This is a genomic window from Kribbella sp. NPDC050281 (genome assembly GCF_040655855.1).
Classification (GTDB): domain Bacteria; phylum Actinomycetota; class Actinomycetes; order Propionibacteriales; family Kribbellaceae; genus Kribbella.
In genome coordinates this window covers 87,184-130,022 of record NZ_JBFAKS010000028.1, presented here as the reverse complement: position 1 = coordinate 130,022, position 42,839 = coordinate 87,184, and the positions used below count along the sequence as shown (strand labels likewise).

The window sequence follows — 42,839 nt, the reverse complement described above, 5'->3', positions numbered from 1 at the left end:
GGAGCATCGTGGACGCTTCTCCAACGCCGCGAGGTGCGTGCCTGGGCGCCGCAAGCGCCAAGGGATCTCCGACGCAGGGCACTAGGCGTGGCGGAGCCAGACGTTGGGTTCTGTGTAGAGGCCGTGGTTGGTGGTGTGGTTGATGTCGAGGGTTGTCAGGCCGGCGGGGATTACGTAGGTGCCTGAGGAGGGGAAGGGCATGTTGGTCCACTTCTCCCAGTCCGCGACGGTGCCGGTCATGGTTTGGGAGGCGGTCGCGGGCGCCAGCAACTTCGCGCCCAGGCGGACGTGGGTGCGAAGCCAGGGGTCGAGTGGGAGACCGTCTTTGCGGGTCCAGGTCATGAAGGTTTCGATCGGGGTCAGTGGATAGCTCGACTTCAACGTCGGGCGGACCGGGGCGATCACCTGACGAAGGCCGCCGGCGACCGCGCGGTCGCGGACGGAGGTGATGACCCGGCCGGCGTGGCCGCGGCCCTGTTCGTCGGAGCGTACGGCGGCCGCCATCAGTACGAAGGTGTTCGGTACGACGCCCTCCTCGTACCCGAGAACCGAACGCACCAGGGAATCCGTGAACCCACCGGGAAGATCCTCGACCGTCCCGTCCCACGCGAGCGGCACACCCCAGCACCCCGCGATGAGCCGCTCGTCGTCGGACACGAGATAGAACTCCCACTCCGGGAAGTACTCCTGCCGCCGATCGATGTACTTCCGCACCTCGACGTCGTGGAAGATGAACTCCGGCCACTCCTCCGCGAAGCGCTGAGCGGCCTCCTCGTCGTACTGCGGTGCCTGCGCGACTGGGATCAGCTCATACATGTTCGGCACATTAGCCCGCAGGCAGGGCACCAGCCACCGCCTTAATGCCGGGCAGCGATCCACCTGGCGACCTGGGTGCCCAGGGTGTCGCCGTCGTTCATGGAGTGGCGGAAATGCAGACCGGAGAGGATGCGGGCCTCGCGGACGTCGGTGCGTACGGCGGACAGGTCCGGGTACACGCGAGTGGTGTTCGTGACCACGCTGCTCATCACCACGCGCAACTTGCCGGTGTGGAAGAACGCCTGCAGCGCACGGGTCACGCCAGCGGTGAAACACGCATGGCCGGACGGGTACTCCGGGTGGTTGACGTTCAGCAGGGACTGCCAGGTCGGGTCAGCCGGCGTACGCGGGTTGCCGTCCGTGTCCGCGCGCTGGATGGCGTGCACCGGACGCCAGGACAGGTAGTGGAACTTGGCGTCCCAGCACGCGATGACCGAGTCACCGGCGGACACGTGCACCAGCGCGAGCATCTGCGCCGCAGCGGACAGGGAGAGATGCCGATCGGCTGCCAGCTGCAGCAGGGCCCGGCTCCACTGCTGAGCGGTCTGCTCGGACCAGAACATCGCCGTCTCGGTCTGCTTGGCGGTGCGCGTCGTACTGTCCTTACGGCCGAGTGAGGCCACCTCGGCAACGTCACGCGCGTAGCGCTTGCTGGTCAGCGCGTCAGGACCATCGGGGCGGAACTGCGCTCGGTAGCGCAGAGCCAGCGGTCGGACCTGCGTGAGGACGATGTCCACGGGAGGCGTCGGAGCGGTCGGCTCCCACACTCCCGGCCCTGGCGGGGGCTGCTTGTAGGGCACTGTGTTGGCGAGCCCGTCTCCTGCGCGCCATGCGAGTACGGCGGCCGCCACCGACCGGCCCAGCGTGATCCCGCGAGTCTTCGCTCGGCCGTTCGGCACACCAGCCAGGTAGTCGGCGTACGTGCCGTCCAGCCCTGGCGCGGGTACCCGAGCCCGGAGTACGTCGTACGTCGCTGTGGCGACGGCAGCCGCGGCAGACGCCTTCCGATCGGGTCGTACGGCGAACCGGAACGGCCGGCCCTGACCCAGTCCGGCCACCGTGTCCGCGATCGCGATGTGCACGATCCCCAGCAACACCTCGGAACTCGCCGGTGGACGCCCGGCCACGATCGTCTGGGTGGCGATCCGGCTCCAGTCGAGCACCGGCGCGGCGCTCGTTGAAGCAGACGCCACCGATGGCATCGGCGACAACCCCGCGCCGGTGAGCGCCAGCACCCCGACGATCAGCAGCGTGGCCGGACGAGACAGCGACCTCATGACGTTCCCCCTCGAACAACGGAACGGCACGGCGCCGCCCCCACCACCGCCACCATCACCGCGCGGACCGCCCGCGGCCATACGACGTTCGACGTATTCGCAAACCGCAGGACCGGGCCTAGCCTGACGGGAGGGGAGGGGTACGTCATGGGGAACCAGCTGACCGTCACCGAACGAGACCTACGCCAACTGCTGGATGTCGTCGAACGAGGTCGGGAGGCCGACTCCGAGGAGTACTTCCCGCGCGGTCTGCTGCGCGCACTGGCCGATCTGATCCCCGCCGAGGACATCACGTTCCAGCGCAGCCGCCCGCTCGAACGCGAGATCGTCGGGCTCGAGGAGGTGACCGGCGACACCGTCGAGCTCGACGGCGACTGGGAGGATCTGTTCTGGCGGTCGTACTGGGAGGGCGAGGCGTGCAGCCGGCCGCAGCGCACCGGCGACTACGACACCGTCTGGAAGGTGTCCGACTATCTGCCTGGGCGCAAGCTGGCGAACTCGATCGTCGGCGAGTGGTTCCGCCTCTGCGGCATCCGCCATGAGATGACCGTCCCGTTGCCCGTCCGCGGTGCGGAAGACCGTCGCCTGCTGCTGTTCCGCGCCGCTGGACGCGACTTCACCGAACGCGAACGGCTGCTGCTCACGATGCTCCGGCCGCACATCGTCGAGATCGGCCGCGCCCACGAACGCCGCCGGGCCGGCGTACCGGACCTGACCAGCCGTCAGCTGCAGCTGCTCCGCCTGGTCGCCGACGGGCACAGCAACACCCAGATCGCGCACCGGCTATTTGTTGCCGAGGGCACTGTTCGCAAGCATCTGGAGAACATCTACGAACGGCTCGGAGTGACCAGCCGGACGGCAGCGGTCGCGACCGCCTTCCCGGTCACCCACTCCGCCTAGCCGGTCGGCCCGGCCGTCCGGACGGCGCGCGGGGAGCCGCCGAGTTCGCGGCGGCAGGTCTTGTTGAAGGCCTGCAGGTCGGGGATGCCGACCGAGGCGGCGACGGCCGGGATCGACAGGGTCGAGGAGACCAGGAGATGACGGGCGCGGCCCATGCGACGACCGCGGATGTAGGCGATGACGGTCTGCCCGGTCTCGGTCTGGAACAGGCGGGTCAGGTGGTTGTGCGAGACGCCGGCGAGGCGGGCCAGGGTGGGGACGGTGAGCGGCTGGGCGAGGTTGGCCTCGATGTAGGCGATGGCGTTGGCGACCGCCGGGTGGCGAGCGTCGCCCTCGGTGGTCGCGGCGGTCAGGTCGACGATGCGCCACAGTGCGGTCCACACCTCGGCCGTCGTACGCGATGATCCTGAGGGCGACGCTTCGACGGCCCAGCGCAGTAGGTCCGACAGCATGGGCGCGGCCGCGCCCGCGTCCTGTACGACGGGCAGGTACGACGGCTCGCCCGCCACGACCGGCCGGAAGTGGGCATACAGGTGCTCGGACCGTCCCCGGTAGTCGAACCGCACCTGCGACCCGGCCGGTGTCAGCGACACGTATCCGGGCGCCACGGAGTACGTCGTACCCGCGAGGGTGAGATCGGCGGAGTACGAGTACAGATGCAGCTGCCACAGGTCCGGCAGCCGGAACACATCCCGCAGGCTGCGCACCCCGTGGATGCCCACCCCGACGTTCACGACCTCCGGCGGCTCTGCCAGGTGCAGCTCGATCATGGTGAGAAATTACCACCAGTGGTGAACACAACCAACGCGTTGCAACGTGGAAGGAATCTAACCTGGTGGAGTAGTTACCACTACCCCCGAGAGGGAGTCTCATGCCCCACCCGCATCAGAAGAACCTGCTCACCTCGGTTCAGATGGCGCATTTCGTGGCCACCGGGTCGTTCCGGATGGACGCCGTGGTCCCCGACGAGATGAACCAGCAGGCGCTCGAGGTCCTGAAGGCCGGCATCCCCGGCGTCCCGTACGGCACCCCGCTGTCGGAGGCGTTCGCGGACAGCGAGTTCGTCCAGCGGCTGGTGCAGCTGCCGGAGGTCGCCGGTGCGATCCACAGCCTGGTCGGGCCGGAGCCGACCGTCGACCACCACGCCGTGCACATCCGCAAGGCGAACGAGGGCGAGGCGCAGAACCTGCACGGTGACGCGATCATCGACGTCCGCCCGGACGCGTTCGACGTACAGCTGATGTATTACCCGCAGGACGTGACGCTCGAGATGGGCGGCACGCTCAGCGTGCCCGGCAGCCACCTGCGCCGGACGAACGAGTCCGACACCGGCCGCTACCAGAACCTGCTCGGCCAGACCCGGCTGGTGTGCCCGGCCGGCACCGTGCAGTTCCTGCACCACGGCATCTGGCACGGCGGCCGCAAGAACGACAGCGCCATCGACCGGTACATGTTCAAGATCCGGTTCAACCCGACCGTCCGCCAGGTCCGGCTCTGGAACCTCGAGGACCTGTACGACCCAGAGGTCGCGCGCGAGCTGGACCAGTCGTTCCCCTGGTACGAGAACGCCACCGGCCGGCTGGAGAAGTACAACCGGATCAAGCTGTGGCAGGCGCTCACCGGCGACGACACCTTCGACCCGGAGTTCTGGGTCACCCGAGTGTCGAACCGCCCGCAACGGGTGGTCGCCCAGCGCAGCATGAACCCGCACGCCACGAAGAAGGAGATGGCATGACCGCCCCCGCCACCAGCACCGCCCCCGCCGAGACCGGCCAGACGGTCCGCCAGCAGGTCCTGGTCCTCTACCTGGCGTCCTCCGCGCTGGACGCCCGCGTGGTCGGCTGGTCGACGTACGACGGAACCGGAGCGACCCACCCGACCACGGGTGACAGCGACGTCCCGCCGTACGCGAGTGGTCTGGACGCCCTGAAGGACGGCTGGCGCCTCTTCCAGGCCGCCCAGCTCCTGCCGCCGTTCCCAGGACACGAGTACGACGTCTCGTTCCTCAAGCACGAGTTCTTCTTCGAAAAGCTCGTCACGGTGTGAACAGGCCGTGCTGCATCGCGAACAGGGCGGCACCGGCTCGGGAGGACACGCCGAGCTTGCCGTAGATGTGCTGGACGTGATGCTCAGCGGTACGGCGTGACACCACCAGCTCGCGCGCGATCTCCGCATTGGACGAGCCACGTGCGAGCAGACGCAGTACGTCGACCTCCCGCTCGGTGAGGCCGGCCGGACGGCTCATGCGGCCGGGCACCTGGTGCCCGGCCGCTCCGAGCACAGCCTTCACGCAGTCGGCATCCAGCCTGCCGGCCGCTGCCTCAGCCAGGACGATCTCCGCAGCCCTGTCCGGTGAGTGCGCGGCCCGGTGTGGCCGGTCCTGAGTCAATGCCTGATAGCAGTCGGCCGCAGCGAGGATCCGCGCCGCTGTCGACAACTCGCCGCCCTTGACCTGCCGTGGATAGCCGGTGCCGTCGATCCGCTCGTGGTGGAGAGCGGCCAGTGCGGCGACCGGCTCGAGTACTGCGGACCGCGCGAGGATCCGCTCGGACCGGTACGGGTGCAGGCGCACCTGCTCCCAGTCGGCGCGGCGCAACTCACCAGGCCGCTCCCAGACACTCGTCGGTACGGCGACCCGCCCGAGGTCGTGCAGGAGCGCGGCCCGTCGCAGGGTTGCCCGGTCGGCGTCGTCCAGATGCAGCAGCCGCGCAGCCTCGTCGGCCAACGTCGCCACTCCGGTCGAGTGACCGAACAGGTACGGCGACTTGAGGTCGACGAAGTAGGCGAAAGTCCGGGCCACGTCGTCGAGCTGGTCCGGCCGGATGAGTGACCAGGGGCGTGGCTCGCTGTCCAGAGTCTCTTGCCACACGTCGATCTCGGCGAGGTCGGCCAGCAGGGAGTCGTCGTACGCGGCAACCACCACTGGGTCGAGCCACGTGCCTTGGCGCCGCGTGAGCGTTGCCTGCACCGGCTCACCCAGACTGTGGAAGATGACGGCCTGGGTCGCCACCTCCGCGATCCGGGTGGCGATGTCGATCTCGGTAGCGGCCAGTCCCTTCGGCGTACCGGTGCCGTCCCAGCGCTCCAGGTTCTGGTAGAGCGCTTCGGCCACGGACGGGCCGAGGCCCAAGCGGTCGGCGAGCATGCTGCCGACCTCACAGATCGCCCGCAAGATGTCGTCCTCCCCGGCGGCGAGGGTGCGGGCGAGGTACTGGAGGCGGCGGATGCCCGTGCCTTGGCCGATCTTCCGGAGGACTGTGAGCGACTCGCGTCGGTTGGCGACGTCGGTGCGCTCGGCGAGCGGACGGAGTTCGCCGGCCCGCGGGCCCATCCGGTGCGCCTCCTCGTGCGTCGTGGCAGTGCAGCCGAGGTGGCGGAGCAGTGTCGCGTAGTAGACCGTGCGCTGGTCGGCGACGCCGAGCCTGCCCGCCAGCCGGGTGGCGACCAGGCAGCTACGGATCGACTTCTCCGGGACCTGCGCCATCGCGAGATCGAGGGTGACCGACAGCGCGCAGAGGAGTTCGGCGAGTCGCAGGTCGTCCTTCGCCATGGCGTACCTCCCCGGTCCCCTCGGAGCACACCTCCCCGTTCCGCCCGGAGATGGGCAGAACTACCGATGCTCCGCTGGAGCCCGCATGGCCATTGTGGGCCTGACCAGAGGAGATGCCATGAGTACAGCGACTTCCGCCGTCCCTCGACTCGTCACGCCGCAGTTCGTCGTACTCGGTGCGGCCGGGCTCGCCTACTTCCTCGCCGAAGGGATGCTCGTGCCGGCCGTGCCTCGGTACGTCGCCGGCCAACTTACCGGCGGTAACATCGCGGTCGGCCTGGTCGTCGCCGCATTCAGCCTGTCCGCCCTGGTACTGCGTCCGTGGGCCGGACGACTGGTGGATCGGCGCGGCCGGTCGATCGCGATGGTCGGCGGCGGCATCATCTTCGCCGGCTCGGTCGCCGCGTACGGCGTGACCGACTCCATCGGCGCACTCGCGGCGCTCCGGCTGCTCACCGGCGTCGGCGACGCGTTCTTCTTCGTCGGCGCCGTCACCGCGATGAGTGACCTGGCGCCGCCCGAACGCCGTGGCGAGGCGATCAGCCTGTTCTCCCTCTCCCTGTACGCCGGGCTCGCGGTCGGCCCGCCGATCGGCGAAGTGCTCATCAGCACGGCGGGCTTCACCACGGTCTGGGTGGTCGCGGCAGCCTCGGCCGGCGTCGGCGTACTGCTCGCCCTGCGCGTCGGCGACACTCGCGCGCCGACGTCCGACGAAGCAAGCGCCGAGGCTGTCCGGCTCATCCCGCGGGCAGCCGTCGTGCCTGCGCTCCTGCTGCTCGCGTTGGTGTGGGGCATGGCGGGTTTCCTCGCCTTCGTGCCGCTGTACGCGCTCGACCTCGGTCTGCCGAATGCCGGCTTCCTGCTCGGAGGGTTCGCCGGGATCGTCGTGCTGATCCGGAGCGTCGGGGCCCGCATCCCCGACCGGTTGGGCGCCGGCCGGAGCGTCCGGATCTCCTTGCTCTGCGCCACGATCGCACTGCTGGTCATGGGCGGTTGGCGAACGGTGCCCGGGTTGGTCAGTGGCACGGTGCTGCTGGGCGTCGGTGTTGCGCTCGGCACGCCCGCGATCATGATGCTCGCGCTGCAGCGAGCACCGGCGGCCGAACACGGTGCGGTGATGGGAACCGTCAGCATGAGCATCGACCTGGCCGCTGGGCTCGGTCCGGCCAGCTTCGGGCTGGTCGCCGCCGCTTCCGGGCGCGGCACCGGGTTCCTCGCCGCCGCGCTTCTCGCCGGCGCGGGCCTTGCGCTGGCCACCGTGTTTGCGCCCCGGAAGCCGTAGCATCGCGTGTCATGTCGCAGCAGACTCCCTACCCGGGGCCGCAGTACGGCGTACCACCGGAGCGGAGCCGGGGGCCGGTGGTGCTGGTTGTCGTTCTCGGTCTGGTGCTGGTCGCGGTACTGGCGACTGCGACGGTGCTGATCCTGCGTGGACGCGATGACAAGCCGACAGCGGCAGCCGGAAGCAAGCCGGCCGCGGCCGGTTCGGTGCAGTTCCGTCCGGTGCTGGCGGCCGAGCCGAATGCTTGCAACGGAAGTTCACCGGCTGCCGGCGAGCTGCGGTGCGGAACGGATGGCACCCGGTACAAGCTCGGCGCGGTCGAGCTCGACGGCAGCCACGTGTCCGAGGTGAAGGCGGCACAGTCGTCCAACGATCCGACCTGGGTGGTCAACCTGGGCCTGGATGAGACGGGCACGAAGTCGTTCAGTGAGCTCACGACGGAGCTGACCGCGAAGCAGCCGCCGCTCAACCAGGTCGCGATCGTCGTCGGCGATCGGGTGGTGAGCGCGCCCAGCGTGAACGCACCCATCATCGCGGGCCAGGTTCAGATCTACGGCAACTTCACCCAGGAGGACGCCGAGAAGCTCGCCGCCGACATCACCGGCTGAGCCGGCCAACGGCCACCCGGCCACCCGGCGAGCGGCCAGCCTGCCGGCGGCCGGCCGCGGTGCGTCAGACCGGGAGGATACAGACCGGCTTCGGCCAGCTGATTCCGGTCCCGTCGACGGTCAGCCTGCCGTCGCCGTCGATCGCGAACGTCGCGATCGTGTCCGAGCGCTCGTTCGCGGCGTACAACCGGCTCCCGTCGTTGCTGAAGGCAAGATGACGCGGCCAGTCCCCGCCGGAGCCGATCGTCTGCACCAGCTCGACCGACAGCCCGTCGCCGGCGATCGCGAACACCGCGATCGTGTTGTCGCCACGGTTCGAGCCGTACAGGAAGCGCCCGTCGGCGGAGATCAGCAGCTCGGCCGGGAAGTTCTCGCCCGGCGAGTCCGCCGGCCGCGTCGACGCAGTCTGCACAACCTGAAGCTTGCCGTCGGCGTAGCTGCAGACAGTCAGCGTGGAGTCGAGCTCGTTGATCACGTACCCCGCTCCGGCGCGCGGATGGAACACCAGATGCCGCGGCCCGGCGCCCGGGTGGATGCGGAGCCGGTCGACCTCCTCCAGCTGCCCATCCGCGGTCAGCGTGGACGTGTAGACGGTGTCCGAGCCGAGGTCGACGTCGAACGTGTACGTCCCGGACGGGTCGAACACCACCTGGTGGGCGTGCGGGCCCTCCTGGCGCTCCTGGTTCGGTCCGGTGCCCTCGCGCTGGATGACCTGGGTCGCCGTACCGAGTGAGCCATCGGCGCCGATCGGGTAGATCGCGACCGAGCCCGAGGTGTAGTTGGCGGTCAACAGGTAGCGACCGGACGGGTCGATCTCCAGGTGGCAAGGGTGCTTGCCCTCGGTCGGCCGGTCGTTCAGCAACTCGAGCCCACCGTCCGGCTGGATCGCGAACGCGACGACCCTGCCCTGCTCGCCTTCGCTGGTTGCGTAGAGGAACCGGCCGTCGGCGGACCTGACCAGGAAGGACGGATCCGCGGTCGTCACCGCGAGCGCGATCGCCTCCAGCGGCCCGAACCCGATGCCGTCCCCACCGCCCGGCTGATTGGTGTAGCTCCCGACATAGATCCGCTCAGAAGTCATGGCCCTACCCTGCCAGGTCCCGGTGCCTACGGCATCGCCCTGTCCAATCCGTAGAGCGCCGACCCCCAGCCCAGATCGGGGACGAGGACCCGCCACCCCATCCGCTGGTAGAGCCTCGGCGCCGGGCGGTCGTCGACGTACGTCGAGAGGAGCGCCTTCCGATGCGGGAGATCGGTCATCAGCGCCTCCATCAAGGCCGTCCCGAGCCCTTGGCGTTGCGCCTCGACCGCGACGGCGAGCTCCACGACCTCGAAGTGACCGCCGACCCACTCCTCGGCAAGCTCCGCCGGCACGGCGGCCGCGACCCGGTCCGGCCACCACTGCCCGCGCTGCCCGGTGAACCCGTACGCGAATCCGACGATCCTGCCGTCCGAGCGGGCGGCAACGAGTTTGAAATCGTCCCGTTCGGCGTGCACCGGAAGCTGTTCGGTGGCAAACCGCTCGGCGTCGGCCCGGTCCTCGTCGTACCCCGGGGCGCCGAAGGCGGACACGAAAACCTCGGCCAGCTCCGGGGCGGCTTGAACGGCTTCGGCCGGGGCGAGTACTTCGATCACGTGGCTAGCCTATGCGGATGGACACCCAGGCGTTCCTCCAGCGAATCGGACTCAGCGGGTACGACGGACCGCCGCGGCTGGACGGTCTGTCGCGGCTGCACGAGGCGTTCGTCGGCCAGGTGCCGTACGAGTCCGTGCAGTTCCAGCTGGCCCCGGGCGGACCGCTGGAGCCTGAGGAGTCGGCGAAGCGGATCATCGCGCGCGAGACCGGTGGGTACTGCTTCCAGCTGAACGGAACCATGGCACTTCTGCTCACCGAGCTCGGCTACCGCGTGCAGATGCACCGAGGCGGTGCGGAGACCCCGACCCGCGCTGGCGACGTCGACGCCAGCCACATGGTGCTCACGGTGAGCGGGCTGATCGAGGATCCCGACCAGGTCTGGATGGTCGATGCCGGCCTCGGCGAGGCTCTGGTGCATCCGCTGCCACTCGAGGAGTGCAGCGTGTACCAGGAGCCGTACAAACTGCGGTTGCGTCCGTCCGAGAAGGTCGACGGCTGGCGGCTGGACCACGACCCGCGGGCCAACATGATCGGCATGGACTTCGAGTCCGCCGCGGTCGGCCTGGATGCCTTCGCCGCCCAGCACGCGAACCTGTCGACCAACCCGAACTCCGCGTTCCGCCGGTTGGCCTCCGCATTCCGCCGGAAGCCGTCGTCAGTCGTCGTACTGCGCTCTGTCGGCCTGTCCGAGACGTTCGCCGACCGGATCGACACCACCATCATCGAGAACCCGACCGACTACTTCGCCGTACTGGCGGACGTGTTCCTCCTCCCGCTCCCCCACTACACCCAGGCCGATCGCGACCAACTCTGGCGCCGCGTCTGGTCGCAGTACGAGGACTTCCTCGCCAAGCAGGCGAGCGCAGGGCACTAGGTCAGATGGCTAGGGAGAAGAGGGTGCTCGGGAGGATGGAGAGGACTGCGGCGGTCGCGGCGCAGAGGGAGATCATGGCGACGGCCGGGGACTCGATGTCGACCGAGAAGGGGTCGTCGGCGGGCAGGCGGAAGAGTTCGGCGATCCAGCGGAGGTAGACGGCCAGGCCGATCATCACGTTGATCGCCATCACGATGGCGAGCCAGCCGAGGTGCGCGTCGATCACCGCCTGGAAGGCGGCGAACTTCGTGAACAGACCGGCGAGGCCCGGCGGCAGACCGGCCAGCACGACCAGGAAGAAGATCAACGCGCCGGCCAGGCCCGGCTCGGAGCGCACCATGCCGCGGTAGTCGGTCAGCAGCCCACCCGGCCGGTGCCGCTGGACGACCGCGACAGCTCCGAACGCCCCGACCGTGACGACCACGTACGCCGCCAGATACCCGACGACCGCCTGGGCGTCGCCGACCGCGAGCGGCGCGAGCAGGAAGCCGACCTGACCGATCGACGACCACGCGAGCAGCCGCACCGCCTCCTGCTGACGCAGCGCGGCCAGGTTGCCGACCGTCATTGTCAGCGCGGCCAGGATCGCGACCACGGTCCGCAACTCCGACCCGCTCGGCGCGACCCCGGACGTCACCAGCACGAGCAGACCGGCGACACCGGCCGACTTCGACACCACTGCGAGGAAGGCGGTCACCTCAATCGGCGCACCGACGTACGTGTCGGGCAACCAGCCGTGGAACGGCACCGCCGCGATCTTGAACCCGAACCCGACGATCACGAACAGCCCCGCCGCGAAGGCGACCCGGCGCAGCTCCGGATCGAGGCCGGACAACCGGTTGGCGATGGTGGACAGGTACAGCGATCCGGTCACGCCGTACAGATAGGAGATGCCGAACAGCATTACCGCGGTCGAGAGCACCGACACCAGGAACGCCTTCAGTGCACCCTCTGATCCGCGTCTGTCCCGGCGCAGGGCGACCATCGCGAAGCTCGGCAGCGACACGACCTCGAGCCCGATCACCACCGTGGCGAGGTCGCGCGCACCGGCGAGCACAGTCGCACCGACCAGCGCGCTCAGGAGCAGGAAGTGGTACTCACCGACCGGGATGTCCGCCGAGAGCAGCCGGTACGCCGACAGTCCGACGACGCCGAGTGCGCCGATCAGCAACACCGCCCACAACCCGGCGGTCAACGGCTCGAACACCAGGCTGCACTCGGCCGGCCCTTCCACCGCGGGACGGCAGAACGCGGGCTTGAAGTCGTCCCGCTGGGCCCAGACGAACACCAGTCCGAACAGGATCACGGCCACGGTCAGCAGCGTGACCACCGTGTGCCGCAGTTGCGCCGATGCGCTGCGCCAGAAGCCGTCGATCAGCAGTACGGCGACAGCGCCGACCGCGAGCACGAGCGGTACGGCGATGGCCTGCCAATCGGTCCAGGTCAGGGTCACAGGGTCCCCCACTGGTGCAGAAGGAGCCCGGGCCAGACGCCGAGCAGCACGGTCAGCGTGATCAGCGGCGCCCAGGTGATCAGCTCGATCCGGCTCAGGTCGACCGCGAACGCCGACGCCGGATTCTCGGCCGGGTCACCCTGGCACAGGTTGCGTACCAGCCGCAGGAAGTACGCCGCGGTCAGTACCGTGCCCAGGCCCGCGATCACCATGAAGACCAAGTAGGTTGTCCGAGGCAACGAATCGGCCGGGCGGTAGGCGCCGAGCAGGACCAGCATCTCGCCCCAGAACCCGGCCAGCCCGGGCAACCCGAGCGACGCCAGGCAGGCGAAGGTCAGCAACCCACCGATCCGCGGCAGCCGGGCGTACAGCGCGCGGCCGAGCGCGCGCAGGTCGCTGGTGTCGTGCCGGTCCTTGATCGCACCCGCCAGGAAGAACAGCAGACCGGTGATGATCCCGTGCGCGATGTTCGCGAACAGCGCGCCGTGCAGACCGGCCTGCGACAGCGTGGAGATGCCGAGCACGATGAACCCCATGTGCCCGACGCTCGAGTACGCGATCAGCCGCTTCACGTCGGTCTGCGCCAGGCACGCCAGCGACCCGGCGATGATCGCCACCGTCGCGAAGCCGGCCAGGTACGGCGCGATGGTCGCGGTGGCGTCCGGCAGCACCGGGACCAGAATCCGGATCAGGCCGTACGTCCCCAGCTTCAGCAGGACGCCCGCCAGCAGGACCGACCCGACCGTCGGCGCCTTCGCGTGCGCGTCCGGCAGCCAGATGTGCAGCGGCCACAGCGGCACCTTCACCGCCAGGCCGACCGCGATCAGGACCGCTGCGGCCAGCGGGACGCCGTGACCGCCGAGCACCGGGGAGTTGGTCAACCGGACGATGTCGAACGTCCCCGCCTGCCGGTACACCAGCAGGAACCCGAGCAGCATCAGCGCCGACCCGAGCACCGTCATCAGCACGAAGGTGTTCGCGGCCCGCTTCCGTCCGACCGGGTCATGGTCGTCGCCCCAGATGTCGATGACCAGCCACATCGGGATCAGCACGATCTCGAAGCAGACGAAGAACAGCACCAGGTCCATCGCCGAGAAGGTGCCGATCACGCCGGCCTCGATCACCAGCAGCAGTGCGATCAGCGACCGGGTCCGGCCGATCCGCGGCGTGATCTTCAACGAGTACAGGCAGCACAGGAAGGTCAGCAGCGCGGTCAGCACGATCAGCGGCATCGAGATCGAGTCCACCGCGACGTGGAACCGCACACCGAGCGCAGGGATCCAGGGCACGTCCGTCACGGCCTGCAGCGGTCGGCCGCCCTCAGACGGTACGTAGGCGAACCAGCCTTCGCTGCGCGGCCAGAGCAGCAGCGACCCGATCAGCACGAGCCCCGAGATCACCGAGCCGTACATCGCCGCGAGCCGGTCGCCGACCGCAGCCGGGAGCGTCCACAACGCGAGCGAGGCGAGGATGGGCAGCGCCAGAATCCCCAGCAGGATCGCGCTCATGAGCTGATCACCCCAGCGAGCACCGCCAGCGCGACCACACCGACCACAGCCGCGGTCAGATAGGTCTGCACGTTCCCGGTCTGCAGCCGCCGGAACCCTTGCGACGCAAGCGTCCCCGCGCGCCCGGCCGCCCGTACATAAGCCCCGATCACGTCCCGATCCCCCGCGACCGTCAGCTTCGCCAGCCACCGCACCGGCACGACGAACATCCCGTGGTACGCCGTATCGACGCCGAACTCACGCTCGAGCACGACCGGCCGCGGATCAGCGCCGCGCGACCACAGCGAGTACGCCGGCAACGCGCCGAGTAGCACGAGCACGGTCGACACCGCACCGATGCCCCAGTTGAGGTGGACGCCGTCGACGTACCCGAGCACGATCGAGGCCACCGCGAGCAGGACCAGCGGCGCGAGCATCACCCAGGGGGCGTCGCGCAGCTTCGAGGTGTCGGGCTCGTCCAGGTCGGCCGTCCCGTTCTCGTCCTCGAAGGCACCGAGCGCCCCGGCGAGGGCGGGTGTCCGGAAGAACACCCACAGCCACATCCGCGTGCAGTAGAACGCGGTGAACGCCGCAGTCAGACACACCGATACCAGCACGATCCATCCAACGACCGAACCGTCCCGCGCGTGATGCCAGGCGGCCTCGATCACCGCGTCCTTGGAGAAGAACCCCGCGAACCCCGGTACGCCGGCCAACGAGGCGAGACCGATCGTCATCGTCACGAAGGTGACCTGCAGCGCCTTCCGCAGCCGGCCGCGTCGGGTGTAGCGGCGGAGCACCACGAAGGCCGCACTGCCGACCTGATGCAGCAGCACACCGGCGCAGAGGAACAGCAGCCCCTTGAACGCCGCGTGCGTGACCAGATGGAACAACGCCGCGTGCCGGCCGTCCGCCGTACCCAGGGACAAGGCCGAGAACATGATCGCGAGCTGGCTCACGGTCGACCACGCGAGCACCCGCTTCACCTCGACCGCGGCCATCGCACACAGCGCGGCGAACAGCATGGTCACGCAGGCGACCACAGCCAGCACGGTCATGGTCGTCTCGGAGGCCGCGAACACGTCGTACAGGCGAGCGATCAGGAAGACGCCGGCGGCAACCATCGTGGCCGCGTGGATCAGCGCGCTGACCGGGCTCGGGCCGGGCATCGCGTCCGGAAGCCAGGTCTGCAACGGGACCTGGGCCGACTTGCCGACCACGCCGACCAGGAGCAGCAGGGTCCCGGTGGTCAGTACGCCGGGTGAGATCTCCGCCGGGTCGAGCTCGGAGATCCGGAACGTGCCGGCGCCGAGGCCGAGAACGAAGATGCCGAACAGGAAGCCGACGTCACCGAGCCGGGTCATCAGGAACGCCTTGACCGCGCCGGAGCGGGCGTCGCGACGCTCCCAGTAGTGACCGATCAGCAGGTACGAGCAGGCGCCCATCATCTCCCACCCGATCAGCAGGAGGAACAGGCTGTCCGAGATGACGACGGTCACCATCGCGGCGGTGAACAGCGTGACGAGCGCGTGGTACGACGCCGGGCGCTGATGCAGGTAGCCGAGTGAGTACACCTGGACGCAGGTCGCGATCACGCCGACGACCGCGAGCATCAGCACCGTCAGGTCGTCGGTGCGGACGGCGAAACCGATGGTCAGGTCGCCGACGGACGAGTTCAGGAACGCGACCTGGTCCGGCGAGACGCCGTACAGCAGGCCGGCGGCCAGGATGACGAGCAGGGAGAAGCCGACACCGGCCACCCGCCAGGCGGTTGCGATCACGTCGCCGCACCCTTCTCCTGCAGCTCCTCCTGCGTGTCCTGCTCGGCCAGGTCGCGGGCCGCGTCGGCATCCACGTGGCCGTGGCCCCGGAACAGCAGCAGGACGATCGCGAGCCCGAGACCGATCTCGGCCGCGGCCAGCGTGATCACGAAGACCGCCAGCGTCTGGCCGGTGGCCAGGCCGTCGATGCGCCAGGCATCGAACGCGATGAGGTTCAGGTTCACCGCGTTGAGCATCAGTTCGAACGACATCAGCAGGGTGATCGCGTTGCGGCGGGCGAGGACGCCGTACACCCCGATACAGAACAGGAGGACGGCGAGCAGCAGCGGGAGGATCAGCGGCACGTCAGTCCTCCTTCGCCTTCTTGCGCTGGGACAGGGCGATGGCACCGATCAGAGCCGCCAGCAACAGAACCGACAGCACCTCGAACGGCAGCACCCAGGTCCTGAAGATCGCCGTGCCCACGTCGGTGGCGGATCCGGCCGGCACCGGGTCGATCTTCTCGTTGCCGAAGGCAATCACGACACCGGTGCCGAGCAACAGCGCCAGGACACCCGCGACCACCGCGGCGAACGGGCTGCGGCCGGTGGTCAGGCTGGGCAGCGGATTCATCGGTGCCCGGGTCAGCATCAGCGCGAACAGCACGAGTACGACGATCGCGCCGACGTATACCAGGATCTGGACCAGCGCGACGAACTCGGCATGCAGCGCGCCGAAACAGCCGGCGACCGCACCGAGGGCGACGACCAGCCAGAGGGCGGCGTGAACGATCCGGCGCGAGGTGACGACGAAGACGGAGGCGATGAGTGCGACTGCTCCGGCGACGCTGAAGAGGGCAGTCGTCACGCGTCGTCCTCCGGCGCGGGAGTGACAGTGGGGCCCGGGTCGATCGGCTGCGGCGCGGGGACCGTCCACATCCAGTCGCGGAGCCGCTCCTTCTCGTGGGTCAGGTTGCGGATGTCGGTCTCGGCGTACTCGAACTCGGGCGACCAGAACAGCGCGTCGAACGGGCAGGCCTCGATGCAGATCCCGCAGTACATGCACAGGCTGAAGTCGATCGCGAACCGGTCCAGCACGTTCCGGCTGCGCTCCCGCGCCTGCTCACCGACCGACGGCGCGGTCTCGGTGTGCGAGTCGATGTAGATGCACCAGCTCGGGCACTCGCGGGCGCACAGCATGCAGGAGGTGCAGTTCTCCTCCAGCAGCGCGATCACCCCGCGACTGCGCGGCGGCAGTTCCGGCTGGACATCCGGGTACTGCTCGGTGACGGACCGGCGGGCCAGCGTCTTCGCGGTGACCTTCAGCCCCTCGATCAACCCCTTGCCAGGAACACCCACGCCTCCTCCTCCGTCCGTAGCTCCGTTCCTAGCAGGAGACTAGTCGGTTCCGGCCCGATCCGGCGCCGACCCGGCGGTCAGAGCTCGCGCTCGAGACGGGCCGCGACCTGGCGGTAGCGGCTGACGGGGATGAGGTGGACGCCGTCGAAAGCGCCGCTGTCGCGGATGCTCAGGATCAGCTCGCAGGCGTGGTCGACGCCCGCGTCCTGGTCCCGCTCGACAGCCTCGATCAGCGTTTCGGGGATGGTGAGTTGCGGAAGTGCGGCCAGGTTGTGGGCCATCTTCGCGCTGGCGAGCACCATGACTCCGGCGTACACGGGAATGTCGAGGCTGACGCTCTCCCGCCAGCGGAGGAGTTCGCCGAGGTCGTAGCTGACCTGGACGTACAGGAAGTCCGCCTCGGCCTTCCACCGCGGCACCGCCCGCAGCCGCGTCGCCGCCCCGACCTGGAACGGGTTGCAGCCCGGGTACGACGTCTCGCGCGCCTGCTCGATCATGGTGCGCACCGTGAGCTGGCTGGTCCGCGCTCCCTCGGCCGGGTCGTCCCCGTGCACGAACAGGAACTGCTCGACGCCGTACGCCGCCGCAGTCAGCAGATCCCGGCGGAAACCGAGCAGGTTCCGGTCCCGCGAGTTCAGGCAGGCGATCCCACGCGACCCCATCGCCTGCACCTCGTTCGCCACCGCCACACTCGACACGGTCGCCCGGCCGATGTGGTTGTCCGGGATCAGAAACGCATCCGCGATCGGACTCATCACCCCGATCTGATGCCGAACCCGCTTCAAATCCGGCCGCGTCGGCGGCTCCACCTCACACACCACGTCGAATCCCCGCACCCCTGGACCCTACTAACTCCACGCCCCACCCAACGCCCCATTCCACCCAAAGGACACCAGCACGCGTCCTGCCTGGAACAGGAACTGGTGGGTCCCGACAGATCATGACCTGTCTCAAGCCCCTGGTGGGTGTTCCGCCTCCCGGGATCCTGGGCTCAGGCACCAGCTCCAGCACCCGGTCAGCGGCGAACTGCGGCCGGCTGTGGTGGTCGGATCGGTGGTCCTGCTTTGCGGACCATTTGGGTCGCCTGGCGGCCATTTGTTTCCGGAGATCCACCTCGCGGAGCCAACCGGCGTTCCAGCTCGACCTCTTGTCTGTCGCGGCGCGCCAGTTGCGGTTTGCGGAAAGCGCCGGCGCACCTACGCTCAGGAAATGGGGCGCTCTCAGGTACTGGCCGGCGCGGTGATCGGCGCCCTGGCCATGGTCTTCGCCAATGTCGCGTTCTCGTGGTTTGCGACCGGGCCGAATCATGACGAGTGGACCGACTCTGCGATCTTCATGAGTCCTGTCGCGGCCGTCTTCGGCGCGATCGTCGGAGCGCTCGGCGCCCTCGCGATCCGCATCACCCGCCCAGCCAGCCGCCGCCGGGACACCCACAACCAGCGTGAGAAGCGCAAGTACCGCCTCCGCTAGGGTCAGTGCATTTCAGGGTCGAGTAGTGCGAGGAGTTCTGAGGTTGGGCGGACGTCGCCGAAGGTTCGGTAGACGGTGTAGAGGGTGGCGTTGAGGTCCAGGTCGCGGCGGGCGGCGTTGGCGTCGGCGACCATGACGACGCGGTAGTCGAGGGTGCTCGCGTCCCGGGCGGAGGACTCGCAGCAGACGTTGGCCACGGTGCCGGTGATCAGGACCGTGTCGATGCCGCGCCCGGAGAGCAGCCCGTGCAGGTCGCAGCGCCCAGGGAAGAACGCACTCGTCGCGGTCTTCTCCACCAGCAGGTCCGCCTCGTGGATCTCGAACTCGTGCCAGACCCGCTCGCGCACCGGACCACTCCCACCGGACTCGCTGAACAGCTTGGCCACCTCAGCTCCAAGGAACTCGACCGTCACGGCAGTGGGCTCGCTGAACCCGGGCACCACCCACGCGACGGTCCCACCGGCAGACCGCAGTACGTCGGCGAGCCGAGCGATGTTCGGCACGATGCCCTGCTGATAGCCGCCAAGGCCGACGAAGAACGGCACCATGTCGACGACGACCAGTGCAGTCCGCGCTGGATCCAAGCTCTCGTACGCATGCCGCCGGCCGCGACGACTCTCCTGTCGCGCGTACTCGCGGGGCTCGATGTGCCAGTCGTGCAGCGCAGGCGGCTCAGTCATGCACGGAACCCTGCCAGGTCCCACCGACATCAAAGCCGGGAACGCAGGAACGCCTGCTCAGCTTCGTTGGACGTGAGGTCGAGGGCGGCCTCGTACGCCGTACGAGCTTCGTCGGAGCGGTCGAGGCGGGTGAGGACGTCGGCGCGGATCGCGTGGAAGAGGTAGTACGAGCTCAGGTCGAGGTCGTCGATGAGGGCAAGGGCTGCTGCCGGGCCTTCGACCTCGGCGACTGCGACGGCGCGGTTGAGCGCGACGACGGGAGTTGGCGTGAGCGTGAGCAGGTGGTTGTAGAGCTGCAGGATCTGCGGCCAGTCAGTGTCGTCCGCGGTCGGCGCATCGGCGTGGACGGCGTTGATGGCGGCTTGCAGTTGATAAGGACCAGGCTGGTTCCGGCGCAGGCAGCGGCGTACGAGGTCCTGGCCTTCGGCGATCAGCTCGCGGTCCCAGCGGTCGCGGTCCTGGTCGGCCAGCAGAACCATGGCACCGTCCAGCCCCACCCGCGCCGAACGGCGGGATTGCTGAAGGAGCATCAGTGCGAGCAGACCGACGGCCTCGGGTTCGTCGGGCATCAGGTCGACCAGTACGCGGCCGAGCCGGATCGCCTCCGCGGACAGCTCGTCACGGACGAGCGTCTCGCCGGACGAGGCGGCGTACCCCTCGTTGAAGATCAGGTAGACAACGGCGAGCACGCCACGGAGGCGCTCGGGCAGGTCGGCCTCGTACGGGACGCGGTACGGGATGCCGGCCGCGCGGATCTTCGCCTTGGCGCGGACCAGGCGCTGCGCCATCGTCGACTCCGGCACCAGGAACGCACGGGCGATCTCGGCTGTGGTGAGCCCGCCGAGCATGCGCAGTGTCAACGCGACCCTTACGTTCAGCGCGAGCGCCGGGTGGCAGCAGGTGAAGATCAGCCGGAGGCGGTCGTCGTGCACAACGCCCTCCTCCACCGGTTCGTCCTGCGCATGCAGCAACGCCGCCTGCGCATGCTTGTCCTCGCGCACCGACTCCCGCCGCAGCCGGTCGATCGCCCGGTTCCGCGCCGTCGTGATGATCCACCCGGCCGGGCTAGGCGGTACGCCGCCGTCCGCCCACTTCTCCACGGCCGCCGCAAACGCATCCTGTACGGCGTCCTCCGCGATCCCCAGATCCCCGAACACCCGGGCCAGTACCGCAACCGCTCGCCCATGCTCGGCCCTGAACACACCCGCAATCCGCTCAGGCGTGGCGTCGGGTCGTCGGGGTCCGGTGTCAGCCGGCAAAGGGCCGCACCTCGATCGACAACGGACTCAGCACCCGAGCCAGCTGCCGCGCCCACCCCAACGCCGCATCCAGATCCTCGACCTGAATCACGGTGAACCCACCCAAGTGCTCTTTCCCCTCGGTGAACGGCCCATCCGTCACGAGTACGTCGTCACCGGACACCTTCAGCACAGTCGCAGTCTCCGGCGGATGCAGCCCAGCCGCAAACACCCAGACCCCCGCCGCCTGCATCTCCTCGTTCAAAGCCCCCAACTCCCGCATGATCGGCTCCAGAACCTCCGGCGCCGGCGGCGGTCCATCAGGCTGATAGATGCTGAGCAGGTACTGGTTCATCTCGGCCTCCTCGTAAGTCCTGTCACCCCTACACGAACAGCCTCAGCCCGGATCGACAGGCAGCGACACGACAAGTCAAGGCATTAGCAGGAGGGTGACGCGGATTTCCAGACCGCCGGTCGGGCGAGGAGTTGCCACGTCGTTACTCCTGTCCGCACTCGGCGGGGTCGGCGGAGCGTTACTCGGATCAGCGGTCACCACCGCCTACGCGTCGTACCAGAACTGGCTGACCGTCATCCCCGTCTGGGCCTTGGCCGGCGGTATCGCGGCGACCCTGGTCATCGGCGCCCTGGCCGGCCTGTACCCCGCGATCCGCGCCTCCCGCCTTTCCCCCACGGAGGCACTGGCAACGCCGTAGGCGCGCGGAGGCCTGCCTAGAGTGATCATTGATCACAGTGGCGGCGAGAGGGTGACGGTGGAGCAGACCAGGGCGTTGTCGGAGGCCGATTGGGAAGCGCATCGTCCCGCGGTCTTCGGCGCGGCGTACCGGATCCTCGGCACCGTGACGGAGGCCGAGGACGTGACGCAGGACGTGTGGTTGCGTGCGGCTGCCGCGGATTTGTCGGAGGTCCGGGATCTGCACGCATGGCTGGTGACCTTGGCCGCGCGTACGTCGTACAACGTGCTGAAGTCGGCGCGCGTCCGGCGCGAGTCCTACGTCGGGCCCTGGCTGCCCGAACCGCTGCTGACCGGCCCGGACGCCGCCGCCAAGGTGCTGATGGACGAGTCGGTGAGCACCGCGATGCTGGTGGTCATGGAGACGCTCACCCCCGCCGAACGCGTCGCCCTGGTACTGCATGACGTTTTCGACTTCCCGTTCGCCAGAATCGCCGAGGTGCTCGGTACGACGCCTGCCGCCAGCCGCAAGCTCGCCTCCCGCGCGCGGGCGCGAGTCGCCACCGTCGAGGAGACACCGCGGGCCTCCAAGACCGAGACCGAACGCGTGCTCAAGGCGTTCAAGGCGGCCGCCGACGCAGGAGACCTGGCCGGGCTCGTCGCACTGCTGGATCCCCAGGCGGTGTACGTCGCCGACGGCGGCGGCAAGGTGACCGCCGCCCGGAAGCCGGTCACGGGTCCCGAGCGGATCGCCAAGCTGACGGCCAGGCAGATCGAGCTCAGGCGTCCCGACGCGGTCCGGATCATCGAGGTGAACGGGCAGCCGGCGCTCGCGACGTACCGCGGCGGCACGCTCGTCTGGCTCGACACCGTGGAGGTCGCCGACGGGCGGATCACGGCGTTCCGGCGACAGGTCAATCCCGAGAAGCTGGCGCACCTCGGTCACATCTGAGTCCGCCGTGTTGTCTCCCTGCCGCACGCCCCGATCCGCGGGGTGCGGCTGAGAGAGGACGAGACAGTGGCACACGTTGTGATCATCGGGGGCGGCTTCGCCGGTGTCTGGAGCGCGGCAGGAGCGGCGCTCGCACGCGGCGACGCCGATCTGCGCATCACACTCATCGCACCGAACGAGCACCTGGTACTGCGGCCACGCCTGTACGAGCCGGAGCCGGATCTGGCCAAGGTGGAGCTCAGCCGGGTCCTCGGTCCGATCGGCGTCGAGCACGTGCGAGCCTCGGTGAGCACGATCGACACCGACCGCCGCGTGGTGGTGGCCGACGGCAACGAGATCGGCTACGACCGCTTGGTGCTGGCGGCGGGCAGCAAGCTGGTTCAGCCCGAAGGACTGCCAGGCGCTGAACGGCTCTTCGACATCGACACGCTGGACGGAGCCCGGCGGCTGACCGACCATCTGCGGGATCGGCGCGACTACGCCGCCGTAGTCGTCGGCGCCGGGTTCGTCGGTCTGGAGGCTGCGACCGAACTGGCCTCGCGGGGCCGGGTGCTGCTGGTCGATCGGTCAGATGTGGTCGGGGCACAGCTCGGGCCGGGGCCGCGCAGGGAGATCGAGGCTGCGCTGGACGAGTTGGGTATCGAACGCCGCCTCAGTACGACGGTGTCGGAGGTCGGCGACGGGTACGCCGTACTGTCCGACGGCAGCAAGGTCGACGCGGACGCCGTCGTCTGGTCCGTCGGGATGCGAGCCAGCGAGCTCACCCGTCAGATCTCCGACGAGCTCGACCACCTGGGACGGGTGCCGGTGGACGATCGGCTGCGTGCGCTTCCGGAGGTGTTCGTCGCGGGGGACACGGCTGCGGCGGCGTTCGACGCTGAGCACACGGTCATGCAGGCCTGCCAGCACGCGACACCGCTCGGCAAGGTCGCCGGGTACAACGCGGCGGCCGACCTGCTCGGCGTACCTCTGCGCGACTTCGCTCCCGGCCCTTACGTCACCTGCCTTGACCTCGGCGCCGCCGGCGGAGTCTTCACCCGGGGCTGGGACCGCCGAGTGATGGCGTCGGGCGCCGAGGGCGCAGCCGTCAAGAAGGGCATCAACCAAGCCATCCACCCACCGGTGGACGACCGCGCAAAGATCCTCGCCGCCGCCGATCGCGTCAGCGTCGAACTCCCGTTCTTCCCCCGCGAAGAATCCGCCGCCTGACCGGGGCCCTGTGCAACCCGACAGGAAGTGTCCGGCGGTTCGTAGTGCACCTGAGCGCACCCGCGTGCCGGTGTACGGTGTCTCGCCGGTGCACTACCTGTCGGCGTGCACGCGGTCCAGGAATACCAGTGCGAACGGAGCTGGTTGGAGAGACCATGCGCTACGCCACCTATGTGAAGTCGTTCGGCGAGTACGGCAGCCCGAAGGTCCTCCGCGATCTCGCGCGGGCGACCGAGGACCACGGCTGGGACGGGTTCTTCGTGTGGGACCTGCTCAGCTCCCCCACCTACGACCCGCCGGTTGCCGATCCCTGGGTGACTCTCGCCGCGATCGCCCAAGCCACCAGCAGAATCCTGATCGGCCCGATGGTCGTCCCCCTGCCCCGGCGCCGCCCGGCCAAGCTCGCCCTCGAGGCCGGCACGCTGCAGGACCTCTCGAACGGCCGCCTCATCCTCGGCCTCGGAACCGGCGCGGGCTGGGACTACACCCGGTTCGGTGAGTCCGCCAAGCGCAGAGAGCTCGCCGAGCGGCTCGACGAGGGCGCCGAGCTGCTGCACCAGTTCCTCGCCGGCGAACCCGTCGAGCACGAGGGCAGGTACTACCGGGCCACCGACGTCCGCTTCCCCGCCAGCGACATCCCGATCTGGACCAGCGGCTTCTGGCCACGGACCGGTCCCGTCCGAGGCGCCCGCAACGCGGACGGACTGTTCCCGCAGATCAGGGACGAGGCCGACGACTTCCGGCTCCCCACCATCGACGAACTCGCCACGATCCGCGCCGACTTCGAGAGGTCCGGTGGCCGCCAGAACGCCGACATCGCCATCTGGTCCCCAAGCCCGGCCGGCGCCCCGGATGCCGCCCTGGCCGCGCAGTACGAAGAGGCCGGCGTCACCTGGTGGTTCCAAGACGGCTCCGAGATCTCCCCCGAAGAACTCCACGCCCGCCTGGCCGCCGGCCCACCCCTCAGTTGAAGAGGGTGACGCCGACGCCCGTGATCGCGAGTTGAAGCAGGGCGATGGGGACCAAGGCTTGCCAGGCGAGTTTCTGGAGTTGGTCGGCTCGCATGCGGGGGAACGACACGCGCACCCAGATGACGACGACCGAGACCAGGGCGACCTTGAGGATGGTCCAGATCCAGCCGATCGAGTCCGGCCCGGGACCGCTCCAACCACCCAGGAACAGCACCGTCGTCAGCCCGGCCAGTACGACGATCCCGGCATACTCGGCGAGCAGGAACATCGCGAAGCGCAGACCGGTGTACTCCGTGTAGGGCCCGAAGATCACCTCGGAGTCCGCGACCGGCATGTCGAACGGCGGCCGCTGCAACTCGGCCAGCCCGGCGATGAAGAACACGACCAGGCCGGGCAGCTGCCACAGCAACCACCACGGGTTCCATGCGGTCGCGATCCCCGACAGGCTCAGCGACCCGGCCGCGACCGCGACGCTCGCCGCGGACAGCACGAACGGCAGCTCGTAGCTCATCAGCTGCGCCGCGACCCGGAGTCCGCCGAGCAGGCTGTACTTGTTGCCGCTCCCCCATCCCGCCATCAGCGACCCGAGTACGCCGATGCTCATCACCGCGAGCACGAAGAACAGCCCGGAGTCGAGGTCCGCACCGACGATGCCCGGCGCCAGTGGGATCGCGGCCAGCGCGGCCAGGTACGGCAGGATCGCGACGATCGGGGCCCACTCGAACACCTGCCGGTCCGCGGCCGCCGGGACCACGCTCTCCTTCTGCACGAACTTCACGCCGTCGGCGACCAGCTGCGCCCACCCGTGGAACGCACCGGCGTACATCGGACCGAGCCGTGACTGCATGTGCGCCATCACCTTGTGCTCGGCCTGGCCGACCAGCAGGGGCGCCACCAGGAAGGCGACGAGTACGCCGACCACCCGCACCACGAACTCCAGCATGACCGCACCCTATCGAGTCCGACTTGACCTCAACCACCGTTGAGGTCAAAGGGTGGGTCGTATGACCGATGAGAAGCAGACTCAGCTGAGCACCGTTCTGGTGACCGGAGCGACCGGGCGCGTCGGCCGGCATGTGGTGGATGGGCTGCGCGCGGCGGGTGTGACCGTCCGCGCCCTGGTCCGGAAACCTGACCGCGCCGCCTTGCCGCCGGACGTCGAGCTGATCCAGGGCGATCTCTATGATCCGGCAGCGGTACGACGGGCTGCGGCCGGCGCGGATGCGGCGCTCCTGCTGTGGCCGGCGTACAGCGCGGATGGCGCGGAGGCGATCGTTGCGGAACTGCCGCGGCGAGTCGTGTACCTGTCCTCGCTGAACGCGCCGTCCGGCGGAGTCTGGGGTGACGTCGAGGAGCTGCTCCGGCGGGTGGGTAAGGACTGGACCGCGGTACGGCCCGGAGGATTTGCCGTCAATGCACTGGGCTGGGCCGCGGACTTCCGGGGCGGTGACGTCGTACGGCTCCCGTATCCGAAGGCCGGCCGGTCACTGATCCACGAGCGGGACATCGCGGCGGTCGCCGTACTCACGCTGCTGGACGATCGGCACATCGGGCAGGCCTACGACCTGACCGGGCCGGAGGTGCTGACTCAGGCCGAGCAGGTGGAGACGATCGCGCGGGCCGTGGGCAAGGAGATGCGGATCGAGGAACTGTCCGCTGAGCAGGCTCGGCAGGCGATGCTCGACCAAGGCGCTGACCCTGCGCTCGCGGAGAGCGCGGTCACCTACTGGGCGAAGCTCGTCGACGATCCCGAGCCCGTGATGACCACGGTCGCGGAGCTCACCGGCCGCCCGGCGCTGACGTTCGCGGACTGGGCCCGGGAACACGCGGATGAGTTCCGGGTCCTGTCCACAGCCGAGGTCGCGAACCGCTACGTGAGCCTCTTGAGCACCGGCCGCGTCCACGAGGCCATGGCACTGGCCGCGCCGGACGTCGTCCGCGTCGCGCCACTCGAAACCGGCGGCGAGGAGATCGAACTCAAGGGAGCCGATGCCATCCTCGAGAACGCACAACGGCTCAGCGCCGGCATCGAGTACGTCGGCGTCCAGGTCCTCGGCCCCCTCCTCCTCGACGACCGCTTCGCGATCCGCTTCACCTTCGACCAGCGCGACCCCACCACCGGCCAAACCTCCCAAACCACCAAACTCTCCCTCTGCACCGTAACCACCGGCCAAATAACCCGCGAAGAGGTCTTCTACTACAAGGGCAACTGAAGCCAGCCGCCGATGTCTTTTCGGCCGGCGGTTTGGGCGGCGGTGCGGGCGCCTTGGTTGGCGGCGTGGATGGTGCCGATGAGGATGCGGGTTGGGTCCGGTAGGGCTTGGGCCAGGAGGGCGCTCAGGTGGCGGCCGTAGCCTCGGCCTCGGTACTTCGGGGCGAGGATCATCTCCCGTACGACGTACGCGGGGAGGCCCAGTGAGTCCTCGGGGTTGTCGACTCCGGCCGCGTATCCGGCCCACTCGCCGTCGACTGTGATGTCGAAGAGGAGGCCCTCCTCGGCTGACTCGGCCAGATCTTCACGGTCCTGGAGAGATGCCTCTTCGGTGTGATGTGGGTGGGCGGCGTCCACGGCGTCGTACGCACGCTGGGCCTCGTCGTAGTGGTCGACGCCGCGCGCCTGGACGAGCGCGAGCTCGGGCGGTACGTCGTGAGGTTGTAGCTGACTGATCGGGGCGGCGAAGAAACGGCGGTCGGGTTGGGTGCCAGGGATCCCAGCCTCGGCACTCCACAGGCGGACGTAGTGCGGGTTGTGGATGCCGTAGACCTCGCGTGCGACTGCGGCCAGGGCGGGGAGGTCCGCGGTGCTCGGTGCGCGGGTCATCGGGGTCGCGTCGACGAAGGGCTTGGTCGGGTCCAGGCCCTCGAAGCGCATGCTGACCATCGCGTGCAGGTCGGCGCCGACCGGCAGCCAGTAGTTGAGCATCGACTCGGCGGGCTGTCCCGGAGCGAACCGCTCGACACGCAGCGCGGCGATCTCCAGATCTGTTGCCAAGAGCAAGTCCGGATCCGCGTGCACCTCTGCCAACGACTTCAGCCGCGTCGCGTCGTCCACCCAGGTGCGCGTGAGAGGGTGCTGGCGGTCGAGCGTGTACCGCGCCAACTCGTCCGCAGTCGGAATCACGCCTCAGGCTCCGCCGAGGGAGCGTCCGGCGAAGGCGCGCGCGCCGAGGGCGGCGCTTCCGACGAGGGCGCATCCGCCGAGGGCGCTTCCGCGGAAGGCGCTTCCGCGGGGGGAGATTCCGGTGGCGGGGCCTCGGCTTGTTTGCGGGGGCGGCGTTCGGCGCCGGCGCGGCGGGGGCGGGCCGGGGTGGCCGCCGCCTGGGCGGGGGCTAGTGGATCTGGGTCAGGGGATCCGGCGGGGCGCGGGCCCCAGGTTTCCGGGTCGGGGACGCCAGGGGGAAGGGTGCGCCGGCGGCTGGGGGCGCCGTGGGCCGGGGCGTGGTCGGACTCGCCCGGCTCCTTGGCGCCCGGCCACGGCTTCGCGACCCGGGACGCGAGCACGAACTCCTTGCGCAACGGGTTCCCCTCGAAGCCGTCCGGCAGCAGCAACGGGATCAGGTTCGGATGGCCCTCGAAGTTGATCCCGAACATCTCGAACGTTTCCCGCTCATGCCAGTTCGCCCCGGCGTACAACTCGGACAGCGTCGGCAGCACCGGCTTGTCCCGCGGGATCAGCGTGCGCACCAGCAGATGCTCGACGTGCGCACCACCCCAGAAGTCCGCGAGATGCGAGACCACCCGGAACCCGTCCGTCAGCTCGTCCGCAGCGGACAGGAAGTCGAAGAACGTGTACCCGACGGCGTCCCGCAACACCTCGTGCGCCGCCACCCACGACTCCGCGGGTACGTCGATCGCCGTCGGCGAGAAGCTGTCGGACTGGGTCGCGGCGATGCCGGCCGCGGTCAGCGCCTCGAGCGCGTCGCTGCTCACTGAGGCGTCACCAGGCCGCGGGTCAGCGCCGCGGCGGACGGCTCGTCGTACCGGCTCGGCATGTTCTCGCCGGCGATCTTCTCCTGCAGCTTGAGGATGCCCTGCAGCAGCGCCTCCGGCCGCGGCGGACAGCCGGGCACGTACACGTCGACCGGGATGATCTGGTCGACGCCCTTGGTCACGCAGTACGAGTCCCAGTACGGGCCACCGGAGTTCGAGCAGGAGCCGAACGAGATCACGTACTTCGGCTCCGGCATCTGGTCGTAGAGCCGTTTGATCGCTGGCGCCATCTTGTCCGTCACGGTGCCGGAGACCACCATCAGGTCGGCCTGCCGCGGACCGGGCGCGAACGGGATCACGCCGAGCCGGATGAAGTCGTGCCGGCCCATCGACGCGGCGATGAACTCGATCGCGCAGCAGGCCAGGCCGAAGTTGAACACCCAGAGGGAGTACTTGCGGCCCCAGTTCAGCAGGTACCGGACCGGCTCGGGCGCGAGCTTGGCCAGCGCACCCACAGCCGGCCGCACGGTCGGCATCGGCAGCTCGGTCTGGGACATGTGGTCAGCCTAGTCCGACAATCTCTTCGGCGAGGATTTCCGGGTACTCCAGCGGCGCGTAGTGCCCGACACCGTCCACGGGCCGAAGCCGTACGTCGCTGAAGAAGTCGTCGAGCCGATCGGACCACGCGCGCGGGAACAGCGGATCGAGCTCCGGCCACAGCACCACCGTCGGTACGCCGATCCGGTCGTACGACGGCGGCGACGACTCGGCCGCGGAGGTGGCGACCGAGCCCGCACCCGCCCGGTACCAGTTGAGCGAGGCGGTGAACGCACCCGGCACGGAGTAGGTCTCGACGAGATGATCGAGGTCCGGCTCGAAGCCCGGACCGGACCAGTGCGTCCAGAAGTGCCGCAGATAGGACCGGACCGCGTCGGGCTTCCCGTCGATCAGCTCCTCGATCACCGGCAGCCGATGGAAGGCCTGGTACCAGAACTCCGCCTGCGCGCGCTCGGAGAACACCCGCTTCCCGATCCCCGGCAGCGGTGGCGCGACCACCATGCCCTCGATCAGGTCGGCCCGGTTGCGCGCGATCCCCTGCGCGATCCGGCTGCCGACGTCGTACCCGGCGAGCACCGGACGCTCCAGCCCGAGCTCCTCCACCAGCGCGATCACACTCCGCCCCTGCGCCTCGACGCCGTACTGCGCAGGATCCGCCGACTGCCGGTCCGATTCCCCGAAACCGCGCAGGTCGGGCACCACCACCTCGCAACCACGCTCGACCAGCATCGGTGCGAGCAGCCGGTAGTCGGTCCGGTCGCCCGGCCATCCGTGCAGCAGCACCACTGCTGGTCCCTCGCCGGCCCGGTCGTACGCCAGCCTGAATCCGTCCACCGCGTCGCTCAGCATGGCATTCATTGTTGACCACTCCGACCCTCCGTCCTACCGTGATTGAACAGGACTGAACAGGTCCATTCAGTGTGGGGAGTCACCATGGCCGACCAGCTCGAGGTGCAGCAGACCCGGGCACTCGCGGTGGAGAGCAACGGGCTGAACGTGATCGCGGACGCCGACCGGAAGGGCCGGCCGAGCCAGCTGTTCTGGCCGTGGTTCGGGGCGAACGTCTCTGTCCTCGGGCTGAGCTACGGCGCGTTCGCGCTGGGCTTCGGGATCTCGTTCTGGCAGGCGGTCATCGCCGGGGTGATCGGGGTGGTGTTCTCGTTCCTGCTCTGCGGGCTGATCGCGCTGGCCGGCAAGCGCGGCTCGGCGCCGACGATGGTGCTCGGCCGCGCGGCGTTCGGTGTCCGCGGCAACAAACTGCCGTCGGTGGTGTCGTGGCTGCTGACGGTCGGCTGGGAGACCGTGCTGACGATCCTCGCCACCCTGGCGACCGCGACCGTCTTCGAGCGCCTCGGCTGGGGCGGCGGCACCCTGACGAAGGTGATCGCGCTGGTCGTGGTCGGCGTACTGATCGTTGCCTGCGGTGTGCTCGGGTTCGACCTGATCATGCGGGCGCAGACCATCATCACCGTGGTCACCGGCGTACTCACCGTCGTCTACATGATCCTGGTCGCCGACCAGATCCACTGGAGCACGGTGTCCGCGCTGCCGAGCGGTTCGAGCCAGCAGGTGATCGGGGCGTTGGTGTTCCTGATGACCGGCTTCGGACTCGGCTGGGTCAACGCGGCGGCCGACTACTCCCGCTATCTGCCCCGTGAGTCGTCGAGCCGCGGTGTGGTCGGCTGGACGACGTTCGGCGGCTCGGTGGCACCCGTCGTACTGCTGGTGTTCGGACTGCTGCTGGCCGGATCGTCGCAGGATCTGAGCGCCGCGATCGCAGCGGACCCGATCGGGGCGCTCGCGGAGGCGTTGCCGACCTGGTTCCTGGTGCCGTTCGTGATCGTGGCCGTGCTCGGCCTGGTGGGTGGCGCGGTGCTGGACATCTACTCGTCCGGCTTGTCCCTGCTGGCGATCGGACTGCCGGCACCGCGGTACGTCGCCGCGTTGATCGACGGCGTCGTGATGATCGCCGGCACGATCTACGTGGTGTTCTACGGCGGCGAGTTCCTGGCCGAGTTCCAGGGCTTCCTGATCACGCTCGGCGTCCCGATCGCGGCCTGGTGCGGCATCATGCTCGCCGACCTCGCGACCCGCCGGCGCGACTACGCCGAGGCCGACCTGTACGACGCCCGCGGCCGGTACGGCGACGTGCGGTGGCTGCCGGTGATCACGATGGTCGTTGCCACCGGCATCGGCTGGGGACTGGTCACGAACACGCTGGCGTCGTGGCTGACCTGGCAGGGCTACCTGCTCGGGCCGCTCGGCCTCGGCGGCAAGGAAGGAGACTGGGCGTTCGCGAACCTGGGCATCCTGGTCGCGCTGGTGCTCGGCTTCGTCGTCCAGCGGTTCGCCGGTGCGGCCGCCGTACGCACCCAGGAGGCGATCGCCTGATGGTCCTCGCGCTGATCGACCTGCAGCGGATCTTCGCCGATCCCGGCTCCGGCTGGGCCGCGCCGGACTTCCGGCGGGTGGTCGAGCCCACCAGGCAACTGGTCGAACTGTTCGCGCCGGACGTCGTCTTCACGCGGTTCGTGGCACCGGAGAAACCAACCGGTTCCTGGGTCGCGTACTACCAGGAGTTCCCGTTCGCGCTGCAGCCGCCGGAGTCGGCCGACTACCAGCTCGTCGACGAGTTCAAGGGCGCTGCAACTCTGGACAAGACCACGCTCGGCAAGTGGGGTCCGGAGCTGGCGGAGGCGGCCGCGCCGGACGGGCGGCTGGTCCTCGGCGGCGTCACCACCGACTGTTGCGTGATCAGCACCGCGCTGGCCGCTGTGGACGCCGGGATCCAGGTCCAGGTGGTCGAGGAGGCGTGTGCCGGCTCGACCGCGGACAACCACCGCAAGGCGCTCGACATCATGCGGCTCTACGCACCGATGCTCGAAGTCGTCACGATCGACCAGCTCCGTAGTACCCAGTGAGCCGCCGATGCCCGAGATCGAACTGAAGCATGAACGCGTCGCGGCGGTCCTGACCCGGGAGATCCGTTCCGGCCTGGTACGCCGTGGCGCGCGACTGCCCGGTGAGGTCGAACTGGCCCGGCGGTTCTCGGTCAGCCGGAACACGGTCCGCGCCGCGCTCGCCGTACTGACCGACCACGGGCTGATCGCCACCCGGACCGGCAAGGGGTCGTTCGTGCTGTTCGACGGGCGGCCGCTGGACGGCCGGCTCGGCTGGACGCACGCGCTGTCCGAGCAGGGCGTCGAGACCCGGATGCGGACGGTGAAGATCGCCCTCGAGCAGGATCCCGGCCTGGCCGGGCGGCTCGGGCTGGACGACCCCGGCGTGATCGTGATCGAGCGGGTGAGGCAACTGCCGGACGGTGTCCCGATCTCCTTGGAGCGCAGCCGGATCCCGGCACTGGAGTCGTTGCGCGACCTGCCCGGCCGCGGCCTGGACAACGGCTCGATCAGTACGACGCTGAGCCGGGCGGGCCTGCATCTCGACCACTGTGAGCAACGGCTCCGCGGCCGCCCGTTGAACCATGCCGAGGCCGGGTTGCTGGGCCGGCCCGAGGGGACCTGGTTCCTGCACACCGAGCGGACCAGCTGGACCGCGGCGGACACCTTCGCCGAGCAGGCCGACTGCCTGCTGGACCCCGAACACTTCGAACTAAGCCTCAGTTACGGCTTCTAAGGGCGCCGGGCCGGCGGGCATAGGGAGTTGTGCCGATGTGGCACTCCCCCTCAGGCGAGCACTGTCTGTTCATCGACAAGCTCCCGGAGGAGATCAATGTTCTTCTACTCACCAGACTCGCTCCAGGCAGAGGTCCGTTACCGACAGAACCGCCTGCGGCGTGACTTCCAGCGCCCCGGCTGGTTCCACCGCAAGCCCAAGGTGCAGTCTCCCGAGCCCTGCGCGCCCGAGCTGCGGGCCCGTCCGGCGATGTGAACGCGAGAGACCCGCCGTCCCCCGTCCGTCCAAGCGGCCGGCTCCCTCCGGGGAGCCGGCCGCACCGTCGTTCCGGGCTCCCTAGGTAGCTCCTACGCCGTACCCGGAGCGCCTAAGGGCGCCTGAGGCGCAGGGATAGGGAGGAACTCCGATGTGCGGGGTCACCTCAGACGAGCAGATTGAGGGTGTCGGCAGGAAGCCGGCACCAGACCAGGAGGAATCCATGTACTTCAACGACTCGGTCAAGGCAGAGGTCGCCTACCGCAGGGAGCGCCTCAGCCGCGACTTCCGGCAGCACCGGAACCCCCGGACCCGCCGGAACCTCGCCCACCTGTTCGGCCGGAAAGCCTGAAGGGAGGCAGACCATGTTCATCACACCCCAGCTGATCCAGGCGGAGACCGCCTACAAGCAGGAGCGGACCAAGCGTGAGTTCCGGGCGGCGACGCGCCGGGAGCACGCGGAGCGGGCCCACCAGCCCGAGCCGCGGCACGCGCGCCGGACCCTCCGACCCACGACGGCGGCATGACCGCCGGGACCGCCGTCCCTGACCCGACAAGAACGGTCAGGGACGGCGTTTTCGTTCCCCGGGAGGGTCAGCGGACGGGATGCCGTCGATTTGTGTCGGCTCCAGGGGCGAAGATGGACGATGTGCCCTGGACCTCGACACCTCTCGTCGGCCGCTCGACCGAGATGGCCGCCCTCCTCAGTGCCGTCGACGACGCGCGAACGCGCCGTGCCGGCGCCGTTCTGCTGTCCGGTGATGCGGGGGTAGGGAAGACCCGCTTGCTGGACGAAGTGGCCACCGGGGCCCACGAGCGCGGTTTCGGCGTCCTGGTCGGGCACTGCACCGACTTCGGCGATGCCGGCCTGCCCTACCTGCCGTTCACCGAGATCTTCGGCCGGCTGGCCGGCGAGCGGCCCGATCTGGTCGAGAGCGTCCTGACGAACTTCCCGGCGATCGGCCGGCTCCTGCCCACCCATCGCCTGATCGGCGCCCAGCCCGTGCCCCAGGAGGGCCAGCTCGATCGGGCCGCCCTGTTCGACGCGGTCCTGGGCGCGTTCACCGCGCTGTCCACCAGTGAGCCACTGCTGGTGATCATCGAGGACGCGCACTGGGCCGACGACTCCACCCGCGACCTGATCGGCTTCCTCATCACCCGGCTGACCTCACAGCGCCTGGCTCTGGTGGTGTCGTACCGGAGCGACGACCTGCACCGCCGCCACCCGCTGCGCCGCCCGATCGCCGAGTGGTCCCGCAACCCGCGCGTACGCCGAGTCAACGTGGCGCCCCTGGACGCCGACGAGTCCCGCACACTGCTGGACTCGCTGGTCTCCAAGCCACTCTCGGAGACTGAGGTACGACGGATCCTCGAGCGAGCCGGCGGGAATGCGTTCTTCACCGAGGAACTGGTGGCCGCGGCGTCGATGGGCGACGGCGATGCCGTACCGCCCGATCTGGCCGACCTGCTGCTGGTCCGGCTCGATCCGCTGTCCGACGACGCCCGGCAGGTGGCCCGCGTCATCGCAGTCGCCGGCCGCCGGGTGCCGCACACGCTGCTCACCACTGTCGCCGGACTGCCCGACCGCGAGCTCGACCAGGCTCTGCGCGAGCTGATCGACGCCCACATCATCGACGTACCGGGCAACGCGAGCTACTACTTCCGGCACGCCCTGCTGGCCGAGGCTGTGTACGACGACCTCCTGCCGGGCGAGCGGGTCCGCCAGCACGCGGCGTATGTGCAGGCGCTGAAGGACCAGACCGTCGCGGGTACGGCGGCCGAGCTCGCCGGGCACGCCACCCGGTCGCACGACCTGGCCACCGCGTTCGAGGCGCGGGTCCGGGCCGGGCAGGAGGCCATCACGGTCGCCGCGCCGCAGGAGGCGCTGAAGCACTACGAGATGGCGCTCGAGCTGTTCCCGAACGCATCGCCCGACAACACGATCGACAAGACCTGGCTGATCGTCGACACCGCGCTGGCGGCCACGTTGTCCTCGCAGCACTTGCGCGCGCTCAAGCTGCTCCGCAAGGCGCTCGTGGATCTGCCGCCGGACGCGCCGAAGCTGCAGCGGGCTCAGTTGCTGCTGCCACTCGCGGACATCGCGCTGATCGTCGACCATGACCAGGAGGCCAACGAAGCCGTCACGCAGGCGCTCAAGCTGGTGTCCGACGAGCCGTCGACCGTCTTCAAGGCCCAGGTCGCCTCGCTGTACGCACGGGTGTCCGACGCGCTCGGCCGCCCGATGGAGGCGGAGCGCTGGGCGCACAAGGCGCTCGAGATCGCTCGCGAGGCCGGCCAGGAGTCGGCCGCCGGCGACGCCGGGATCACCCTGGCCCAGCTCCGGCGCCGGGCCGGTGACCCGGTCGCGGCCGCCAGGCAGTTGGAGGAGGCCGCCGTACGGGCCCAGCTGACCGGTGACGCGGCGGCAGAGGTCCGGAGCCGGTTCCTGCTCGGTTCGACGTACTACGAGGAGGGCGACCTGCAGGGCGCGAAGACTGCGCTCGTCCATGCCTCGCAGCGCGCCGGTGAGCTCGGCCGGCAGTGGGCGGCGTACGGGTTCGACGCACGGCGGATGCTGGCGCTGACGCAGTTCGTCCTGGGCGACTGGGACGACGCGACGGCAACCGCCCGGACTGACTCCAAGACTCCGGCCGCGTCGGCGGCGGCGCTCCGCGCGGTGGACTTCGCGGTCCGGAGCGGACGCGGGGACACCTCCGTCGCGGAAGAGCTGGAGCGGATGCGGAAGTGGTGGGATCTGGACGTCATGCTGCCGATCATCGGGCTGCAGCCGGCCGTGGACGCCTACCGCCAACTCGACCAGGTCGCCGACGCGGAGAAGCTGATCGCGGATGTGTCCGCGCTGTTGGCGGACGTGTTCCAGACCGAGTGGTTCATGGCCCAGATCCGCTTCACGACGCTCGGAATGCAACTGCTGTGCCACCGGGCGGTGAGCGAGCCGTCGGCGGCCGAGGAGTTGGTTGCCCGAGGCTCCGAGCTGCTCGCGACCGGACAGGCGACGGTGGAGAAGGGGCTACCGCCCGGCCGGGTGATCGGTGTCGAAGGGCTGGCCTGGCTGTCGCGGCTGGAGGCGGAGTGGGAGCGGCTCCGGTGGCTGACCGGGATCGATCCGCCGTCACCGGAGGAGCATGTGGCCGCGTGGCAGCGGACCATGGACGCCTTCGGGTACGGGTACGTCTTCGAGCAGGCCTGGTCGCGCGTGCGGTTGTCGGCCGCACTGCGTGCCGCGGGCCGGGTGGCCGAGGCGAACGAGCAGGCGGCGCTGGCGGCGGAGGTCGGCCGGGAGTTGGGGTCGAAGCCGCTGCTGGACGAGCTCGGCGGAGTCGAAGGACCCGGGTTGGGCTCAGGTGCGCTGACCGCGCGAGAGACCGAGGTGCTGAAGCTGGTCGCCGACGGGCGGACGAACCGGCAGTTGGCCCGGGAGCTGTACATCAGCGAGAAGACCGTGAGCGTGCACGTGTCGAACATCCTCGGCAAGCTCGGCGTCCGGTCACGGACCGAGGCGGCCGCGGTGGCCCGGCGGGACGGACTGTTGGACTGAGATCCCACAGTCTCCGACGCAGTCCCACAGCCGCTCACGTTCGGCGCTGTGCGGGCCACCGAACGTGAGCGGCTTGGGCGGAACCCGGGTGGGGACCGGGCGTCTTCTCGGGTCGCGTTATCCGTGTTTGCGGCGCGGCGGCGACTGCGGTGGGATCCGGCGGGCCCTCGCCTCGGCGAGCTCGTCACCGGATGAATCGGACTGGCTACTCTCGGCGGAACGGTCGATGCGGGTGATGTCGTCGAACACGTGCTGGGCGTGCCGCATTCGCCACACGACCAGGATCACGACCCCGGTCGCTGCGAGTGCGATCGCCACCCACAGTTGCCACGACATAGCCTCACCACCCCGTACTCACCCCATTCCCCCGAGTAATCACCATAACTCCAGGTTGACTACTTGGCGACAGGCTGTACGCAATCCGTTATCCAGGGTACGGCGGACCCTCACAATAGTTGCCGTCCGCAATCACAAAGGGTGACCCGGCAACGATCCGGTGAGGGCGAGGCAGGTGACTCTCGGTGAAGCGCGACGTGCTACGGCCCCAGCCACGCCGCACGTCACTGACACTCCTTCCCAGTGCGGCGGGACTTCATGCACCGGTCGGTCCGCTTTAAACGAGTGTTCTCACCTGCTGCGCGGTGTGAGCCGTCCGCCCTGGAACAGGTACGCCGCCCGGCCGTCGACCGGATCCCGGAACGCCAGCACCGTGTGATCACCGTGCTCGGGCTCGGCGGCGATCAACCGGGAGTCGTCGAGCGGGACCAGCCGGGTCCGCCGCGGCTCGGGCAGGATCACCTTCGCCTCCTCGCCGACTGCCTCCTCCAGCACCCAGAACTCACCGTCCTCGACGCTGACGGTCGAGGCGGTCAGCACACCTTCGTACCGGCCGGTGACCAGGTCGGCCGAGATCTCGACCGGCTCGGCCGGCGGCACCGGCCGGGCCGGAAGCTCGATCCCCGCGGTCTCCCGCAGTACGTGGCCGACCAGCTCGTCGTACAGCGACGAGGTGTTGCCGCCGTTGGTCAGGAGCGCGACCGCGACGCCCTTGTCCGGGACCAGCCGGAAGAACGCGGACTGTCCGACGGTCCCGCCGTCGTGACCGTAGACCGTCCCGCCATCGAGCGTGAAGATCATCCAGCCGAGGCCCCAGTGAGCCGGGAAGCCACCGGTCGGCGGTACGTCGACCTGCGGTTGCCACAGGCGGTCGATGGTGGCCCGGTCCAGCAGCGACGCGTCCAGGTACGCCCGGCCGAAGGTGATCAGGTCGCTCGCACTCATCGCCAGCAACGAGCCTGCCGGTGCCATCGCATGCACGAGACTCCACACCGGCGCGGCCTGCAAAGGCTCATCCGGCTTCGGCGAGATGTGCCCGACCGCGGCCCGGTACAGCAGCGCCTCGTCCGGGATCGTGGCCAGGTGCTTCAACTCCAGCGGTACGCCGATCTGTTCGCGGATCAGCTCGTGGTACGGCTTGCCCCGCAGGACCTCGGCGATCCGGCCGAGGACGACGAAGCCCGAGTTGTTGTAGGAGAACCCCGCGCCGGGCGGAACCTCCTGGGCCAGGCCGGGCAGCACATCGCGGATGAACAGCTCGACACCGTCGTCGCCACGCGACGTCGGGGTGAAGGCGTCACCCGAGAAGCCGGCGGTGTGCGTGAGCAGGTGCCGCGGCCTGATCGACGCGGCCGCGGCCTCGTCGCCGAGCTTGAACTCGGGCAGATAGTCGCGGACCGGCCGGTCGAGGTCGACCTTGCCCTCGACAACCAGCTGGGCGATCAGCGTGGTGGTCCACAGCTTGGTGATCGAGCCGACCTGGAAGACGGAGTCGGTGGTGGCCTCGACGCCGGTGTTCAGGCTGAGGATGCCGGCCGCCGCCGTACTCAGCTCGCCGTCGGCCCAGACCGCGACGGACGCGGCCGGCACATCGTGCTTCTCGATCAGCCGACCGAGGTTGTTGTCCAACCAGCTTTGCATCTCACGCCTCCGATGAGAGAACACGAACCAGGTTCTGGCCGAGTACCTTGCGAATAGTTGCCTCTGACAACCCACGGCGCTGGAGCGCGTCGGTGACCAGCGGCATCCCGGCCGGGCCTTCGAGACCGGGCACGAACACCTCGACGTCGAGGCCTTGGATGACCAGCGGACGGTCGCAGGCCGGGACCTTCTCCCCGAACACCTCGGCCACGAAATCGCTGCCCAGCCCGACATGGTCGGTGCCGGCGACGTTCACGACGTACTCGAGGTGATCGGCCAGGTGATCGACAGTTGGCTTCTCCGCGGTGGTGAGGAATCCGGCGAAGAAGTTCACGCAGATGACGCCGCCGGTGGCCGCGATTCCCCGCAACTGCTCGTCGGTCAGGTTGCGGTGGTGGTCGCGCAGGGCGAACGCGCTGGAGTGCGACGCGACCAGCGGTTTGGTCGCCAGCTCGAGGATGTGCTCGACGCCGCCGCGGCCGACGTGCGAGACGTCGATCAGTACGCCGAGCTCCTCGAGCAGACCGACCGCCTCGACGCCGGCGTGGGTGAGCCGGCTGCCGGTCGCGTCCTCGCCCGATCCGTCGCCGAGCGCGCTGCGGCCGAAGTGGGTGAACGACACCATCCGGACGCCGAGCCGCTGCAGCGTCTGCAGGAGTTCGAGGTCGTTGTCGATCTGCGGACAGCCTTCGAGCGCCAGTACCAGCGCGATCTTGCCGGCGCGGGTCGCGGCCGGGATGTCGCCAGGCGCCGTACAGAGCGCGACCTCATCGGCGTTGCCTTCGGCGATCCGATGCGCGGCCTCGATCATCCGCAGCGTCTCGCGCAAGGCACCTTCGGGCCGGAACTCGTCGTCGATGAACACCGGCAGCACCTGGACGTCGATCCCGCCCTCGCGCAACTGCGGGATCCACCGCTCCCGGAAGTACTGCGCCCACGTCGCCTTCGGCCGTCGCGCCACCAGCATCAACAGGTCGTTGTGCGCATCCGCCACCAGCGCTTCCGCATGCAGGTCGTTCATTCGATCCCCTCATGTCGATCGGACCAGAATATGCTCGGGTCGGTGAAGGTGCTTTCGGCTCAGGATGTCCGGCGTGCGGTTCCGATGAGTACGGCGATCGACGCGGTGCGGGACGCGTTCCGGGAACTGGCGGCGGGGAACTTCGTCCTGCCGCCGCGGCAGATCTTCGGCAACGGGTCGGTGCTGGTGATGTCGGCGTACCACACGCCGACCGGGAGCGCGGTGGTGAAGAAGATCGGTATCGCGCTCGATCAGGTGCCGGCCATCCGCGCGACGGTGATCTGGACCGGCGCCGGCGATCAACTCGTCGCGGACGGCAGCTCGATCACCACACTGCGGACCGGTGCGGTCGTCGGGGTCGCCACCGATCTGGTCGCCCAGGCCGACGCGACCCGGCTCACGCTGATCGGGACCGGCGCTCAGGCACCCGACCAGGTCCGCGGAGTTCTCGCCGTACGACCGATCGCCGACGTCATCGTCACCGGTCGCTCAGCTGACCGCGCTACGGGACTGAGCAAGGCGTTGGCCGACGAGTTTCCCGAGGTGAAGTTCACTCCAGGCACGGATATCGACGACGCGATCGCCGACGCGGACATCGTCTGTTGCGCCACGTCGTCCACCACGCCGCTCTTCACCGCCGACGCGCTCCCCGACCGCGTCCACGTCAATGCCATCGGCGCCTTCCGCCCGACGATGCGCGAGCTACCGCGCGACCTCTTCGCCACCGCGTCGACGGTCCTGGTCGATCAGCGGGAAGCGGCGCTGGAAGAGTCCGGCGAGATCATCGACGCCATCACCTCCGGCGTACTGCAACGCGCAGACCTGATCGAGCTCGGGCCCGCGCTCTCAGCTCCTCCAGCCTCCACCGGCCGCACCGTCTTCAAGTCCGTCGGCATCGGCCCACAGGACTGGGCTATCGCCGCAGCCCTGGCTCGGGCGTAGCAGCGGACGCCCAGGCCATCACAACGCACACCGCTCGGGCGACCTGAGCGTGGCGGCGGCTCGTCGGCGCGATTGTGATGGCTTGGCGGTCCGCATCAGGTCCAGCGGAGGACGCCCTTGCGGTAGGCGTAGAGCAGGCCGACCGCGACGAAGGCGAGGAAGACGAACATCTCGATCAAGGTGGAGAAGCCGAGGGTGGCGAAGATCGTCGCCCACGGGAAGAGGTAGATCGCGTCGACGGCGAAGATCACGTAGAGGTAGGCGAACAGGTAGTACCGGATGTGCACCTGCGCCCAGCCCTCGCCGACCGGGTCGACGCCGGACTCGTACGTCTTGAGCTTGTTCTCGGTCGGATAGGTGACGGTGAGCGCCTTGTTCAGCGCGAAGGCGCCGATCAGCCCGACCAGGCCGAGCGCGACCACCGCGAGGACGACCCCATAACTCTCCGACACGGCAGCAGCTTAGTTGGTGCAGAGCATGATCGAGTCGACTGAGACGTAGGGGCCGTACCCGGATTTGAGGTCGGTGACCTGGAGGCGAAGTCGGATCGCAAGGGAACGACTGCACAGGGTGATATTGGCGAATTCGTCCCTAGCGGATGAATCCACCCACTAACACCGTGTCCCAGGCTGTGGACCACCGGGGCTTCCGCATGGTTCTGTACTAAGGGCGAACTAATATTGGGGTTATCGCCCTGAACTGGGGGGATCGACCTGTCGCCCACGACGCGGCGGGCCGGCCCAAGCTTCGACTTGGAGATGAACAGAACAGTGACCATCGAGGTCAAGCAGCTCGATCGCGTGGTGATCCGCTTCGCCGGCGACTCCGGCGACGGGATGCAGCTCACGGGGGACAGGTTCACAGCGGAAACGGCATCGTTCGGCAATGATCTGTCGACCCTGCCCAACTTCCCCGCCGAGATCCGGGCACCAGCCGGAACTCTGCCGGGAGTGTCGTCCTTCCAGCTCCACTTCGCCGACCACGACATCCTCACGCCGGGTGATGCGCCCGATGTGCTGATCGCGATGAACCCGGCGGCGCTGAAGGCGAACCTGCGCGACGTGCCGCGCGGCGCCACCCTGATCGTCGACACCGCCGACTTCACTCCACGGAACCTGAAGCGGATCGGGTACGACGAGAACCCGCTGGAGACCGGTGAGCTCGACGGCTACCACGTGGTGCCGCTGAACCTGACCGGCATGACGGTGGAGTCGGTCAAGGAGTTCGGCCTGACCCGCAAGGACGCGTCCCGGGCCAAGAACATGTACGCGCTGGGGCTGGTGTCGTGGCTGTTCCAGCGCCCGGTCGAGTCGACGATCACGTTCCTCGAGACCAAGTTCGCGAGTAAGCCGGACATCCGCGACGCGAACATCGCGGCCTTCCGGGCGGGCTACAACTTCGGCGAGACCGCCGAGGAGTTCTCGGTCCGGTACGAGGTGAAGCCGGCCAAGATGGCCACCGGCACCTACCGGAACATCTCCGGCAACCTGGCGCTGGCGTACGGCCTGGTGGCGGGCGCTCAGCGGGCCGGGCTGCCCCTGGTCCTGGGCGCGTACCCGATCACCCCGGCCTCCGACGTACTGCACGAGCTGTCCAAGCTCAAGCGGTTCAACGTGACCACGATCCAGGCCGAGGACGAGATCGCCGGTGTCGGCGCCGCCCTCGGCGCGTCCTTCGGCGGAGCGCTCGGCGTGACCACGTCGTCCGGTCCGGGCATCAGCCTGAAGTCCGAGACGATCGGCCTCGGCGTGATGCTCGAGCTGCCGCTGGTCGTGTGTGACATCCAGCGCGCCGGCCCGTCGACCGGCATGCCGACCAAGACCGAGCAGGCCGACCTGCTGCAGGTGATGTTCGGCCGCAACGGCGAGGCGCCGCTGCCGGTGATCGCGGCCCAGTCCCCCGCGGACTGCTTCGCGATCGCGGTCGAGGCGGCTCGGATCGCCGTCACCTACCGGACGCCGGTGATCGTGCTGTCCGACGGCTACCTGGCCAACGGTTCGGAGCCGTGGCAGATCCCGGTGGTCGACGACCTGCCGACGATCGACCCGGACTTCACCCTCGAGCCGAACGCCACCGACGACAAGGGCGCACCGATCTATCTCCCCTACCTGCGCGACCCGGAGACCCTGGCCCGCGCCTGGGCGATCCCGGGTACGGCGGGCCTGGACCACCGCATCGGCGGTCTGGAGAAGGAGGACAAGACCGGCAACATCTCCTACGACCCGGCCAACCACGACCTGATGATCCGCACCCGGCAGGCGAAGGTCGACGGCATCGCCCGTTCCATCGACCCGATCGTGGTCGACGACCCGGACGGTACGGCGAAGGTCCTGGTGCTGGGCTGGGGATCGACGTACGGCCCGATCGGCGCCGGCGTCCGCCGGGTCCGCAAGGTCGGCGGCAAGGTCGCGCAGGCCCACCTGCGGCACCTGAACCCGTTCCCGCCGAACCTGGGTGACCTGCTGCGCAGCTACGACAAGGTCCTGGTCCCGGAGATGAACCTGGGCCAGTTGGCGATGCTGCTGCGGGCGAAGTTCCTGGTCGACGTCGTCTCCTACGCGCAGGTCCGGGGTATGCCGCTCGGCGCGGCCGAGCTGGCCGAAGTGATCGGCAACCTGGTCGAGGAGACCGAGGGCATCGACGACGACGCGCGCCACCTGGGCGAAGCCGCCGCCAACCTGACGCACGGCGAGGCACTGAACGGCAACGAGCACGATCTGCACCAGTCCCGATTGGGAGGAGCACGATG

General features: G+C 69.2%; 45 protein-coding genes and 1 pseudogene (2 of these 46 only partly in view). 21 read left to right on the top strand and 25 right to left on the bottom strand.

Features of this window, described 5'->3' with window-relative positions:
* Window positions 1–81 precede the first annotated feature (81 nt).
* The gene (locus AB0I34_RS27935) at window positions 82–816 is read right to left on the bottom strand and encodes a hypothetical protein (RefSeq protein WP_360450541.1); all 735 of its coding nucleotides are present in this window, start codon (window positions 814–816) and stop codon (window positions 82–84) included.
* Window positions 817–857: 41 nt separating this feature from the next.
* Entirely contained in the window at window positions 858–2,093 is a 1,236-nt protein-coding gene (locus tag AB0I34_RS27930) for a vanadium-dependent haloperoxidase (protein WP_360450538.1), read from the bottom strand.
* 147 nt (window positions 2,094–2,240) lie between these two features.
* Here AB0I34_RS27930 and AB0I34_RS27925 point away from each other — a divergent pair, with 147 nt between their 5' ends.
* Window positions 2,241–2,993 carry a LuxR C-terminal-related transcriptional regulator gene (locus tag AB0I34_RS27925; RefSeq protein WP_360450535.1) on the top strand — a complete coding sequence of 251 codons (753 nt, stop codon included), beginning with the start codon at window positions 2,241–2,243 and terminating at the stop codon, window positions 2,991–2,993.
* Here AB0I34_RS27925 and AB0I34_RS27920 read toward each other — a convergent pair.
* Window positions 2,990–3,763 carry an AraC family transcriptional regulator gene (locus tag AB0I34_RS27920; RefSeq protein ID WP_360450533.1) on the bottom strand — a complete coding sequence of 258 codons (774 nt, stop codon included), beginning with the start codon at window positions 3,761–3,763 and terminating at the stop codon, window positions 2,990–2,992. The genes AB0I34_RS27925 and AB0I34_RS27920 overlap by 4 nt on opposite strands.
* Before the next feature lie 101 nt (window positions 3,764–3,864).
* Here AB0I34_RS27920 and AB0I34_RS27915 point away from each other — a divergent pair, with 101 nt between their 5' ends.
* Together AB0I34_RS27915 and AB0I34_RS27910 are read left to right on the top strand one after the other, a co-directional pair.
* Window positions 3,865–4,728, top strand: coding sequence for a phytanoyl-CoA dioxygenase family protein (locus AB0I34_RS27915; protein ID WP_360450529.1), 864 nt, complete (start codon window positions 3,865–3,867; stop codon window positions 4,726–4,728).
* Window positions 4,725–5,039: a hypothetical protein gene (locus AB0I34_RS27910; RefSeq protein ID WP_360450527.1), complete on the top strand. Its 315-nt coding sequence runs from the start codon at window positions 4,725–4,727 to the stop codon at window positions 5,037–5,039. Before AB0I34_RS27915 ends, AB0I34_RS27910 begins: the two co-directional genes overlap by 4 nt.
* Here AB0I34_RS27910 and AB0I34_RS27905 read toward each other — a convergent pair.
* Complete coding sequence (locus AB0I34_RS27905; RefSeq protein WP_360450525.1) at window positions 5,029–6,543, bottom strand: HD domain-containing phosphohydrolase; 1,515 nt, start codon at window positions 6,541–6,543, stop codon at window positions 5,029–5,031. The two genes, AB0I34_RS27910 and AB0I34_RS27905, sit on opposite strands and share 11 nt — an antisense overlap.
* A 118-nt stretch (window positions 6,544–6,661) precedes the next feature.
* Here AB0I34_RS27905 and AB0I34_RS27900 point away from each other — a divergent pair, with 118 nt between their 5' ends.
* Window positions 6,662–7,825 carry an MFS transporter gene (locus tag AB0I34_RS27900; RefSeq protein WP_360450522.1) on the top strand — a complete coding sequence of 388 codons (1,164 nt, stop codon included), beginning with the start codon at window positions 6,662–6,664 and terminating at the stop codon, window positions 7,823–7,825.
* An 11-nt stretch (window positions 7,826–7,836) separates the two neighbouring features.
* Window positions 7,837–8,433 (top strand): hypothetical protein, encoded by a 597-nt coding sequence (locus AB0I34_RS27895; protein ID WP_360450520.1) that lies wholly within the window; start codon window positions 7,837–7,839, stop codon window positions 8,431–8,433.
* Between the two features lie 64 nt (window positions 8,434–8,497).
* Here the strand turns inward: AB0I34_RS27895 and AB0I34_RS27890 are convergent, their stop codons facing one another.
* Both AB0I34_RS27890 and AB0I34_RS27885 read right to left on the bottom strand, forming a co-directional pair.
* Window positions 8,498–9,514 (bottom strand): lactonase family protein, encoded by a 1,017-nt coding sequence (locus tag AB0I34_RS27890; RefSeq protein WP_360450517.1) that lies wholly within the window; start codon window positions 9,512–9,514, stop codon window positions 8,498–8,500.
* A 26-nt stretch (window positions 9,515–9,540) separates the two neighbouring features.
* Window positions 9,541–10,068 (bottom strand): GNAT family N-acetyltransferase, encoded by a 528-nt coding sequence (locus AB0I34_RS27885; RefSeq protein WP_360450515.1) that lies wholly within the window; start codon window positions 10,066–10,068, stop codon window positions 9,541–9,543.
* Between the two features lie 17 nt (window positions 10,069–10,085).
* Between AB0I34_RS27885 and AB0I34_RS27880 the strand changes: the two genes are divergently transcribed.
* A complete protein-coding gene (locus AB0I34_RS27880; protein WP_360450512.1) occupies window positions 10,086–10,943 on the top strand; it encodes an arylamine N-acetyltransferase in 858 nt (285 codons plus the stop codon).
* A 1-nt stretch (window position 10,944) separates the two neighbouring features.
* On the opposite strand, the gene AB0I34_RS27875 is transcribed toward AB0I34_RS27880, so the two are convergent.
* The 7 genes and pseudogenes from AB0I34_RS27875 to AB0I34_RS27845 all read right to left on the bottom strand — a co-directional run bounded on the left by AB0I34_RS27875 (window position 10,945) and on the right by AB0I34_RS27845 (window position 17,837).
* Complete coding sequence (locus AB0I34_RS27875; protein WP_360450510.1) at window positions 10,945–12,396, bottom strand: NADH-quinone oxidoreductase subunit N; 1,452 nt, start codon at window positions 12,394–12,396, stop codon at window positions 10,945–10,947.
* Window positions 12,393–13,904, bottom strand: coding sequence for an NADH-quinone oxidoreductase subunit M (locus AB0I34_RS27870; RefSeq protein WP_360450507.1), 1,512 nt, complete (start codon window positions 13,902–13,904; stop codon window positions 12,393–12,395). Before AB0I34_RS27870 ends, AB0I34_RS27875 begins: the two co-directional genes overlap by 4 nt.
* Window positions 13,901–15,664, bottom strand: a complete 1,764-nt coding sequence (locus AB0I34_RS27865; protein WP_360450504.1) for an NADH-quinone oxidoreductase subunit L — start codon at window positions 15,662–15,664, stop codon at window positions 13,901–13,903. Before AB0I34_RS27865 ends, AB0I34_RS27870 begins: the two co-directional genes overlap by 4 nt.
* Window positions 15,661–16,008 carry an NADH-quinone oxidoreductase subunit NuoK gene (gene nuoK / locus AB0I34_RS27860; RefSeq protein WP_360450501.1) on the bottom strand — a complete coding sequence of 116 codons (348 nt, stop codon included), beginning with the start codon at window positions 16,006–16,008 and terminating at the stop codon, window positions 15,661–15,663. Before nuoK ends, AB0I34_RS27865 begins: the two co-directional genes overlap by 4 nt.
* Window position 16,009: 1 nt before the next feature.
* A complete protein-coding gene (locus AB0I34_RS27855; protein ID WP_360450498.1) occupies window positions 16,010–16,510 on the bottom strand; it encodes an NADH-quinone oxidoreductase subunit J in 501 nt (166 codons plus the stop codon).
* Window positions 16,511–16,644: 134 nt separating this feature from the next.
* Window positions 16,645–16,878 (bottom strand): annotated as a pseudogene (locus AB0I34_RS27850) (4Fe-4S binding protein); the annotation flags it as partial.
* Between the two features lie 200 nt (window positions 16,879–17,078).
* Complete coding sequence (locus AB0I34_RS27845) at window positions 17,079–17,837, bottom strand: methylenetetrahydrofolate reductase (protein ID WP_360450495.1); 759 nt, start codon at window positions 17,835–17,837, stop codon at window positions 17,079–17,081.
* Between the two features lie 373 nt (window positions 17,838–18,210).
* On the opposite strand from AB0I34_RS27845, the gene AB0I34_RS27840 reads away from it, so the two are divergent.
* Window positions 18,211–18,471 (top strand): hypothetical protein, encoded by a 261-nt coding sequence (locus tag AB0I34_RS27840; RefSeq protein ID WP_360450492.1) that lies wholly within the window; start codon window positions 18,211–18,213, stop codon window positions 18,469–18,471.
* Between the two features lie 2 nt (window positions 18,472–18,473).
* On the opposite strand, the gene AB0I34_RS27835 is transcribed toward AB0I34_RS27840, so the two are convergent.
* The 3 genes from AB0I34_RS27835 to AB0I34_RS27825 are packed head-to-tail and all read right to left on the bottom strand — an operon-like array spanning window position 18,474 to window position 20,744.
* Window positions 18,474–19,151, bottom strand: coding sequence for an isochorismatase family cysteine hydrolase (locus AB0I34_RS27835; RefSeq protein ID WP_360450489.1), 678 nt, complete (start codon window positions 19,149–19,151; stop codon window positions 18,474–18,476).
* A gap of 29 nt (window positions 19,152–19,180) precedes the next feature.
* Window positions 19,181–20,353: an RNA polymerase sigma factor gene (locus AB0I34_RS27830; protein ID WP_360450487.1), complete on the bottom strand. Its 1,173-nt coding sequence runs from the start codon at window positions 20,351–20,353 to the stop codon at window positions 19,181–19,183.
* A gap of 46 nt (window positions 20,354–20,399) precedes the next feature.
* Window positions 20,400–20,744 (bottom strand): YciI family protein, encoded by a 345-nt coding sequence (locus AB0I34_RS27825; RefSeq protein ID WP_360450484.1) that lies wholly within the window; start codon window positions 20,742–20,744, stop codon window positions 20,400–20,402.
* Window positions 20,745–20,838: 94 nt separating this feature from the next.
* On the opposite strand from AB0I34_RS27825, the gene AB0I34_RS27820 reads away from it, so the two are divergent.
* The 4 genes from AB0I34_RS27820 to AB0I34_RS27805 all read left to right on the top strand — a co-directional run bounded on the left by AB0I34_RS27820 (window position 20,839) and on the right by AB0I34_RS27805 (window position 24,212).
* The gene (locus tag AB0I34_RS27820) at window positions 20,839–21,102 is read left to right on the top strand and encodes a hypothetical protein (protein WP_360450482.1); all 264 of its coding nucleotides are present in this window, start codon (window positions 20,839–20,841) and stop codon (window positions 21,100–21,102) included.
* Between the two features lie 57 nt (window positions 21,103–21,159).
* Window positions 21,160–22,032 carry an RNA polymerase sigma factor SigJ gene (gene sigJ, locus AB0I34_RS27815; protein WP_360450480.1) on the top strand — a complete coding sequence of 291 codons (873 nt, stop codon included), beginning with the start codon at window positions 21,160–21,162 and terminating at the stop codon, window positions 22,030–22,032.
* A 66-nt stretch (window positions 22,033–22,098) separates the two neighbouring features.
* Window positions 22,099–23,241, top strand: a complete 1,143-nt coding sequence (locus tag AB0I34_RS27810; protein ID WP_360450477.1) for an FAD-dependent oxidoreductase — start codon at window positions 22,099–22,101, stop codon at window positions 23,239–23,241.
* A 155-nt stretch (window positions 23,242–23,396) separates the two neighbouring features.
* Complete coding sequence (locus tag AB0I34_RS27805) at window positions 23,397–24,212, top strand: LLM class flavin-dependent oxidoreductase (protein WP_360450474.1); 816 nt, start codon at window positions 23,397–23,399, stop codon at window positions 24,210–24,212.
* On the opposite strand, the gene AB0I34_RS27800 is transcribed toward AB0I34_RS27805, so the two are convergent.
* Complete coding sequence (locus tag AB0I34_RS27800) at window positions 24,205–25,155, bottom strand: complex I subunit 1 family protein (RefSeq protein WP_360450471.1); 951 nt, start codon at window positions 25,153–25,155, stop codon at window positions 24,205–24,207. The genes AB0I34_RS27805 and AB0I34_RS27800 overlap by 8 nt on opposite strands.
* A gap of 61 nt (window positions 25,156–25,216) precedes the next feature.
* Here AB0I34_RS27800 and AB0I34_RS27795 point away from each other — a divergent pair, with 61 nt between their 5' ends.
* Complete coding sequence (locus AB0I34_RS27795; RefSeq protein WP_360450469.1) at window positions 25,217–26,425, top strand: NAD(P)H-binding protein; 1,209 nt, start codon at window positions 25,217–25,219, stop codon at window positions 26,423–26,425.
* On the opposite strand, the gene AB0I34_RS27790 is transcribed toward AB0I34_RS27795, so the two are convergent.
* The 4 genes from AB0I34_RS27790 to AB0I34_RS27775 are packed head-to-tail and all read right to left on the bottom strand — an operon-like array spanning window position 26,410 to window position 29,549.
* Window positions 26,410–27,333, bottom strand: coding sequence for a GNAT family N-acetyltransferase (locus AB0I34_RS27790; protein ID WP_360450466.1), 924 nt, complete (start codon window positions 27,331–27,333; stop codon window positions 26,410–26,412). The genes AB0I34_RS27795 and AB0I34_RS27790 overlap by 16 nt on opposite strands.
* Window positions 27,330–28,142: an NADH-quinone oxidoreductase subunit C gene (locus AB0I34_RS27785; protein WP_360450464.1), complete on the bottom strand. Its 813-nt coding sequence runs from the start codon at window positions 28,140–28,142 to the stop codon at window positions 27,330–27,332. The genes AB0I34_RS27790 and AB0I34_RS27785 overlap by 4 nt, the downstream gene beginning before the upstream one ends.
* Window positions 28,139–28,699, bottom strand: a complete 561-nt coding sequence (locus AB0I34_RS27780; RefSeq protein WP_360450461.1) for an NADH-quinone oxidoreductase subunit B family protein — start codon at window positions 28,697–28,699, stop codon at window positions 28,139–28,141. Before AB0I34_RS27780 ends, AB0I34_RS27785 begins: the two co-directional genes overlap by 4 nt.
* A gap of 4 nt (window positions 28,700–28,703) precedes the next feature.
* Window positions 28,704–29,549, bottom strand: coding sequence for an alpha/beta hydrolase (locus AB0I34_RS27775; RefSeq protein ID WP_360450458.1), 846 nt, complete (start codon window positions 29,547–29,549; stop codon window positions 28,704–28,706).
* An 84-nt stretch (window positions 29,550–29,633) separates the two neighbouring features.
* Here AB0I34_RS27775 and AB0I34_RS27770 point away from each other — a divergent pair, with 84 nt between their 5' ends.
* From AB0I34_RS27770 to AB0I34_RS27745, 6 genes are all read left to right on the top strand, one after another.
* Window positions 29,634–31,091 carry a cytosine permease gene (locus AB0I34_RS27770; protein ID WP_360450456.1) on the top strand — a complete coding sequence of 486 codons (1,458 nt, stop codon included), beginning with the start codon at window positions 29,634–29,636 and terminating at the stop codon, window positions 31,089–31,091.
* Complete coding sequence (locus AB0I34_RS27765; protein WP_360450453.1) at window positions 31,091–31,621, top strand: cysteine hydrolase; 531 nt, start codon at window positions 31,091–31,093, stop codon at window positions 31,619–31,621. The genes AB0I34_RS27770 and AB0I34_RS27765 overlap by 1 nt, the downstream gene beginning before the upstream one ends.
* Window positions 31,622–31,628: 7 nt before the next feature.
* Window positions 31,629–32,336, top strand: a complete 708-nt coding sequence (locus AB0I34_RS27760; protein WP_360450451.1) for a GntR family transcriptional regulator — start codon at window positions 31,629–31,631, stop codon at window positions 32,334–32,336.
* A 478-nt stretch (window positions 32,337–32,814) separates the two neighbouring features.
* Window positions 32,815–32,943 carry a hypothetical protein gene (locus AB0I34_RS27755; RefSeq protein ID WP_360450448.1) on the top strand — a complete coding sequence of 43 codons (129 nt, stop codon included), beginning with the start codon at window positions 32,815–32,817 and terminating at the stop codon, window positions 32,941–32,943.
* 13 nt (window positions 32,944–32,956) lie between these two features.
* Window positions 32,957–33,118 carry a hypothetical protein gene (locus AB0I34_RS27750; RefSeq protein WP_360450445.1) on the top strand — a complete coding sequence of 54 codons (162 nt, stop codon included), beginning with the start codon at window positions 32,957–32,959 and terminating at the stop codon, window positions 33,116–33,118.
* Window positions 33,119–33,231: 113 nt separating this feature from the next.
* Window positions 33,232–36,150 (top strand): AAA family ATPase, encoded by a 2,919-nt coding sequence (locus AB0I34_RS27745; protein WP_360450442.1) that lies wholly within the window; start codon window positions 33,232–33,234, stop codon window positions 36,148–36,150.
* A gap of 117 nt (window positions 36,151–36,267) precedes the next feature.
* Here AB0I34_RS27745 and AB0I34_RS27740 read toward each other — a convergent pair whose 3' ends face one another.
* The 3 genes from AB0I34_RS27740 to AB0I34_RS27730 all read right to left on the bottom strand — a co-directional run bounded on the left by AB0I34_RS27740 (window position 36,268) and on the right by AB0I34_RS27730 (window position 39,148).
* Window positions 36,268–36,486: a hypothetical protein gene (locus tag AB0I34_RS27740; protein WP_360450440.1), complete on the bottom strand. Its 219-nt coding sequence runs from the start codon at window positions 36,484–36,486 to the stop codon at window positions 36,268–36,270.
* A gap of 291 nt (window positions 36,487–36,777) precedes the next feature.
* Window positions 36,778–38,127, bottom strand: a complete 1,350-nt coding sequence (locus AB0I34_RS27735) for a serine hydrolase domain-containing protein (RefSeq protein WP_360450437.1) — start codon at window positions 38,125–38,127, stop codon at window positions 36,778–36,780.
* 1 nt (window position 38,128) lies between these two features.
* Window positions 38,129–39,148 carry a dipeptidase gene (locus tag AB0I34_RS27730; RefSeq protein WP_360450434.1) on the bottom strand — a complete coding sequence of 340 codons (1,020 nt, stop codon included), beginning with the start codon at window positions 39,146–39,148 and terminating at the stop codon, window positions 38,129–38,131.
* Between the two features lie 42 nt (window positions 39,149–39,190).
* Here AB0I34_RS27730 and AB0I34_RS27725 point away from each other — a divergent pair, with 42 nt between their 5' ends.
* Window positions 39,191–40,090: an ornithine cyclodeaminase family protein gene (locus tag AB0I34_RS27725; RefSeq protein ID WP_360450432.1), complete on the top strand. Its 900-nt coding sequence runs from the start codon at window positions 39,191–39,193 to the stop codon at window positions 40,088–40,090.
* Window positions 40,091–40,185: 95 nt separating this feature from the next.
* On the opposite strand, the gene AB0I34_RS27720 is transcribed toward AB0I34_RS27725, so the two are convergent.
* Window positions 40,186–40,542: an NADH-quinone oxidoreductase subunit A gene (locus tag AB0I34_RS27720; protein WP_360450429.1), complete on the bottom strand. Its 357-nt coding sequence runs from the start codon at window positions 40,540–40,542 to the stop codon at window positions 40,186–40,188.
* 306 nt (window positions 40,543–40,848) lie between these two features.
* Here AB0I34_RS27720 and AB0I34_RS27715 point away from each other — a divergent pair, with 306 nt between their 5' ends.
* A protein-coding gene (locus tag AB0I34_RS27715; RefSeq protein ID WP_360450427.1) for a 2-oxoacid:acceptor oxidoreductase subunit alpha crosses the window boundary here: on the top strand, window positions 40,849–42,839 show its 5' portion. The gene runs 1 nt beyond the window's last position; 1,991 of the gene's 1,992 nt are visible here — the first part of the coding sequence; the start codon lies at window positions 40,849–40,851; only part of the stop codon is in view: it crosses the right edge, with 2 bases visible at window positions 42,838–42,839.
* Window positions 42,837–42,839 carry the start of a 2-oxoacid:ferredoxin oxidoreductase subunit beta gene (locus tag AB0I34_RS27710; RefSeq protein ID WP_360450424.1) on the top strand. 1,077 nt of this gene lie beyond the right edge of the window, so the window shows 3 of its 1,080 coding nt (coding positions 1–3); the start codon lies at window positions 42,837–42,839; the stop codon falls past the right edge of the window. The genes AB0I34_RS27715 and AB0I34_RS27710 overlap by 4 nt, the downstream gene beginning before the upstream one ends.

What these genes read in the sequence shown, in the direction of transcription:
- AB0I34_RS27935 (WP_360450541.1), bottom strand. Translation starts at nt 816, where the DNA reads ATGTATGAGCTGATCCCAGTCGCGCAGGCACCGCAGTACGACGAGGAG.
- AB0I34_RS27930 (WP_360450538.1), bottom strand. Translation starts at nt 2,093, where the DNA reads ATGAGGTCGCTGTCTCGTCCGGCCACGCTGCTGATCGTCGGGGTGCTG.
- AB0I34_RS27925 (WP_360450535.1), top strand. Translation starts at nt 2,241, where the DNA reads ATGGGGAACCAGCTGACCGTCACCGAACGAGACCTACGCCAACTGCTG.
- AB0I34_RS27920 (WP_360450533.1), bottom strand. Translation starts at nt 3,763, where the DNA reads ATGATCGAGCTGCACCTGGCAGAGCCGCCGGAGGTCGTGAACGTCGGG.
- AB0I34_RS27915 (WP_360450529.1), top strand. Translation starts at nt 3,865, where the DNA reads ATGCCCCACCCGCATCAGAAGAACCTGCTCACCTCGGTTCAGATGGCG.
- AB0I34_RS27910 (WP_360450527.1), top strand. Translation starts at nt 4,725, where the DNA reads ATGACCGCCCCCGCCACCAGCACCGCCCCCGCCGAGACCGGCCAGACG.
- AB0I34_RS27905 (WP_360450525.1), bottom strand. Translation starts at nt 6,543, where the DNA reads ATGGCGAAGGACGACCTGCGACTCGCCGAACTCCTCTGCGCGCTGTCG.
- AB0I34_RS27900 (WP_360450522.1), top strand. Translation starts at nt 6,662, where the DNA reads ATGAGTACAGCGACTTCCGCCGTCCCTCGACTCGTCACGCCGCAGTTC.
- AB0I34_RS27895 (WP_360450520.1), top strand. Translation starts at nt 7,837, where the DNA reads ATGTCGCAGCAGACTCCCTACCCGGGGCCGCAGTACGGCGTACCACCG.
- AB0I34_RS27890 (WP_360450517.1), bottom strand. Translation starts at nt 9,514, where the DNA reads ATGACTTCTGAGCGGATCTATGTCGGGAGCTACACCAATCAGCCGGGC.
- AB0I34_RS27880 (WP_360450512.1), top strand. Translation starts at nt 10,086, where the DNA reads ATGGACACCCAGGCGTTCCTCCAGCGAATCGGACTCAGCGGGTACGAC.
- AB0I34_RS27870 (WP_360450507.1), bottom strand. Translation starts at nt 13,904, where the DNA reads ATGAGCGCGATCCTGCTGGGGATTCTGGCGCTGCCCATCCTCGCCTCG.
- AB0I34_RS27840 (WP_360450492.1), top strand. Translation starts at nt 18,211, where the DNA reads ATGGGGCGCTCTCAGGTACTGGCCGGCGCGGTGATCGGCGCCCTGGCC.
- AB0I34_RS27835 (WP_360450489.1), bottom strand. Translation starts at nt 19,151, where the DNA reads ATGACTGAGCCGCCTGCGCTGCACGACTGGCACATCGAGCCCCGCGAG.
- AB0I34_RS27825 (WP_360450484.1), bottom strand. Translation starts at nt 20,744, where the DNA reads ATGAACCAGTACCTGCTCAGCATCTATCAGCCTGATGGACCGCCGCCG.
- AB0I34_RS27805 (WP_360450474.1), top strand. Translation starts at nt 23,397, where the DNA reads ATGCGCTACGCCACCTATGTGAAGTCGTTCGGCGAGTACGGCAGCCCG.
- AB0I34_RS27800 (WP_360450471.1), bottom strand. Translation starts at nt 25,155, where the DNA reads ATGCTGGAGTTCGTGGTGCGGGTGGTCGGCGTACTCGTCGCCTTCCTG.
- AB0I34_RS27795 (WP_360450469.1), top strand. Translation starts at nt 25,217, where the DNA reads ATGACCGATGAGAAGCAGACTCAGCTGAGCACCGTTCTGGTGACCGGA.
- AB0I34_RS27780 (WP_360450461.1), bottom strand. Translation starts at nt 28,699, where the DNA reads ATGTCCCAGACCGAGCTGCCGATGCCGACCGTGCGGCCGGCTGTGGGT.
- AB0I34_RS27775 (WP_360450458.1), bottom strand. Translation starts at nt 29,549, where the DNA reads ATGCTGAGCGACGCGGTGGACGGATTCAGGCTGGCGTACGACCGGGCC.
- AB0I34_RS27770 (WP_360450456.1), top strand. Translation starts at nt 29,634, where the DNA reads ATGGCCGACCAGCTCGAGGTGCAGCAGACCCGGGCACTCGCGGTGGAG.
- AB0I34_RS27765 (WP_360450453.1), top strand. Translation starts at nt 31,091, where the DNA reads ATGGTCCTCGCGCTGATCGACCTGCAGCGGATCTTCGCCGATCCCGGC.
- AB0I34_RS27760 (WP_360450451.1), top strand. Translation starts at nt 31,629, where the DNA reads ATGCCCGAGATCGAACTGAAGCATGAACGCGTCGCGGCGGTCCTGACC.
- AB0I34_RS27755 (WP_360450448.1), top strand. Translation starts at nt 32,815, where the DNA reads ATGTACTTCAACGACTCGGTCAAGGCAGAGGTCGCCTACCGCAGGGAG.
- AB0I34_RS27750 (WP_360450445.1), top strand. Translation starts at nt 32,957, where the DNA reads ATGTTCATCACACCCCAGCTGATCCAGGCGGAGACCGCCTACAAGCAG.
- AB0I34_RS27745 (WP_360450442.1), top strand. Translation starts at nt 33,232, where the DNA reads ATGGACGATGTGCCCTGGACCTCGACACCTCTCGTCGGCCGCTCGACC.
- AB0I34_RS27740 (WP_360450440.1), bottom strand. Translation starts at nt 36,486, where the DNA reads ATGTCGTGGCAACTGTGGGTGGCGATCGCACTCGCAGCGACCGGGGTC.
- AB0I34_RS27735 (WP_360450437.1), bottom strand. Translation starts at nt 38,127, where the DNA reads ATGCAAAGCTGGTTGGACAACAACCTCGGTCGGCTGATCGAGAAGCAC.
- AB0I34_RS27730 (WP_360450434.1), bottom strand. Translation starts at nt 39,148, where the DNA reads ATGAACGACCTGCATGCGGAAGCGCTGGTGGCGGATGCGCACAACGAC.